Source organism: Enterobacter sp. BIDMC 29 (assembly GCF_019378755.1).
GTDB lineage: Bacteria > Pseudomonadota > Gammaproteobacteria > Enterobacterales > Enterobacteriaceae > Enterobacter > Enterobacter ludwigii.
In genome coordinates this window covers 57649-115319 of record NZ_CP080000.1, presented here as the reverse complement: position 1 = coordinate 115319, position 57671 = coordinate 57649, and the positions used below count along the sequence as shown (strand labels likewise).

Annotated in this window: 53 protein-coding genes; 14 read left to right on the top strand and 39 right to left on the bottom strand. The window is 55.3% G+C overall.

The genetic code is table 11. The features are described from left to right. Positions 1-231: 231 nt before the first annotated feature. Complete coding sequence (locus JTA15_RS00530; RefSeq protein WP_025204975.1) at positions 232-1116, top strand: nucleoside-specific channel-forming protein Tsx; 885 nt, start codon at positions 232-234, stop codon at positions 1114-1116. A 48-nt stretch (positions 1117-1164) separates the two neighbouring features. Here the strand turns inward: JTA15_RS00530 and JTA15_RS00525 are convergent, their stop codons facing one another. From JTA15_RS00525 to queA, 7 genes are all read right to left on the bottom strand, one after another. Continuing rightward, on the bottom strand, positions 1165-1845 hold the full coding sequence (locus JTA15_RS00525) for a YafY family protein (protein WP_014168847.1): 681 nt from the start codon (positions 1843-1845) through the stop codon (positions 1165-1167). A gap of 14 nt (positions 1846-1859) precedes the next feature. Next, on the bottom strand, positions 1860-2225 hold the full coding sequence (locus tag JTA15_RS00520; RefSeq protein ID WP_020885224.1) for a VOC family protein: 366 nt from the start codon (positions 2223-2225) through the stop codon (positions 1860-1862). A gap of 142 nt (positions 2226-2367) precedes the next feature. Beyond that, positions 2368-3339 carry a protein translocase subunit SecF gene (gene secF, locus JTA15_RS00515; RefSeq protein ID WP_113656521.1) on the bottom strand — a complete coding sequence of 324 codons (972 nt, stop codon included), beginning with the start codon at positions 3337-3339 and terminating at the stop codon, positions 2368-2370. Between the two features lie 10 nt (positions 3340-3349). Further along, complete coding sequence (gene secD, locus JTA15_RS00510) at positions 3350-5197, bottom strand: protein translocase subunit SecD (protein ID WP_014168844.1); 1848 nt, start codon at positions 5195-5197, stop codon at positions 3350-3352. 27 nt (positions 5198-5224) lie between these two features. Further along, on the bottom strand, positions 5225-5557 hold the full coding sequence (gene yajC, locus JTA15_RS00505; protein ID WP_000007630.1) for a preprotein translocase subunit YajC: 333 nt from the start codon (positions 5555-5557) through the stop codon (positions 5225-5227). Positions 5558-5579: 22 nt separating this feature from the next. Further along, entirely contained in the window at positions 5580-6707 is a 1128-nt protein-coding gene (gene tgt, locus JTA15_RS00500; protein WP_219372732.1) for a tRNA guanosine(34) transglycosylase Tgt, read from the bottom strand. Positions 6708-6760: 53 nt separating this feature from the next. After that, the gene (gene queA, locus JTA15_RS00495) at positions 6761-7831 is read right to left on the bottom strand and encodes a tRNA preQ1(34) S-adenosylmethionine ribosyltransferase-isomerase QueA (RefSeq protein ID WP_032677507.1); all 1071 of its coding nucleotides are present in this window, start codon (positions 7829-7831) and stop codon (positions 6761-6763) included. Positions 7832-7923: 92 nt separating this feature from the next. Between queA and acpH the strand changes: the two genes are divergently transcribed. Together acpH and JTA15_RS00485 are read left to right on the top strand one after the other, a co-directional pair. After that, positions 7924-8505: an ACP phosphodiesterase gene (acpH, locus tag JTA15_RS00490; protein ID WP_025204983.1), complete on the top strand. Its 582-nt coding sequence runs from the start codon at positions 7924-7926 to the stop codon at positions 8503-8505. Between the two features lie 127 nt (positions 8506-8632). After that, positions 8633-9235: a peroxiredoxin gene (locus JTA15_RS00485; RefSeq protein WP_014168840.1), complete on the top strand. Its 603-nt coding sequence runs from the start codon at positions 8633-8635 to the stop codon at positions 9233-9235. Between the two features lie 69 nt (positions 9236-9304). On the opposite strand, the gene JTA15_RS00480 is transcribed toward JTA15_RS00485, so the two are convergent. The 8 genes from JTA15_RS00480 to phoB all read right to left on the bottom strand — a co-directional run bounded on the left by JTA15_RS00480 (position 9305) and on the right by phoB (position 19792). Next, positions 9305-11173 (bottom strand): amidohydrolase, encoded by a 1869-nt coding sequence (locus JTA15_RS00480; protein WP_014168839.1) that lies wholly within the window; start codon positions 11171-11173, stop codon positions 9305-9307. Positions 11174-11194: 21 nt separating this feature from the next. Further along, positions 11195-11740 (bottom strand): antibiotic biosynthesis monooxygenase, encoded by a 546-nt coding sequence (locus JTA15_RS00475; RefSeq protein ID WP_014168838.1) that lies wholly within the window; start codon positions 11738-11740, stop codon positions 11195-11197. Positions 11741-11788: 48 nt separating this feature from the next. Then, positions 11789-12430, bottom strand: coding sequence for a hydrolase (locus tag JTA15_RS00470; protein ID WP_020885231.1), 642 nt, complete (start codon positions 12428-12430; stop codon positions 11789-11791). A 200-nt stretch (positions 12431-12630) separates the two neighbouring features. Continuing rightward, on the bottom strand, positions 12631-14448 hold the full coding sequence (gene malZ, locus JTA15_RS00465; protein WP_219372731.1) for a maltodextrin glucosidase: 1818 nt from the start codon (positions 14446-14448) through the stop codon (positions 12631-12633). 153 nt (positions 14449-14601) lie between these two features. After that, on the bottom strand, positions 14602-15975 hold the full coding sequence (gene proY / locus JTA15_RS00460; RefSeq protein WP_219372730.1) for a proline-specific permease ProY: 1374 nt from the start codon (positions 15973-15975) through the stop codon (positions 14602-14604). An 81-nt stretch (positions 15976-16056) separates the two neighbouring features. Further along, entirely contained in the window at positions 16057-17376 is a 1320-nt protein-coding gene (gene brnQ / locus JTA15_RS00455; RefSeq protein WP_014168834.1) for a branched-chain amino acid transporter carrier protein BrnQ, read from the bottom strand. Positions 17377-17785: 409 nt separating this feature from the next. Continuing rightward, positions 17786-19081 (bottom strand): phosphate regulon sensor histidine kinase PhoR, encoded by a 1296-nt coding sequence (phoR, locus tag JTA15_RS00450; protein ID WP_106503760.1) that lies wholly within the window; start codon positions 19079-19081, stop codon positions 17786-17788. 21 nt (positions 19082-19102) lie between these two features. After that, positions 19103-19792, bottom strand: coding sequence for a phosphate response regulator transcription factor PhoB (phoB, locus tag JTA15_RS00445; RefSeq protein ID WP_008503265.1), 690 nt, complete (start codon positions 19790-19792; stop codon positions 19103-19105). A 187-nt stretch (positions 19793-19979) separates the two neighbouring features. On the opposite strand from phoB, the gene sbcD reads away from it, so the two are divergent. Further along, on the top strand, positions 19980-21185 hold the full coding sequence (gene sbcD / locus JTA15_RS00440) for an exonuclease subunit SbcD (RefSeq protein ID WP_219372729.1): 1206 nt from the start codon (positions 19980-19982) through the stop codon (positions 21183-21185). After that, entirely contained in the window at positions 21182-24313 is a 3132-nt protein-coding gene (gene sbcC, locus JTA15_RS00435; RefSeq protein ID WP_219372728.1) for an exonuclease subunit SbcC, read from the top strand. Before sbcD ends, sbcC begins: the two co-directional genes overlap by 4 nt. Before the next feature lie 59 nt (positions 24314-24372). Here the strand turns inward: sbcC and mak are convergent, their stop codons facing one another. Continuing rightward, positions 24373-25278 carry a fructokinase gene (gene mak / locus JTA15_RS00430; RefSeq protein ID WP_025204991.1) on the bottom strand — a complete coding sequence of 302 codons (906 nt, stop codon included), beginning with the start codon at positions 25276-25278 and terminating at the stop codon, positions 24373-24375. A 123-nt stretch (positions 25279-25401) separates the two neighbouring features. On the opposite strand from mak, the gene rdgC reads away from it, so the two are divergent. Beyond that, positions 25402-26316 carry a recombination-associated protein RdgC gene (rdgC, locus tag JTA15_RS00425; RefSeq protein ID WP_014882739.1) on the top strand — a complete coding sequence of 305 codons (915 nt, stop codon included), beginning with the start codon at positions 25402-25404 and terminating at the stop codon, positions 26314-26316. Between the two features lie 45 nt (positions 26317-26361). On the opposite strand, the gene ppnP is transcribed toward rdgC, so the two are convergent. The 5 genes from ppnP to JTA15_RS00400 all read right to left on the bottom strand — a co-directional run bounded on the left by ppnP (position 26362) and on the right by JTA15_RS00400 (position 28999). Further along, complete coding sequence (gene ppnP, locus JTA15_RS00420) at positions 26362-26649, bottom strand: pyrimidine/purine nucleoside phosphorylase (protein ID WP_014168827.1); 288 nt, start codon at positions 26647-26649, stop codon at positions 26362-26364. A 71-nt stretch (positions 26650-26720) separates the two neighbouring features. Beyond that, positions 26721-27398: an AroM family protein gene (locus JTA15_RS00415; RefSeq protein WP_025204994.1), complete on the bottom strand. Its 678-nt coding sequence runs from the start codon at positions 27396-27398 to the stop codon at positions 26721-26723. A 237-nt stretch (positions 27399-27635) separates the two neighbouring features. Beyond that, a complete protein-coding gene (gene yaiA / locus JTA15_RS00410; RefSeq protein ID WP_192983476.1) occupies positions 27636-27827 on the bottom strand; it encodes a protein YaiA in 192 nt (63 codons plus the stop codon). Positions 27828-27871: 44 nt separating this feature from the next. After that, entirely contained in the window at positions 27872-28396 is a 525-nt protein-coding gene (gene aroL, locus JTA15_RS00405) for a shikimate kinase AroL (protein WP_020885238.1), read from the bottom strand. Positions 28397-28540: 144 nt separating this feature from the next. Further along, entirely contained in the window at positions 28541-28999 is a 459-nt protein-coding gene (locus JTA15_RS00400) for a YaiI/YqxD family protein (RefSeq protein WP_014168823.1), read from the bottom strand. A gap of 97 nt (positions 29000-29096) precedes the next feature. On the opposite strand from JTA15_RS00400, the gene proC reads away from it, so the two are divergent. Beyond that, on the top strand, positions 29097-29906 hold the full coding sequence (gene proC / locus JTA15_RS00395) for a pyrroline-5-carboxylate reductase (protein ID WP_020885239.1): 810 nt from the start codon (positions 29097-29099) through the stop codon (positions 29904-29906). Positions 29907-29922: 16 nt separating this feature from the next. Here proC and adrA read toward each other — a convergent pair whose 3' ends face one another. The 6 genes from adrA to JTA15_RS00365 all read right to left on the bottom strand — a co-directional run bounded on the left by adrA (position 29923) and on the right by JTA15_RS00365 (position 35590). Further along, a complete protein-coding gene (gene adrA, locus JTA15_RS00390; protein ID WP_219372727.1) occupies positions 29923-31026 on the bottom strand; it encodes a diguanylate cyclase AdrA in 1104 nt (367 codons plus the stop codon). Between the two features lie 101 nt (positions 31027-31127). Further along, complete coding sequence (gene psiF, locus JTA15_RS00385) at positions 31128-31448, bottom strand: phosphate starvation-inducible protein PsiF (protein ID WP_219372726.1); 321 nt, start codon at positions 31446-31448, stop codon at positions 31128-31130. 89 nt (positions 31449-31537) lie between these two features. Further along, a complete protein-coding gene (gene phoA / locus JTA15_RS00380) occupies positions 31538-32953 on the bottom strand; it encodes an alkaline phosphatase (protein ID WP_020885241.1) in 1416 nt (471 codons plus the stop codon). Positions 32954-33052: 99 nt separating this feature from the next. Next, positions 33053-33313: an anti-adapter protein IraP gene (gene iraP, locus JTA15_RS00375; RefSeq protein ID WP_014168818.1), complete on the bottom strand. Its 261-nt coding sequence runs from the start codon at positions 33311-33313 to the stop codon at positions 33053-33055. A gap of 209 nt (positions 33314-33522) precedes the next feature. Continuing rightward, the gene (locus JTA15_RS00370) at positions 33523-34737 is read right to left on the bottom strand and encodes a multidrug efflux MFS transporter (protein WP_020885242.1); all 1215 of its coding nucleotides are present in this window, start codon (positions 34735-34737) and stop codon (positions 33523-33525) included. A 169-nt stretch (positions 34738-34906) separates the two neighbouring features. Beyond that, the gene (locus tag JTA15_RS00365; protein ID WP_219372725.1) at positions 34907-35590 is read right to left on the bottom strand and encodes an extensin family protein; all 684 of its coding nucleotides are present in this window, start codon (positions 35588-35590) and stop codon (positions 34907-34909) included. Between the two features lie 103 nt (positions 35591-35693). Between JTA15_RS00365 and ddlA the strand changes: the two genes are divergently transcribed. Continuing rightward, positions 35694-36794, top strand: coding sequence for a D-alanine--D-alanine ligase (gene ddlA / locus JTA15_RS00360; protein WP_219372724.1), 1101 nt, complete (start codon positions 35694-35696; stop codon positions 36792-36794). On the opposite strand, the gene JTA15_RS00355 is transcribed toward ddlA, so the two are convergent. Then, on the bottom strand, positions 36791-37027 hold the full coding sequence (locus JTA15_RS00355; RefSeq protein ID WP_025205000.1) for a DUF2754 family protein: 237 nt from the start codon (positions 37025-37027) through the stop codon (positions 36791-36793). The two genes, ddlA and JTA15_RS00355, sit on opposite strands and share 4 nt — an antisense overlap. A 249-nt stretch (positions 37028-37276) precedes the next feature. On the opposite strand from JTA15_RS00355, the gene JTA15_RS00350 reads away from it, so the two are divergent. Further along, positions 37277-37579: a DUF2755 family protein gene (locus JTA15_RS00350; RefSeq protein WP_020885246.1), complete on the top strand. Its 303-nt coding sequence runs from the start codon at positions 37277-37279 to the stop codon at positions 37577-37579. Here JTA15_RS00350 and JTA15_RS00345 read toward each other — a convergent pair. The 3 genes from JTA15_RS00345 to JTA15_RS00335 all read right to left on the bottom strand — a co-directional run bounded on the left by JTA15_RS00345 (position 37576) and on the right by JTA15_RS00335 (position 40553). Beyond that, positions 37576-38673, bottom strand: a complete 1098-nt coding sequence (locus tag JTA15_RS00345; RefSeq protein ID WP_014168812.1) for a DUF1615 domain-containing protein — start codon at positions 38671-38673, stop codon at positions 37576-37578. The genes JTA15_RS00350 and JTA15_RS00345 overlap by 4 nt on opposite strands. 14 nt (positions 38674-38687) lie before the next feature. Continuing rightward, positions 38688-39908, bottom strand: coding sequence for a peptide antibiotic transporter SbmA (gene sbmA, locus JTA15_RS00340; RefSeq protein ID WP_014168811.1), 1221 nt, complete (start codon positions 39906-39908; stop codon positions 38688-38690). Between the two features lie 111 nt (positions 39909-40019). After that, a complete protein-coding gene (locus tag JTA15_RS00335) occupies positions 40020-40553 on the bottom strand; it encodes an isochorismatase family protein (protein ID WP_025205011.1) in 534 nt (177 codons plus the stop codon). Positions 40554-40757: 204 nt separating this feature from the next. On the opposite strand from JTA15_RS00335, the gene ampH reads away from it, so the two are divergent. Continuing rightward, entirely contained in the window at positions 40758-41924 is a 1167-nt protein-coding gene (gene ampH, locus JTA15_RS00330; RefSeq protein WP_020885249.1) for a D-alanyl-D-alanine-carboxypeptidase/endopeptidase AmpH, read from the top strand. Here the strand turns inward: ampH and JTA15_RS00325 are convergent. Together JTA15_RS00325 and JTA15_RS00320 are read right to left on the bottom strand one after the other, a co-directional pair. Then, positions 41921-42544 (bottom strand): helix-turn-helix domain-containing protein, encoded by a 624-nt coding sequence (locus JTA15_RS00325; RefSeq protein ID WP_181240165.1) that lies wholly within the window; start codon positions 42542-42544, stop codon positions 41921-41923. The two genes, ampH and JTA15_RS00325, sit on opposite strands and share 4 nt — an antisense overlap. Positions 42545-42635: 91 nt before the next feature. Beyond that, on the bottom strand, positions 42636-45410 hold the full coding sequence (locus JTA15_RS00320) for an autotransporter outer membrane beta-barrel domain-containing protein (RefSeq protein WP_219372723.1): 2775 nt from the start codon (positions 45408-45410) through the stop codon (positions 42636-42638). A gap of 450 nt (positions 45411-45860) precedes the next feature. On the opposite strand from JTA15_RS00320, the gene hemB reads away from it, so the two are divergent. Together hemB and JTA15_RS00310 are read left to right on the top strand one after the other, a co-directional pair. After that, entirely contained in the window at positions 45861-46835 is a 975-nt protein-coding gene (hemB, locus tag JTA15_RS00315; RefSeq protein ID WP_020885251.1) for a porphobilinogen synthase, read from the top strand. Positions 46836-46967: 132 nt separating this feature from the next. Continuing rightward, entirely contained in the window at positions 46968-48668 is a 1701-nt protein-coding gene (locus tag JTA15_RS00310) for a lysophospholipid acyltransferase family protein (RefSeq protein WP_020885252.1), read from the top strand. A 44-nt stretch (positions 48669-48712) separates the two neighbouring features. Here JTA15_RS00310 and tauD read toward each other — a convergent pair whose 3' ends face one another. From tauD to mmuP, 6 genes are all read right to left on the bottom strand, one after another. Then, the gene (tauD, locus tag JTA15_RS00305; RefSeq protein WP_040016774.1) at positions 48713-49564 is read right to left on the bottom strand and encodes a taurine dioxygenase; all 852 of its coding nucleotides are present in this window, start codon (positions 49562-49564) and stop codon (positions 48713-48715) included. Next, positions 49561-50388 (bottom strand): taurine ABC transporter permease TauC, encoded by an 828-nt coding sequence (tauC, locus tag JTA15_RS00300; protein WP_044858284.1) that lies wholly within the window; start codon positions 50386-50388, stop codon positions 49561-49563. The genes tauD and tauC overlap by 4 nt, the downstream gene beginning before the upstream one ends. Beyond that, entirely contained in the window at positions 50385-51152 is a 768-nt protein-coding gene (gene tauB / locus JTA15_RS00295) for a taurine ABC transporter ATP-binding subunit (RefSeq protein WP_047355624.1), read from the bottom strand. The genes tauC and tauB overlap by 4 nt, the downstream gene beginning before the upstream one ends. Positions 51153-51162: 10 nt before the next feature. Continuing rightward, positions 51163-52125, bottom strand: coding sequence for a taurine ABC transporter substrate-binding protein (gene tauA, locus JTA15_RS00290; protein WP_219372722.1), 963 nt, complete (start codon positions 52123-52125; stop codon positions 51163-51165). A gap of 196 nt (positions 52126-52321) precedes the next feature. Next, positions 52322-53254: a homocysteine S-methyltransferase gene (mmuM, locus tag JTA15_RS00285; RefSeq protein ID WP_047355623.1), complete on the bottom strand. Its 933-nt coding sequence runs from the start codon at positions 53252-53254 to the stop codon at positions 52322-52324. Continuing rightward, the gene (mmuP, locus tag JTA15_RS00280) at positions 53241-54641 is read right to left on the bottom strand and encodes an S-methylmethionine permease (protein ID WP_025205021.1); all 1401 of its coding nucleotides are present in this window, start codon (positions 54639-54641) and stop codon (positions 53241-53243) included. The genes mmuM and mmuP overlap by 14 nt, the downstream gene beginning before the upstream one ends. 336 nt (positions 54642-54977) lie before the next feature. Here mmuP and JTA15_RS00275 point away from each other — a divergent pair, with 336 nt between their 5' ends. Then, positions 54978-56087 carry an AI-2E family transporter gene (locus tag JTA15_RS00275; RefSeq protein WP_020885256.1) on the top strand — a complete coding sequence of 370 codons (1110 nt, stop codon included), beginning with the start codon at positions 54978-54980 and terminating at the stop codon, positions 56085-56087. A 120-nt stretch (positions 56088-56207) separates the two neighbouring features. Next, a partial coding sequence (locus JTA15_RS00270) for a diguanylate cyclase (RefSeq protein ID WP_219372721.1) occupies positions 56208-57671 on the top strand: 1464 nt, incomplete at its 3' end.

Sequence of the window (57671 nt, the reverse complement as noted above, 5' to 3'; positions counted from 1 at the left end):
CATTTACAATCCGCAAAGATTGGCAACAGAAATCATTGCCGCTACAATCCCCGCCGTTTAAAGTACGCAAACGTGAACGCAATCGATTACGCGTGTGAGAGATATGTGAAACAACACATATTTTTGTGAGCAAGGATTCCTATAATAGGCTCCGCAGAAACACGAAATATTTAGAAACGCAATTCGCGCATTTTTCACTCCCGGAAGGGAATTTCAATCAGTGGCATGATTATGAAAAAAACATTACTCGCGGCTGGCGCCGTGCTGGCACTCTCCTCCACTTTCACTGTTAACGCAGCGGAAAACGATAAACCACAATACCTCTCCGACTGGTGGCACCAGAGCGTTAACGTGGTCGGCAGCTATCACACCCGTTTCGGACCACAGATCCGCAACGATACCTACCTGGAGTACGAAGCCTTCGCCAAGAAAGACTGGTTCGATTTCTACGGCTATATGGATGCACCGGTCTTCTTCGGCGGTAACACCGATGCGAAAGGTATCTGGAACCACGGTTCCCCCCTGTTCATGGAGATCGAACCCCGCTTCTCCATTGATAAGCTGACGGGCACCAGCCTGGCGTTTGGTCCATTCAAAGAGTGGTACTTCGCGAATAACTACATCTACGACATGGGCCGTAACGCGTCCGGTCGTCAGAGCACCTGGTATATGGGTCTGGGTACCGACATCGATACCGGTCTGCCAATGAGCCTGTCCCTGAACGTCTATGCGAAATACCAGTGGCAGAACTACGGTGCCGCGAACGAAAACGAGTGGGATGGCTACCGTTTCAAAGTGAAATACTTTGTGCCAATTACCCAGCTGTGGGGCGGTAACCTGAGCTATATCGGTTTCACCAACTTTGACTGGGGTTCAGACCTGGGCGACAACGACTTCCGTGACCTGAACGGTAAGAAAGCGCGTACCAACGACTCCATCGCCTCCAGCCACATCCTGGCGCTGAACTATGATCACTGGCACTACTCCGTTGTTGCGCGTTACTGGCATAACGGCGGTCAGTGGAACGATGACGCAAGCCTGAACTTCGGCAATGGCGACTTCAGCGTACGTTCTACCGGCTGGGGTGGTTACCTGGTTGTCGGTTACAACTTCTGATGTGAAAGAAGGTAAAAAGGGACAAAGCCAGCTGATATGCTGGCTTTTTTATTGCTTAACCTTACGCAGAAAATCCGCCAGCGATCGCTCCGCGCTTTCGCTAAAACGCCTCTGCGTGAGCGTAATATTCAGACACCTGTCGAGCCGGAAGCAGCGGTAGTCATCACGCCGTTCACACCACGCGGCCAGCAGCCAATGCTCTCCCCAGAAGAACAGCCCCAGCGGCTGAATGTCGCGCCATGTCAGATGCCCGGCTTCATCACGATAATGCAGCGCCAGTACGCACTGGGCAGAAATAGCCTGATGAATAACATCAAAGTCGCTACGCGAATGCGGCTGAAGCGCAATATCCGGCGCATATATCCGCGTCTGTTCCGCCTTACGTCGGCTCTCCTCGGGCAGGATCGCCAGTACCTTCTCCTGCGCCGACTCAAGCTCACGCGAGAGCGAGTCGCCGCCCCAGGTTTTCAGCAGACGGATGGCGACCATCAACGCTTCAGATTCTTTATTCGTCAGCATCAGCGGAGGTAAGTCAAAACCCGACATCAGCCGATAGCCGCTTCCCGCCTCCCCTTCCACCGGCACGCCGGAAAGCGACAGGTCGCGGATATCACGGTATACGGTCCGTTCCGATACGCTCAACCTGTCCGCCAGATGCGCTGCCGTTGTCAGACGCCTGCCTCTCAGGATCTGCACAATCTGAAACAAACGGTCAGCGCGTCGGGTCATATCGTATTCAGCTCTCAGGCAGGTTGATGGAGGCCGACGCGATTACCTTCGCTGTCGGTAAACAAGGCTATGGTGCCAATGCCACGCGGCAATTCCAGCGGACCAAACACGCACTCGCCACCCGCAGACGCGATGCGATCGAGCGTTGCCGCCAGGTTGTCAGTATGCAGGTAAATAATAGCGCCCTGTACGGACGGTGTAATGCCCTCAAATTTTGCCAGCGCGCCGCCGGTGGCCGGATCGTCATGCGGGAAAACGGCTAACTCAGCCACATCCATTTTCTCTCGTCTCAGCTGTACCTGCATCACGGGCTCATAAAATTTGATAGCGCGATCCATATCGGCGACCGGAATTTCAAACCAGTTAATCACACTTTTCATACATCCTCCTGCCTGTTGTTTGGGTTCGAAAAGAGTCTACGACAGGGCTCCTGACAGCATACTGTCAGGAGTGTTTGGCAGGAGCAGATAAAAAAAATCCCGGTCAACAGACCGGGATTTCGGGAACGAACGACACGTCGTCTTACGGCAGAATAGACGGCTGATCCGCCCCTTCTTTCTCGACTTTCTGCTGGAGCAGGTGCTCGCGCTTCATGCCAAGTTTCAGAGCCAGTGCGGAGGCGACGTAGATAGACGAAGCCGTACCGATAGAGACACCGATCAGCATGGTCAGCGAGAAGCCTTCCAGTACCGGGCCACCGAAGAGGAACAGCATCAGGATCACCATCAAGGTGGTTCCGGATGTGATCAACGTACGGTGCAGCGTCTGGGTCAACGACACGTTAAAGATTTCGTACGGCGTACCGCGACGGATCTTACGGAAGTTTTCACGAATACGGTCAGATACCACGATACTGTCGTTCAGTGAGTAACCGATAACGGACATCAGGGATGCCACGATTGTCAGGTCAATCTCAATGTGGAACAGAGACAGTATGCCCATGGTGATCACCACGTCGTGCGCCAGGGCGATAACCACACCCGCCGCCAGTCGCCACTCAAAGCGGAAACCGACGTACACCAGAATGGAGATCAGAGCCACCAGCAGCGCCATCGCACCGGTTTGCGCCAGGTCAGCACCTACGCTTGGCCCGACGAACTCGATACGCTTAACCGTCGCATTCTGGTTGGTTGTTTCGTTAACCACGTTAACAACCTTGCTGCCCAGCTCCTGGCTGCCGTTCGCATCGTGCACCGGCGGCATACGCACCATGATGTCACGGCTGCTGCCGAAGTTCTGCAGCAACGGCTCTTCAAAGCCCGCTTTCTGCAGAGACTGGCGCATCTGGTCCATATCGACCGGTTTTTCCAGGGAGATCTCAATTACCGTACCACCGGTGAAATCAAGACCCCAGTTAAAGCCTTTCACGCCCATCACGATAAGGGAGAGGATCAGCAGTAAACCTGAAATGCCGAAAGCCCAGTAGTCCCAGCGCATAAAGTCCCAGACTTTACGGCCGTGGTTCAATTGTTCAACAGTATATTCCTGTGCCACAACGCACTCCTCAGATAGACAGCTTTTTGACGCGCTTGCCGCCATACAGCAGGTTCACGATGGCACGGGTGCCGACAATAGCGGTAAACATTGACGTTGCAACACCGATACCGGTGGTGATCGCAAAGCCTTTGATAGCGCCAGTCCCCACTGCATACAGGATAAGAACCTTAATCAGTGTTGTTACGTTCGCATCGAAGATGGAGCTAAATGCCCCTTTGTAGCCTTCGTCAATCGCCTGCTGAACAGAGCGACCGTTGCTTAACTCTTCTTTGATACGTTCGTTTATCAGTACGTTGGCGTCGACCGCCACCGCAAGGGTTAAGACGATACCGGCAATCCCCGGCATGGTCAGCGTCGCCCCCGGCAGCAGAGACATGATGCCGATAATCAGCACCAGGTTCGCAACCAGTGCGCTTGTCGCAATCAGACCAAACTTCTTATAGAAGAAGATCATGAAGAGGATGGAGACCACCAGACCGGCCAGACACGCTTCCAGACCCTGCTTGATGTTTTGCATCCCCAGCGTTGGACCAATGGTACGTTCTTCAACAATCTGAATCGGTGCAATCAGCGCACCGGCACGCAGCAGCAGCGAAAGCTGACGCGCTTCGTTCGGGTTGTTGATACCGGTGATGCGGAAGCTATTACCCAGACGAGACTGGATGTTGGCGATGTTAATCACCTCTTCCTCTTTCACCAGCACCGCGCGGCCGTTTGCGTCTTTCTTACCGCTGTCTTTGTACTCCACAAACAGGGTCGCCATCGGTTTACCGATGTTGTCCTTGGTGAAGTTAGACATGATGTTACCACCCGCGCTATCCAGCGAGATGTTAACCTGCGGCTGGTTGTATTCGTCCTGGCTGGATGTGGAGTCGGTGATGTGGTCACCGGTCAGGATCACGCGTTTGTACAGCACAACTGGCTGACCTTCGCGGGTCTGTTTCACTTCCGAATCGCCCGGAATACGGCCAGCGGCGGCAGCGGACTGATCGACGTTGGAGTTAACCAGACGGAATTCCAGCGTAGCAGTTGCCCCCAGAATCTCTTTCGCACGTGCCGTGTCCTGAATACCCGGGAGTTCCACCACGATACGGTCAGCACCCTGACGCTGTACCAGTGGCTCAGCAACCCCCAGCTGGTTTACACGGTTACGCAGAATATTGATGTTCTGCTGAACGGCGTATTCACGGGCTTCTTTCAGGCGAGCATCGGTCATCACCGCGCGCAGCTGGTTGCTGCCCTGAGAGGTGATCACGAGGTCACGGTGACGTTGAGTCAGGTAATCTACAGCCTGATCGCGCGCCGCGCTGTCGCGGAACGTGATGCTCATACCGTAGTTATCTTCTTTACGAACGGTAGTGTAAGCGATGCCTTTCTCGCGCAGATCGCTGCGCAGGCTGTCGATGTTTTGTTCCTGCAGTTTGCCGAGCGCGGTATCCATATCCACTTCCATCAGGAAGTGAACACCGCCACGCAGGTCAAGACCGAGTTTCATTGGCTCTGCATTCAACGCAGCCAGCCAACGCGGGGTTGCAGGAGCAAGGTTAAGCGCCACGACGTATTTATCACCCAGCACGCCCATCAGCACTTCGCGAGCGCGGAGCTGCGTGTCGGTGGTGTCGAAGCGAGCAAGAATTGCGCCCTCTTCCAGAGCCACAGACTTAGCGGTAATTTTTTCTTCTTGTAACGATTTCTGGACCTGGATCAGCGTTTGCTCACTGGCGGCGACACCGCGCGCGCCAGTGATTTGAACAGCCGGATCCTCACCATACAGGTTGGGAAGCGCGTACAGCAGGCCGACGAGAATCACGGCGACCAGCATGATGTACTTCCACAAAGGATAACGGTTTAACACGGCAGTTCCCTTTGGGAAAAGTTGGGATTACAGCGCCTTCATGGTGCCTTTCGGCAGAACGGCAGCTACGAAGTCACGTTTGATAACCACTTCAGTGGTGTCGTTCAGGGCAATAGCAATGTAGCCACTTTCAGCCACTTTGGTTACGCGACCGACCAGACCACCGTTGGTCAGCACTTCATCACCTTTGGCAATGGAGTCCATCAGCTTTTTGTGCTCTTTGGTACGCTTCTGCTGTGGGCGCAGGATCATGAAGTAGAAGATCAGACCGAACACAACCAGCATCAGAATCAGAGACATCGGGCTGCCCTGCGCCGGAGCACCTGTTGCCGCTACCGCATCAGAAATAAAAAAGCTCATTCAAATTCCCTCATTATTAAAATTAATCAACGTTCAAAGGTGGAACGGTTCGACCCTGACGTTGGTAAAAATCGGTCACGAAGCTCTCTAATTTACCCTCTTCAATAGCCTTGCGTAAACCAGCCATTAAGCGCTGATAATAACGAAGATTATGAATGGTATTGAGACGCGCGCCCAAAATCTCATTGCAACGATCAAGATGATGCAGGTACGCGCGAGAATAATTGCGACAGGTGTAGCAATCGCACTCGGTATCGAGCGGGCTGGTGTCACTCTTATGCTTCGCGTTACGGATTTTCACCACGCCATCGGTCACAAACAGATGACCGTTACGCGCGTTGCGGGTTGGCATAACGCAGTCGAACATATCAATGCCGCGGCGCACACCTTCAACCAGGTCCTCAGGTTTACCCACACCCATCAGGTAACGGGGTTTATCTGCCGGGATTTGCGGGCAGACATGCTCCAGAATGCGATGCATGTCTTCCTTCGGTTCACCCACAGCCAAACCGCCGACAGCGTAGCCATCAAAACCTATCTCTACCAGACCTTTAACAGAGATATCGCGTAAATCTTCGTAAACGCTGCCCTGGATAATACCGAACAGCGCATTTTTGTTCTGCAGGGAGTCAAAGCGGTCACGGCTACGCTTCGCCCAGCGCAACGACATCTCCATGGAGCGTTTCGCGTAATCCCAGTCGGCCGGGTATGGCGTACATTCGTCGAAGATCATCACGATATCAGAGCCGAGATCGTACTGAATCTCCATAGACTTTTCAGGATCGAGGAAAATCGGATCGCCGTTGATCGGGTTACGGAAGTGTACGCCCTGCTCGGTGATCTTACGGATGTCGCCCAGGCTGAAGACCTGGAAACCACCGGAGTCGGTCAGGATCGGGCCTTTCCACTGCATGAAGTCATGCAAATCGCCGTGCAGCTTCATGATCTCCTGACCAGGACGCAGCCACAGGTGGAAGGTATTGCCGAGGATAATCTGTGCGCCAGTGGCTTCCACTTCTTCCGGCGTCATCCCTTTTACGGTGCCGTAGGTGCCCACAGGCATAAACGCGGGGGTTTCCACCACGCCGCGATCAAACACCAGGCGGCCGCGACGTGCGCGACCATCGGTGGTATCAAGTTCAAATTTCATTTTTTCTCCGACGTCAGAAAAACAGTCCAACGTTGTAAAACGGTGCCGCGGACTTATTCCCCGACACGCTCATTCAAAGCCTGCGGATTGTACGTGATAAACATCGCGTCCCCGTAGCTAAAAAAGCGATATTTTTGTTCTACCGCAGACTTGTACGCCGCCATGGTGTGCTGATAACCCGCAAAAGCGGACACCAGCATAATCAGCGTTGATTCAGGCAGATGGAAGTTGGTTACCAGGGCATCAATCACGTTGTACTGGTAGCCCGGGTAGATAAAGATCTGCGTATCGCCAAAGAAAGGCTCAATCAGGTCATTTTTGGCGGCCTGCGCGGCGCTCTCAAGGGAGCGTACCGACGTAGTGCCCACTGCCACAACGCGGTTACCGCGTGCTTTGGCGGCCAGAACGGCATCTACCACCTCTTGCGGCACTTCGGCATATTCGGAATGCATGATGTGGTCTTCGATGCTGTCCACACGCACCGGCTGGAACGTACCCGCACCGACATGCAGGGTCACGAAGGCCATCTCGATGCCTTTCGCGCGCAATTTTTCCAGCAGCGGTTCATCAAAATGCAGGCCCGCCGTCGGCGCGGCGACCGCGCCAGGTTTCTGGCTGTAAACGGTCTGGTACAGCTCGCGGTCAGCCTCTTCGTCCGGGCGCTCGATGTAAGGGGGCAGCGGCATATGGCCGATCGCATTCAGAATGTCGAGCACCGTGCGCTCGTCATTGAACGCCACCTCAAACAGCGCATCGTGACGCGCGGTCATGGTTGCACGGATGCTCTCATCATCGCCAAGCAGCAGCTCTGCACCCGGCTTCGGCGCTTTAGAGGCGCGAATATGTGCCAGAATACGTTTATCATCAAGCATACGTTCGACCAGCACTTCAATCTTGCCGCCGCTGGCTTTACGGCCAAACAGACGCGCCGGGATCACGCGGGTATTGTTAAAGACCAGCAGATCGCCAGGGTTGAGCTTGTCGAGCAAATCGGTGAAAGTACCGTGCGTCAGCTCGCCCGTCGGCCCATCCAGTGACAGCAAACGACAGCTACTGCGCTCAGGCATTGGGTAGTGAGCAATCAGGGATTCAGGTAGTTCAAAGGAGAAATCGGCGACGCGCATGACGTATACTCGTGACTTAAAAACAGGCGGCATAGTCTAGTGCTCACACCCTTTTGCTGCAACAACTAGCCGCCCCTGGACAAATAAAACGCATGAATTTTCTCGCTCACCTGCATCTTGCTCATCTCGCTGACAGCTCTCTTTCCGGCAATCTGCTGGCCGATTTCGTGCGCGGTAATCCCGCCGACGCGTACTCCGCAGAGGTTGTCGACGGGATTTTTATGCATCGCCGTATCGACGTACTGACCGATAACCTGCCGGAAGTCCAGGAAGCCAAAGCGTGGTTCCGCCCTGAAACGCGGCGCGTCGCGCCAATCACGCTCGATGTGATGTGGGACCATTTCCTCTCGCGGCACTGGGAAACACTCTCTCCTGAGATGCCCCTAAACGCGTTCGTGCGCTATGCCCACCAGCAGGTGTCCATTATTTTGCCGGATTCGCCGCCGCGCTTTGTGAATCTGAATAACTATCTCTGGTCAGAACGCTGGCTTGAGCGCTATCGCGAGATGGACTTTATACAGAATGTGTTAAACGGGATGGCGAGTCGCCGACCGCGACTCGACGCGCTGCGCGACTCCTGGCATGACCTGGACGCCCACTACGAGGCGCTGGAGACACGATTCTGGCAGTTCTACCCGCGTATGATGACCCAGGCGAAAAACAAACAGCTATAACAGAAATGCCATTGATAGGTGAAAGCTTGCTGAACGATTGTTAGCGCCTCTTTGTCTTATCAATGAACACTCTCTATACTGGGCGGCGTTGCGTTCCAAATAACCTTAGTATCTACAGGAGAATCACATGGTTCTGGTAACTCGTCCGGCTCCGGATTTTACAGCTGCAGCAGTTCTGGGCAACGGTGAAATCGTTGAAAACTTCAACTTCAAACAGCACACCAACGGTAAAGCGACCGTTCTGTTCTTCTGGCCAATGGACTTCACTTTCGTTTGCCCGTCTGAGCTGATCGCATTCGACAAACGTTACGAAGAATTCCAGAAGCGTGGCGTAGAAGTTGTAGGCGTCTCCTTCGACTCTGAATTTGTACACAACGCATGGCGTAACACCCCTGTCGACAAAGGCGGCATCGGTGCGGTGAAATACGCAATGGTTGCGGACATCAAACGCGAAATCCAGCAGGCTTACGGTATCGAACATCCGGACGCTGGCGTTGCACTGCGCGGTTCTTTCCTGATCGACGCAAACGGCATCGTTCGTCACCAGGTTGTTAACGATCTGCCACTGGGTCGTAACATCGACGAAATGCTGCGCATGGTTGACGCGCTGCAGTTCCACGAAGAGCACGGTGAAGTGTGCCCGGCTCAGTGGGAAAAAGGTAAAGAAGGTATGAACGCGTCTCCGGACGGCGTTGCTAAATACCTGTCTGAGAACGTATCCAGCCTGTAATCGGCACGGTTTACGGAAAAGGCCCGCATCTGCGGGCCTTTTTGTTTTGTACGATCTCGCTTTCACACGTTAAAACGCGAAGCACGAACACCCCAGCACGCCCCAGAATGCCTGGTCATCAGATACCGGGATATCCGATTGCCGCGCAATGCCGTGCGCATGGCCATGCACTCCGCAGCTACCAATGCACTGGTGCATCTGTACCACCGCCCCCACTTTACTGGCTGCAGGCGGCGCAGAGCGGTAATGCCCCGGGACTTTCACGACCGGTGACCACGACGGCACAACCGGGATCGGCGGCGGTGACAGCGGACTGAAATGACCGGCGGCATACACGACCTTGCCATCCACAACGGTCAGCACCGATTCAATGCCCTTGATCTCCTCTTCCGTCACGCTGAAGTAATCTTTCGACAGCACCACCAGATCCGCAAGCTGCCCTTCAACCAGACGGCCTTTTTTACCCTGCTCGCTGGAAAACCACGCGCTGCCTGCGGTCCACAGCTCCAGCGCTACCTCACGCGGCAGGCGGTTATTGTCGTCATACATCGCCAGGCCGCCGACGGTTCGCCCGGAGACCAGCCAGTAGAGCGCCGTCCACGGGTTATAGCTCGCCACACGGGTTGCGTCGGTACCTAACCCAACCGGCACGTCCAGCTCCAGCATTTTCGCCACCGGCGGCGTGTGTTTTACCGCCTCTTTGCCGTAGCGGTCGACGAAATATTCGCCCTGGAACGCCATACGGTGCTGCACCGCAATACCGCCCCCCAACGCTTTGACGCGCTCGATATTACGCTCGGTAATGGTCTCCGCATGGTCAAAGAACCAGTGCAGGCCGTTAAACGGAATCTCACGGTTCACCTTCTCAAAGACATCCAGCATCCGGCTGATGGATTCGTCATAAGTGGCATGCAGCCGGAACGGCCAGCGGTTTTCCACCAGGTGGCGCACCACGCGTTCCAGCTCGTCTTCCATCCCTTGCGGCAGATCCGGGCGCGGCTGGAGGAAATCTTCAAAATCCGCCGCCGAGAAGACCAGCATCTCTCCTGCCCCGTTCGCACGATAAAAGTCTGTGCCCTGCCCCGGTTTGAGCATATCGGTCCAGCGCTCAAAATCCTCCAGCTCCTGTTTAGGGCGCTGGGTGAAGAGGTTGTAGGCAATACGCACCGTCATCTGCTCTTTGGCGTGCAGTTCGGCAATCACCTCGTAATCTTCCGGGTAGTTCTGGAAGCCGCCGCCGGCATCAATGGCGCTGGTCAGCCCCAGACGGTTAAGCTCGCGCATAAACTGGCGCGTGGAGTTAACCTGCTGCTCGATGGGGAGTTTCGGTCCTTTTGCCAGCGTGGCGTAGAGGATCATCGCGTTAGGTTTAGCGATCAGCAGCCCGGTCGGGTTGCCGTGGTTATCACGCACAATCTCCCCGCCCGGCGGGTTTGGCGTCTCTTTGGTGTAGCCGACAGCTTTCAACGCGGCGCGGTTAAGCAGGGCACGATCGTAGAGGTGCAGGACAAACACCGGCGTATCCGGTGCCGCCTCGTTAAGCTCTTCGATGGTCGGCATCCGGCGTTCGGCGAACTGAAACTCGCTCCAGCCGCCCACCACCCGAACCCACTGAGGTGAAGGTGTACGATCGGCCTGATCTTTCAACATCCTTAGCGCATCCGCCAGCGACGGTACGCCTTCCCAGCGCAGCTCGAGGTTGTAGTTCAGCCCGCCGCGGATCAGGTGCAGGTGCGAATCGTTAAGCCCGGGGATCACCGTACTTCCCTTCAGATCGACAATCTGCGTTCCCTGCGTCGCATAGCTCATAATGCGATCGTGGTTGCCCGTCGCCAGGATCTTGCCGTTAGCAATAGCCACCGCTTCCGTGAGCGGGTTTTCGCGATCGAGGGTATGGATCTTACCTTTGGTTAAGATCAGTGTGGCAGTTTGAGACATAACGTACTCCTTTCAGACGAATCAGGCTTTTTTGAGCCATCCGGCAAACAGACGGGTCACGATGGGCATCCACAGCCAGACCACCAGCGCGACCACACAGGCATCGTTAATCAGATGCAGCAACAACGTACCTTTCAGGCCAGGAAGCAACGCACCGGTCACCAGCGGCACCAGGTTGGTACTGGGGAAGATAACCAGCAGGGTAATGAGAAACTGTTTCCACTGTTTAGGCTTACGCACATGAGGCTCCGGTGGAGTAAACCAGAACGCCGCCTCGGTACGCACTTCGGTTTTATCGCCTTCCGCCAGCAGCGGTTCAATCTCTTTTACCAGCGCATTACGGGTATCGGACTGGGTCCATGCAGAAAGGTGTTCGAGGGTGTCGAAACGGATTATCACCGTCCACAGATGTTGTCCGTCGGTCGGGCGGATGACGTTCGCGCCAAGATGCCCCGGAAATTCCGCCGCGATGGGCATGATCTTACCCAGCCACTGTTCGTATCGCTCAGCCTGACCCGGCAGCAAGGTGTGGGTGATCACCAGCGTGACATGCGATGTGTGCGCCATAATAGTTTCCTGGTCATTAATGGGCGGGAGAACCCCGCCCTGAAAGGTTTACGCTTTGCGTTCTGGCGCGCCGTGAACGAGGGTGTAGGCATAGTCAACGCCCATGCCATAAGCACCGCTGTGCTCACGGACCAGGTCCATGACCGCGTCGTAAGTGCCTTTGCGAGACCAGTCGCGCTGATACTCAAGCAGCACCTGCTGCCAGGTCACAGGAACCGCGCCCGCTTGAACCATACGGTCAATCGCACGTTCATGGGCATCTACGGAGGTACCGCCGGAAGTATCGGTCACTACATAAACTTCAAACCCTTCATCCAGAGCCATCAGCGCCGGGAAGGTCAGGCAAACTTCGGTCCACAGGGCTGAGATGATAAGTTTCTTGCGGCCCGTTGCTTTCACTGCCGCAACAAACGCATCGTCTTCCCAGGAGTTCATAGAGGTACGTTCAATCGGTTTAACCTCCGGGTGAACCGCCAGCAATTCTGGCCAGATGTATCCGCTAAAGCTTTTTGTTTCGACAGAGGTGTAGATAACCGGAACATCAAAAATTTTGCCTGCTTTTGCCAGAGCCACCGTATTATTCTTTAATAACTGACGGTCAATATTTGCCACGCCAAAAGACATTTGCGGTTGGTGATCGATAAAAATCAGTACGGAATTGGACGGGTCAATCAGTTCACGAATAGACATAAAAGTACCTTTTAATCAATGTGTTAAAAGCCAACGTTTTGGTGTGCTATATGAGAAAGGGCCCTGACTGATAAAGCAATTTGAGTATAGCGAGAATTGATTGAGCGGATAGTAAAGATATTTGTCCCCTCTGTTGAAATTAACCGAACAACTTAGGGGAATTTTCAGCAACCGGGAAATAAACCGGTTGCTGATGACGATTAATTTCCGAACCAGACGGAGGCGGAAATGGCCGGTAGGGAGAGAATGCCTTCCTGAATCGTGCCTTTACCCTCTTTGCGTTGCCACGCCTTCACGTGCAGCAACGGAGAGTCATCCAGCACCACTTCACAGGCTTCTCCGCGGTTGATGGCGACCAGCACGCGTTGCTGGTTGTAGACGCGGGCAAACACCACCACGTTATCGTGGGCATACACCGCCTGACAGCCACCGTAACGCAGCGCCTGGTTCTGTTTACGAAGCTTAGCCAGACGCTGGTACAGGCTGAGCAGCGCCTTGTCCTGCTTCGCCGGATCCCAGGGGAAGGTTTTGCGGCAGAAGGGATCGTTGTTCCCCTCCAGCCCCACCTCATCACCGTAGTAAATGCACGGCACGCCTGGCCAGGTGAAGAGCCAGGTAACGGCCAGCGGCAGGCGCGCCACATCCTTGCCAAGCAGGGATTTAAAACGTGCGGTATCGTGGCTGTCCAGCTGGTTAAACATCCGCAACTGCTGCTGATGCGACAGGCTGGCGCGGTAGTTATCCATCCATGCCATACAGGTTTCGGCGTCGATATGCTGCGGATCGTAGGAGATATCGGTGTTCGCCAGAAATCCCCATAGCGGGAAGGTAAAACCGCGGTAGTTCATGGCCGAATCTTCTGCATCGGCTTGCAGCCACTGGCGTGCATCGCCAAAATGCTCGCCAAAGACAAAGGCCTCCGGCTGCGCGGCTTTCACTGAGCGGGTGATACCTGAAACGTGCTGAAGGTTATTACGCGCTCCGCCCGCTTCACCCAGCATATGCACCACGTCAAGACGCCAGCCGTCCATGTTCCATGGCGCCTTAAGCCAGTGGCGGACAACGCTGTCTTCACCGCCGTAGATTTCGTTGACCAGAGAAGGCGACTGGAAATCCAGCTTCGGCAGGCTTGGGTAGCCCAGCCAGTCCAGCGCGTAGCCCTCTTCATTAAAGCTGTACCAGTCACGCTGCGGCGAATCCGGGTTATGGCATGCCCCGCTCATCGACTGGTTATGACGGTCAAACCACGCGTGCGAATCCCCGCTGTGGTTGAACACGCCGTCCAGAATCAGGCGCATCCCTTCGTTTTTAGTGTTCTGTCGCAGGCGCAGCAGCGCCGCATCGCCGCCAAACTGCTCATCAACATGACGATAATCTTCGGTGTCGTATTTATGCACGCTCGGGGCTTTAAACACCGGGTTAAGGTACAGCGCCGTCACGCCCAGTTTTTTCAGGTACGGGAGTTTTTCGCTGATCCCGTCGAGATCGCCGCCGTAAAACGTCGAGCCACCCGCCTGCGCGGTCAGCGGTTCATCCCATGCTTTGAGGATAATGTCGTGACCTGCTGCGTGGTGGTAATAAACCTTGTCCTGGTCTGCAGTGCGCTTTTCGCTGCGGGCAAAGCGGTCCGGGAAAATCTGGTAAAACACCTGATCGTTAACCCATTGCGGGCCATTGTCCGGGTAATCGACGGCAAACTGCTCCAGCCGGGCCGGCGGAAAACGGCTAAACCCCTGCGGGGTAAACCACAGCTGGCGGTTATTCCACAGCAGTTTAAAACTGTAGCGACGACGCGGCTGTCCACGGGTTAAATCGATGTTTGCCCGCCACGCCGTGATCCCGGGCTGCGGCTGGCTGCGCTGCTTATGCATTTTCAGCGCGGTCTCTTCGTTATCAATTTCGGCGCGTAGCGTCACGCGTTCAGGCTGATTTTCCCCCGCCAGCCAGAGCGTAATCACAAGGTTGTCTTTGTTTTTCTTAACAAATGGGGCAACCGGAAGGTGCCAGGCGTTTAACATCACGAATCCCCTTTGATGAAATTGACGTCACCTTGCCACAGGGGGGTTAAGGTTAGCTCATCATGACGAGGTTTATTGAGGGAGGAGGACGGGGGAGGAGGCATCAGTGTGAGCGGATGCCTCCTTCCAGTCCCTCTGCGGGGAGAGGGAAGTTTACTGTGCCTGCGCCAGCTGACGGTCGCGGCGGCATTTGAACATCCAGCCCAGCAGCAGCAGGACGATCCACGCACAGCCCACGTAAAGGGAGATACGGGTATCCGGATGATAGCCAATCAGGGCGATGATAAAGACCAGGAAGACCAGACCGACAGCGGTTGTCACCACCCCACCCGGCACTTTGAACTTCAGCGCTTTCGCCTCTTCCGGTGACAGACGGTGACGGAACGCAATCTGTGACAACAGGATCATGATCCACACCCACACGGTCGCGAAGGTCGCCAGCGACGCAATCACCAGGAACACATTCTCCGGCATGATGTAGTTCAGGTAGACCGACAGCAGCAGGGCTACGGTCATTACCATTACCGTCACCCACGGCGTGCCGCGACGAGAGGTTTTGGCAAACACCTTAGGCGCACTGCCCTGCTCCGCCATTCCGTGCAGCATGCGGCCCACGCCAAAGACGTCACTGTTGATTGCCGAAAGCGAGGCGGTCAGCACCACAAAGTTCAGGATGCTGGCGGCAAACGCGATGCCCATATGCTGGAAGGTCAGCACAAACGGGCTGCCGTTAGTGCCCACCTGGTTCCACGGGTAGATGGACATAATGACGAACAGCGTCCCCACATAGAACACCAGAATACGCATTGGCACTGAGTTGATGGCGCGCGGAATGGATTTCTCCGGGTCTTTCGCTTCCCCGGCGGTAATGCCGATAATCTCGATCCCGCCGTAGGCAAACATGACCATCTGCAGCGACATCACCATGCCGAGCCAGCCGTTGCTGAAGAAGCCGCCGTTGCTCCAGAGGTTATGGATCCCCGTTGGCTGACCGCCGTTGCCGATACCCCAGATGATGATCCCGAAGCCCGCGATAATCATGATGATAATGGTGGCAACTTTGAAGAAGGAGAACCAGAACTCCAGTTCGCCAAACACCTTCACGCTCATCAGGTTGACGGCACAGATGATCAGGACCACGCTCAGCACCCAGATCCAGTGCGGAACCGCGGGGAACCAGACGCCCATGTAGATACCAAAGGCGGTAACGTCGGCAATAGCCACAATCAGAATTTCGAAGCAGTAGGTCCATCCGGTGATAAAGCCCGCCAGCGGGCCTAAGTTTTCCTGCGCATAGCGCGAGAACGAACTGGCAGACGGATTGTGAACCGACATCTCCCCGAGGGCGCGCATGATGATATACGCAGCCACGCCACCGATGATGTAGGCCAGCAGAACGCTGGGACCGGCCATTTTAATGGCATCTGCCGAGCCATAAAAAAGACCGGTACCGATAGCGGATCCCAGCGCCATAAAGCGAATGTGGCGGGTGCTGAGTCCACGTTTGAGTTTGTTAGTGCTTTCCATTTAAATCTTGCCATTCAACTCGAAAAAAACAAAAAACCACGGGGCCTTAAGCCCCGTGGTTAAACAGTTTGTTGCCGTTGATTAATGGGCGTTCGATGCGACCTGACGCCCTGCAGCACGATCCCAGATAATAGCCAGAACCAGTGCAACAACGGTAGGCATCAACCAGGCCAGGCCCTGCTCGGACAGCGGCAGACGCTGTGTCCAGGCTGGCAGTATTTGCGCAAAGGCGGATGCTTTAATCCCGTCAAGGATACCAAAAATCAGGCTGATAAACATGGCTGGCGCAATAATTCGCGACGAGTTGTTCCACCACGGGCGGGTGAAGCTCAGCACCACCAGCACGATACACGGCGGATAGATGGCCGTCAGCACCGGGATAGAGACCTGAATCAGGTGGCTCAGACCGAGGTTTGACACCGCCATGGAGAAGATGCCCAGGATAAAGACCAGCGTACGGTAAGAGAGCGGCAGATACTGAGCAAAGAACTCAGCGCAGGCGCAGGTCAGCCCCACGGCGGTGACAAGGCACGCCAGGAAAATCAGTACCGCCAGCAGCAGGCTACCCGCACCACCAAAGGTGTGCTGTACGTAAGCATGGAGGATCGCCGCGCCGTTGGCATTTTGATCGACCAGTATGGCGCTATCTGAGCCCAGGCGGAACAGCGCCAGGTACAGCAGCGTCAGCCCTACACCGGCCATCAGGCCAGCCCAGATGGTGTAGCGAGTCAGCAGACGCGCTTCCGTCACGCCGCGGGAACGTGCGGCATTCACGATAACAATACCAAACACCATTGCGCCCAGCGTATCCATCGTCAGGTAGCCGTTCACAAAGCCGTTGGAGAACGCGGCGTTTTTATAGGCGTCCATCGCATCGCTAATCGGGCCTGCGGGCCAGACGATGGCTGCAACCGCCAGCACAATCAGCGCCACGATTTTCAGCGGAGCCAGGAAGTTACCCACGGTATCCAGCAGCTTGCCCGGATAGAGGGAAACCAGAATCACAATCGCGAAGTAGATCAGGCTGTAGATAAACAGCGGCATCGCGCCATCGCCAGTGAGCGGGGCAATCCCCACTTCGAAGGATACGGTCGCGGTACGCGGGGTCGCAAACAGCGGGCCAACGGCCAGATAGCAGACGGTCGCCAGCAGAATGCCGGCCACTTTGCCAATCGGGGTGCTGAGGCTATCAACGCCACCACCGACTTTCGCCAGCGCGACGACGGTCAGTACCGGCAGACCCACAGCAGTAATCAGGAAACCAAACGCAGCGGTCCAGACGTGTTCACCCGCCTGTAAGCCAACCATTGGGGGGAAAATGATGTTGCCTGCGCCAACGAACAGCGCAAATGTCATAAAGCCCAGCGCGATGATGTCACGCGATTTTAAGTGATGGGTCATAAAACCTTACTGCCTGTGGATGTGGTGTTGAAAACATTGAGATTTTCGCTATCCCTGACGGGACGATACAGCGGAAAATTTGCTCAATTTCAGCGGGATATGCTCCCGTCCTGGCGTGGAGAAGAATAGTTTTTCGATTTACCACGCAAATACAGTCGGTATGACAGTATCTGGGGCGCAATTTAAACGCTTATAACGTTTAAAGGCAAGATGGGATCGTGAAACCAGAACAATATGCCAGCATCAAAAATCAGACCAGCACAATACGCTAATTATAAGAAAAACCCATGGCTAATCATGCGAACAAAAAACAGCCAGCCGTATAATATTCAGCCGCGTTTCGCTTGACTGCAAAGCAAACGGGCCAGCAAACGCTGGCCCGTGGAAAGGTAAACTGACACGCCTGTCGTCAGGCGATCTTTTTGGCAATTAATCGTTCCGGGATAACGAAACTGAAGCGGGTTCCCTTACCCAGCGTGCTTTGAATATCGAGACGGCTTTCATGATGATTTACTGCATGTTTCACAATAGCCAGCCCCAGACCGCTGCCGCCGGTTTGCCGTGAGCGCGCTTTATCCACCCGGTAGAATCGCTCGGTCAGACGCGGGATGTGCTCAGGCGCGATCCCCGGCCCGTTATCCTCTACGCTGAACTCAGCGCCCGTTGGCGTGTGCTGCCAGCGCACCACGATCTCCGTCCCCGCTGGCGTATGATTCACCGCGTTATACACCAGATTAGAAATGGCGCTGCGCAGCTCATCTTCGCTGCCAAGCACCTTGAGCGTGTTGTCGACCTCGAAGGTCAGCTGATGCATTTTATGGCTTAACGTCTGCGCTTCGCGCTCCACCACCCGCAGCATCATCGGAACATCAATGGTGTCATTCAACGCCAGCGAGGGGGCGGCCTCAATTTTCGAGAGCGTCAGCAGCTGTTTCACCAGCCCTTCCATACGGTGCGTTTGTTCACGCATCGTATGCAACGCTTTCTCGCGCGGCGCGCCTTCCAGCGTTTGCTCCTGCATCATCTCCAGGTACCCCTGAAGCACCGTCAGCGGAGTGCGTAATTCGTGGCTGACGTTGGCAAAGAAGTTGCGTCGCGCCCCTTCCAGCTGGTGCATCTGGGTGACATCACGGGCAACCATCAGCCACTGCTGGTCGCTGTAAGGCATCACACGGATTTCCAGATGGCGCCCATTATTGAGCTTCAGGTTGTGGGGGCGGGTAAAATCACGCTTTTTCAGGTACAGCGTGAACTCGGGGTAACGCAGAAGGTTGAGGATGTTCTGGCCATTATCGTCCGGCCAGCGCAGGCCCAGCAGCTGTTGCGCGAGGCCGTTACACCAGAAGATCGTCCCTTCTTCGGTCGTCAGAATGACAGCATCCGGCAGCGACTCAGCGCCGCTACGGAAGCGTTTGATCAGGCTTCCCAGCTCCCGACGCCGCTTTTTGTTACGCATCTGCATCTGGTGCAGACCGTACAGCAGCGGCTCCCAGCTTCCGCTTCCCGGCGGAGGCGTCATACTTCGGTCAACCCACAGCCACCACGAGAGGCGCAGCAGGTTCCAGAAATGCCAGATCAGAAGCCCGGTAACCGACGCCAGCAGAAACCACGGCAAATATCCAAGAAAGGCCCCCAGAATGAAGGCCGGAATACAGCATAAGATCAGTTCAAAGACGAGCCTTTTCCATGACAGACGTTCCAGCACGCGTCACACTCCTGTCATTGTTCAGAAACGGGTTGAAAAACGATAACCCGTGCCGCGGACCGTCTGCACCATGCGATCGTGGCCGCTCAGTTCCAGCGCTTTTCGCAGGCGGCGGATATGTACGTCAACCGTCCGGTCTTCGACATACACGTTAGTTCCCCAGACGTTATTCAGCAACTGTTCGCGGCTGTATACGCGCTCCGGGTGAGTCATAAAGAAATGCAGAAGTTTAAATTCGGTAGGCCCCATATCGAGGGGATTTTCACCGGTCATGACGCGGTGTGAGGTAGGGTCAAGGCTCAGTCCCTGCATCTCAATCACCTCTTCCACCGCCATCGGTGAAATGCGGCGCATCACGGCTTTAATGCGGGCAACCAGCTCTTTCGGTGAGAACGGTTTGGTAATGTAATCGTCCGCCCCCGTTTCCAGACCGCGTACGCGATCCTCTTCTTCACCGCGCGCCGTGAGCATCACAACCGGTATATCGCGGGTTAGCGCTTCACGTTTCAGGTGTTTGATAAACTGCAGCCCGGAGCCGCCAGGCAACATCCAGTCGAGCAGAATCAGATCGGGCCAGGGTTCATTCAGCTGGTTCACCGCGCTGTCATAATCTTCCGCCTCAACCGGCTGGAAGCCATTTTGCTCGAGCACGAAGCACACCATTTCACGAATCGGAGCTTCATCTTCTACGACCAGAATACGTCTCGCCATACTTTGCCCTGTTTTATCTTATTTAAGTTACAAGTTTGTAATGCGGCGTCATTATGCGTCAGATTTATGACAGATTTATGAAAAACAGTACCACTATAAAGGGCAAACTGTTGTTTTATTACAGCGGTTATTTTCTGTTCCCTGACAGTTTATAATCCTGCTTTCTCTTTTTCGCCACGGATCAGCAATGCGCATACTACACACCTCTGACTGGCATCTGGGTCAAAATTTTTACAGCAAAAGCCGGGCGGCTGAACACGAAGCGTTCCTGAACTGGCTGCTGGATACGGCCCGCTCTCATGAGGTGGACGCCATTATTGTGGCGGGCGACATCTTCGATACCGGCTCGCCCCCCAGCTATGCGCGCGAGTTATATAACCGTTTTGTCGTCAATCTGCAGCAAACGGGCTGTCATCTGGTGATTGTTGCCGGCAACCATGATTCCGTCGCAACGTTAAATGAATCCCGCGATATTCTGGCGTTTCTCAATACTACCGTGGTGGCCAGCGCAGGACATGCGCCGCAGATCCTGAAAAAGCGCGACGGGACGCCGGGTGCGGTACTGTGTCCGATCCCATTTTTACGCCCGCGCGATATTGTCCAAAGCCAGGCGGGGCTTTCCGGCGCTGAAAAACAGCAGCATTTGCTGCAGGCTATCACCGACTATTACCACCAGCAGCATGCCCAGGCCTGTGCCCTTCGCGGTGACCAGGCGATTCCGGTGATTGCCACCGGGCACCTCACCACCGTTGGGGCCAGCAAAAGCGACGCGGTGCGTGACATTTATATTGGCACGCTGGATGCTTTCCCGGCACAAAACTTCCCGCCCGCGGATTATATTGCCCTCGGGCATATCCACCGGGCGCAGGTTATCGGCGGCTGCGAGCACATTCGCTACTGCGGCTCGCCCATCTCGCTGAGTTTTGATGAGACCGGCAAAGCCAAAAGTGTCCATCTGGTGAGCTTTAGCGACGGCAAGCTCAGCGCCGTTGACACGCTGGAAGTGCCCGTCACCCAGCCGCTGGCGGTGCTGAAAGGCGATCTGGACGCCATCACCGCCCAGCTTGAACAGTGGCGCGGCGTGGAACAAAACCCGCCGGTCTGGCTGGATATTGAGATCGCCAGCGGCGACTACCTGCATGATGTGCAGCGTAAAATTCAGGTACTCACGGAAGACCTGCCGGTAGAGGTGCTCCTGGTGCGCCGCAGCCGCGAGCAGCGCGAGAAAATTCTGCTCGGCGCTCAGCGCGAAACGCTCAGCGAACTCAGGGTGGAAGAGGTTTTTGAACGCCGGCTCTCCCACGAGGAGATTGACGACGCAAAACGCGCACGGCTGAACGAGCTGTTTACGCACACCCTGCATGCCCTGAACAATGAGGAAGAAAACGCATGAAAATCCTCAGCCTGCGTCTGAAAAATCTCAACTCACTGAAGGGTGAGTGGAAAATCGATTTTACCGCAGAGCCGTTTGCCAGCAACGGACTGTTTGCGATTACCGGGGCTACCGGCGCAGGGAAAACGACCCTGCTCGACGCCATTTGTCTGGCGCTGTATCACGAAACGCCGCGCCTGCAGAAAGTCTCCCAGGCACAAAACGATTTGATGACGCGCGACACGGCCGAATGCCTTGCCGAAGTTGAGTTTGAAGTCAAAGGTATTGCCTATCGCGCTTTCTGGAGTCAGAACCGCGCGCGAAATCAGCCCGACGGTAATCTTCAGGCCCCACGCGTCGAGCTGGCACGCTGTGAGGACGGTAAAATTCTGGCCGACAAAGTGTCGGATAAACTGGAACAAACGGCCGCCCTCACCGGGCTGGATTATGGCCGTTTTACCCGCTCAATGCTGCTCTCTCAGGGGCAATTTGCCGCCTTCCTCAATGCCAGACCTTCCGACCGCGCCGAACTGCTGGAAGAACTGACCGGAACCGAGATCTACGGTCAGATTTCCGCCATGGTGTTTGAGAAACACAAAGCCGCACGTAACGCCCTTGAGGTGCATGAAGCACAGGCTGCAGGCGTCGTGTTGTTGAGTGAAGAGCAACAGCAGCAGTTACAGCAAAGTTTGCAGGCACTTACTGACGAAGAGAAAACGCTGCTGGCGCAACAGCAGAATCAACAGAAAGATTTTCAGTGGCTTACGCGCAATGACGAGCTTATACGTGAGCAGCAGCGCGTTGCCACCTTGCAGCAACAGGCGCAACAGACACTGACCGAGGCTGCGCCCGAGCTGGCAACGCTCCAGCTTGCTCACCCCGCCGCCCAGCTGCGTCCACTGTGGGACAGCCAGCAAGAGCAAACCACCCGGCTGGGGCAAACGAAGCAGCGCATTGTTGAAGTAAATGCTCGCTTACAAGCAAAAACCGCGCTGCGCTCGCGTATCCGTAATACGGCCCAGCGTAGCCATGCACAACTGCAGACCGACCTTACGGCGCTGGCACAGTGGCTGGCAGAGCACGAGCGGTATCGTCAGTGGGGTCAGGAGATAGCAGGCTGGCGCGCCCATTTTGCACAGCTGAATCGCGATAAAAATCAGATCGCCACGCTTTCCACGCGCATTGCTGAATTACGCCAGAAGCTGGCAGAGATGCCGGAAAACGCCCTGACGCTCACGGCTGACGAAGTCAGCGTGGCGATGGAGCAACAGGCTCAGTCACGGACTTTCCGCCAGCGGCTGATGTCGCTTCAGGCCCGTTATCTGCCGCTGCAACAGCGTCTGCGCCAGAACGGTGAAAGCCTGCAGAAAGCCCAGGCAGAGCAGGTAAAACTCAATGAAACGCTGACGCTGCGTCGCCAGCAGTACAAAGAGAAAAACCAACATTATCTGGATCTTGAAACGCTCTGCAGACAGGAAGAGAAGATTAAAAGTCTGGAGGCAGAGCGTGCGCAGCTGCAGGCAGGACAGCCCTGCCCGCTGTGCGGCTCAACCTCGCACCCGGCGGTCACTGCCTATCAGGCGCTGGAGCTGAGTGCCAACCAGCAGCGTCGCGACCAGTTAGCCAAAGAGGTCGCTGCGCTTAAAGATGAAGGATTGTTAGTTCTCGGTCAGGTGAATGCCCTGACCCGGCAGATCCAGCGTGAGACAGACGACGCTCAGACGCTCTCTCAGGAGGAGCAAGCGCTCACTAAAGAGTGGCAATCCGTTTGCGCGTCCCTGAATATCACTCTGAATATTCAGGAAGATATTGCCCCATGGATGAACGAACAAGAGCAGTATGAGCGTCAGCTTTACCAGCTGAGCCAGCGTCTGACGCTGCAGCAACAGCTGAATGAACAGGACGCGCAGGCGCGTCAGTATCAACAGCAGCTGACGGCCACGCGCCAGGCGCTGGAAACGACCCTGCTTACGCTGTCACTCAACGTCCCGGAAGAAGGCACAGAGGCTGCCTGGCTGAACGAACGAGAAACCGAGTTCGCACAGTGGCAGGAAAAACAGACTCAGCATGGCGTCATGCAGGAGCGCATGACGGCTCTGATGCCGCTGCTCGACACCCTGCCCGTCACAAACGACACAGAAACCGAACCGGCCATTCCTGATAACTGGCGCGCAACGCACGACGAATGCGTTTCTCTTCAGAGCCAGCTTGCCACACTGCAACAGCAGGAAAGCCTCGAAAGCGAACGGCTGCAGCACGCCACGACGCACTTCACCGCCGCATTGACCGCAAGCTGCTTCGCCGATCGGGAGGCCTTTCTGGCTGCACTGCTTGATGAAGAGACCATCCGCCGTCTTGAACACCGTAAGCAGACCCTGGAAAACCAGTTTCAGCAGGCAACCGCGCTGTTCGCACAGGCAAACCAGCAGCTGCAGGCTCATCAGACGCAGCGACCGGAAGGGCTGGAACTCGACGCGCCAACCCTGCAGTTGCAGCTACAGCAACTCGGGCAACAGCTTCGGGAGAACACCACTCATCAGGGTGAGATCCGCCAGCAGCTTAAACAGGACAGCGATAACCGTCAGCACCAGCTGGCGCTCATGCAGCATATTGAAGAGGCCGCGCGGCTGGCTGATGACTGGAGCTATCTGAATTCGCTGATAGGTTCCAGCACCGGCGACAAGTTCCGTAAGTTTGCCCAGGGGCTCACGCTGGATAATCTGGTCTGGCTTGCCAACCAGCAGCTAAATCGCCTGCACGGGCGCTATTTGCTGCAGCGCAAGGTCAGCGATGCGCTGGAACTCGAAGTGGTGGATACCTGGCAGGCGGACGCGGTGCGCGATACCCGTACCCTCTCCGGCGGCGAAAGCTTCCTTGTTAGCCTGGCACTGGCGCTGGCGCTTTCCGATCTGGTGAGCCACAAAACACGCATCGACTCGCTGTTCCTGGATGAAGGCTTCGGCACGCTCGACAGCGAAACGCTGGATACCGCCCTGGATGCGCTCGACGCGCTGAACGCCACCGGGAAAACCATTGGCGTGATTAGCCACGTCGAGGCGATGAAAGAGCGGATCCCGGTGCAGATCAAAGTGAAGAAGATTAACGGGCTGGGGTATAGCAAGCTGGATAAGGTGTTTGCGGTGGAGTGAAGGTGCCCTGCGTTAGGGCACCTCATCCCGCCCCTCTCACGTATGGAGAGGGAGAATGGCTATAGCGGCCAGAGCCACGCGGCGCCGCGCACGCCGCTGGAGTCCCCGTGCACCGCTTTGCGGATCGGGGTTTCACACTCGCCGCCGAAGACCCACTGCTTCACCAGATTCGGTACCGTGGCATATAAACGGTCGACGTTGCTCATCCCGCCGCCGAGCACAATCACGTCAGGGTCAAGGATATTCACCACGTGCGCCAGGGATTTCGCCAGCCGCATTTCATAGCGGCTGAGAGCCAGCTCAGCCACCGGATCGTGTTCCCCGACCCGGCGCATAATCTCGTTCCCCTTGAGTGGCTGGCCACTCAGGCGATGGTAATCGGTGGCAAAACCGGTGCCGGAGATAAACGTCTCAATACAGCCCTGCTTGCCGCAATAGCACGGCACCTCGGCGCGGTATTTAAGTTCATCGTCATCCATCCACGGCAGGGGGTTATGTCCCCACTCGCCCGCCGTACCGTTGCCGCCAATATGAGCGCGCCCGCCCAGGGCCACGCCTGCGCCACAGCCGGTCCCGATAATGACCGCAAAGACGGTCTGGGCCCCTGCGGCGGCACCGTCAATGGCTTCGGAGACGGCCAGACAGTTGGCGTCATTTGCCAGACGCACTTCCCGGTTCAGGCGCTGACTTAAATCTTTATCAAAAGGCTGACCGTTGAGCCAGGTGGAGTTGGCGTTTTTAACCACCCCGGTATAGGGCGAGATTGAGCCCGGGATCCCCATCCCAACGGTGCCGGTCTGCCCTGTCGCCTGCTCAGCCATGTCGACCAGCCGGGCAATCGTCTCGATAGTCTGGTGATAATCATCGCGCGGCGTAGGCAGACGGTGGCGGAACAGTTGCTCCCCCTGCTCGCTCAGTGCGATGACTTCTGTTTTGGTGCCGCCCAAATCAATCCCAATACGCACAAGACACTCCTCATTATTTTGATTATCAACAGAGTAGAAGCCCGCTTCCCGATTAGCAATGCAAGCGATGCGACAATTCGTTATCATGCCCGCTGATTTAACGACAAGGCCGTGGAAATTATCATGCTGTGGTTCAAAAATTTGATGGTTTACCGTCTCAGCCGCGACGTTTCGCTGCGTGCAGAAGAGATGGAAAAACAGTTAGCCGCTTATAGCTTTTCCCCTTGCGGTAGCCAGGATATGGCAAAAACCGGTTGGGTTCCTCCAATGGGTTCACAAAGCGATGCATTGACCCACGCCAGCAGCACGGGTCAAATCATCGTCTGCGCCCGCAAAGAAGAAAAAATTCTGCCCACGCCGGTGGTCAAGCAGGCGCTCGAAGCGAAAATTTTCAAGCTTGAAGCCGAACAGGGTCGCAAGCTGAAAAAAACCGAAAAAGATTCGCTGAAAGACGAAGTTCTGCACTCTCTGCTGCCGCGCGCCTTTAGCCGTTTCAGCCAGACAATGATGTGGATCGATACCGTTAACGGGTTGATCATGGTGGACTGCGCCAGCGCCAAAAAAGCGGAAGATACGCTGGCCCTGCTGCGCAAAAGCATCGGATCGTTACCGGTCGTTCCGCTGGCGCTGGAAACGCCGATTGAACTGACCCTGACCGAATGGGTGCGCAGCGGTACAGCAGCCCAGGGCTTCCAGATCCTTGATGAAGCCGAGCTCAAAGCCCTGCTCGAAGATGGCGGCGTGATCCGCGCGAAAAAGCAGGATCTGGTGAGCGACGAGATCGCCGTACACATTGAAGCGGGCAAAGTGGTAACCAAACTGGCACTCGACTGGCAGCAGCGTATTCAGTTTGTGATGTGCGATGACGGCTCGGTGAAGCGTCTGAAATTCTGCGATGAGCTGCGCGATCAGAACGAAGATATCGATCGTGAAGATTACGCCCAGCGCTTTGACGCGGACTTTATCCTGATGACCGGAGAGCTGGCAGCGTTAATTCAGAATCTGGTGGAAGGCCTCGGCGGCGAAGCGCAGCGGTAATGCCTGCAGTGACCCTCTCCCGGCAGGGAGAGGGAATAAAACGTTTTATTTCAGGTAGCGGCACAGATAAGAGGTCGGTTCAGCAACCTGCAGATGGAATTCGCTGTGGCCAGGGACGTTGAACGCTTGTCCGGCAGAGTAAACTTTCCATTCTGTTTCCCCCGGCAGTAAGACGTTGAGCGCACCGCTGATCACCGTCATCTCTTCAGCTTCGGCTGTACCAAAGGTGTATTCCCCTTCAGCCATAACGCCGACACTGGCGCGGCCAGTGCTGCTGCTGGTAAAACCAATGGATTTCACTTTACCGGAAAAGTATTCGTTACTTTGAAGCATGAACTGGCCCTTATATTTTTAGATAAAAATTCACTATAGGGGCCATGATCATCACCTGTCACGCAAAATCATTAGATCAACAGTTCTGCGGCCAGCCGGGCCATCAGAACATTGGACAACAGCACCGGGACATCCAGCGCCTTTTGCAGTAAATCACGGTGGTGCTGGTGGAATCCAAGGCAGTCCAGAATCAACACATCGGCCCCTCTCTCCAGCAGTTCCCGTCCCGCCTCAATCAGCGCGGCCTCGCTGTCCCAGAAGGGATTGGCCAGCGCATACAAAGGCATTTTTTCGAGTACGTGCCATTTTGCCGTCTGGTTGTCCATGAGCTCTTCAATGGGAACAATGACCCCCACCTGATGCCCGTCAACAATGGAGGCCACCAGCGGCGGAATGATCCGCATCGGCTCCAGCAAAATCGCATTACGCGCGATGAGTCCCTTAACAGGTGCAGTACTCATCAGTAAAATAACGTCATAGCCTTGATTATCGAGCACTTCTATTACGCTCTGCAGCGAGCGCTCGATTTTCTGACGCGAAACATGCGCCAGTTTACCGTCACTTAATAACGTCGCCAGGGGATCCTCCCCCGCCTCTACAGCGTAGTCTTCCATGACCTCTTCCCGACTCATCTTCCCCAGCAGGCTTAGATGCGTTATCTGTTGTTCAGATACATGCTCGGTTAAGAGCGGTAACACTTCGCTTACAGGGACCACACCAATAGTGAGGATCGCCAACGTCGCCTTCATCTTCATCGCCTTCCATTACCGCTAAATCTTTCACACAGGTGCAGGCTCACTACGCTGCACAGTTCGTTTTTTCAACAAAACAGCACCAAGCGTAGCAGGTGATCCCCATCGCGAAATGTAAAGATCGCCTGCCCGTTACGGAGTTACCTGTAATAACTAAATATTAACCCCTGCTTAACATTTGCGATGAGTAAAAAGTGTGATTCAGGCACGGTATTTAGCCCTTTAGGAATTCATTCACGACTTATCAGGATCTTCGTAGCGCCGTTTGGCATCCAGCGCTTCCTGTTCAGTTTCATGTTCACTGATCAGAGAGTCTGGTTTGGGGTGATCGGCACGCAGCTGATACCAGGTGATGGTTTGATCGCCATTGCCTTTTTCAACGGTAACGATGCGTGCTTCACGTGGATAGGGAGGTCTGGTTGGCATAGCTCATCCTTTTTTTATGTCTGAGCTATAAGTATAGACGCCGCTTAGCTGGCACAAGCCAAACGCAGGGCGGTAATAATCTGAATTACCACGTCCTCGGGTGAAGCGGAAGCATCCACAACGTGGTGTGCCGCTTCGCGGTATAACGCATCGCGTTCGGCCAGCACTTCGCTCACCTCTTCGCTGAGCGGCCGGGAGGTCAGCGCAGGACGTTGTCCCTCTTCCGGAAATGCTTCCAGCCGCCCTACCAGGGCCGAAACGGGTGCGCTGAGGTAGATGACAATCCCTTTTTCGCGCATAAAGCGACGGTTACACTCGGCGAGAACAATGCCGCCACCGGTTGCGATAACAGCAGACGGCGTGGTGACCGCCTTCAGCGCGGCCGTTTCACGGGCGCGAAAGCTCTCCCACCCCTCTTGCTCAACGATTTCCGCGATGCTTTTCCCGGCTTCGGTTTGCAGCCAGTGGTCGGTATCAACAAACTGACGATCGCACGCGCGTGCCAGTTCCAGGCCAACGGTGGTTTTCCCACAGCCGCGGGGGCCAACTAAAAAGATGGGTTGGGTCATAACCAGGTGTTCCCCTTGATGCCGGATGGCCGAAGAGCGTAAAGAAATAATTGCAGAAGATGTTGCGTTTACTTTACTGCAAAGCGGTACGGGATGACAACCCTGCGGAGGCCATACTGTACCACAAAGTGACAATGGTTATCATTACGCAGTGCGACGCTTGACTTCGAGCAGCCACTTATCAAGCTCTGCGGCGAACTGCTGGCGATCGCGCTGGGACAGGCTGTCTGGCCCGCCGGTTTGCACGCCGCTGGCGCGAAGCGTATCCATAAAATCACGCATGGTGAGTCTTTCACGAATGGTCGCCGGCGAATAACGCTCCCCTCTCGGGTTCAGCGCCGCCGCTCCCTTTTCAATTACTTCCGCGGCCAGCGGGATATCCGCCGTGATCACCAGATCCTCGGGACTACACAGACGCACAATCTCGTTATCCGCCACGTCAAAACCAGCCGGAACCCGCAATGCGCGAATAAATCGGGAAGGCGGTACGCGAATATTCTGGTTCGCCACCAGCGTAAGCGGCATCTGCACGCGCTCGGCCGCGCGGAATAAAATCTCTTTAATCACATTCGGACACGCGTCCGCATCAACCCAAATCGCCATATTGTCTCCCCATAATGATTCTGCCGACTATTGTCGCCTGCATTTCGTTGTTAAGCTATCAATCAGAGAAAACAACGCATAATGACGGAGAATCGTGATGGATAAGAAAATCGGGTTTATCGGCTGCGGTAACATGGGCAAAGCCATCCTGGGTGGCCTGATCGCCAGCGGACAGGTGCTGCCGGGTCAGATTTGGGTCTACACCCCATCACCGGACAACGTCGCCGCGTTACGCGATCGGTACGGGATCAACGCAGCCGAAAGCGCCCAGGAAGTGGCTCAGGTAGCCGATATTGTCTTTGGCGCCGTCAAGCCGAACATCATGATCAAAGTGCTGAGCGACATCACCACCAGCCTGAACAAAGAGACGCTGGTCGTATCGATTGCCGCGGGCGTCACGCTCGATCAGCTGGCGCGCGCGCTGGGTCATGACCGTAAAATCGTACGCGCTATGCCGAATACCCCGTCACTGGTTAACGCCGGCATGACCTCCGTCACGCCTAACGCGCTGGTGACGTCGGAAGACGTGGCGGATGTCCTGAACATCTTCCGCTGCTTCGGTGAAGCGGAAGTCATTGCCGAATCCATGATCCATCCGGTAGTGGGAGTGAGCGGTTCAGCGCCTGCGTATGTCTTTATGTTTTTAGAAGCGATGGCCGACGCCGCGGTGCTTGGCGGCATGCCACGAGCGCAGGCGTATAAATTCGCTGCACAGGCCGTGATGGGCTCTGCCAAAATGGTGCTGGAGACCGGTAAACATCCGGGTGAACTGAAAGATATGGTCTGCTCGCCAGGCGGAACCACTATCGAGGCGGTGCGGGTGCTGGAAGAGCGCGGCTTCCGTTCGGCCGTTATTGAAGCGATGACAAAATGCATGGAAAAATCAGAGAAACTGAGTAAATCCTGATTATCTGCTCCGGACGTCAGGCGGCCACCTCGGTGCGGCCGCGTCCGGCATTTTTGGCCTTATACAGCGCCACATCGGCCGCTTTTAACCACTCCCGATAGTGCCCGAACTGCGGTCCCCAGGGCGCGACACCGACGCTAATACGCAGAGATTCCTTGGGCGCACACGGTAACGACAGCGTTTCCAGCCGTTCATGTACGCGTGACATCACGGCGATGGCACTGTCAGCCGCCGTCCGGGACATGATCACCGCAAACTCATCCCCGCCAAAACGGCCTATCGCATCCCCGGAACGCACCGTTAGCTGCAGTTGCCGCGTCAGGGCAATGATCGCTTCATCACCCACATCGTGGCCCCAGGTGTCATTGATATTCTTAAAATGATCGATATCGATAAGCAAAATCGTGGCGGTGCAGTGGTTGCGGCGACAGTGTTCAAATTCATTTCTCAGCAGCACTTCCCAGTGCCGGCGATTAAAGACGCCGGTCATGCCGTCGCGGGTACTCATCAGCTCCAGCCGCCGTTTATGCTCTGCAAGCCTGATGGCAGTACGATGGCTGAGCCAGGCAAAAAGCATCGGATACAACACCAGCACGGGAAGCGTTAAGCCCCATGCCAGAGGCTCCGGGTTAAAGACAGCCACCCGGCCCACGATGGGGATCGTCACCAGGGAAGACAGAAGGGTTAACATGATGCCGGTAAAAAACAGCCGACACCCGCCGGACCCCATCATGTTCATTCCCACCATCATCAGCAGCGCTGCCGCAGGTAGCGCATTGATCCCCATCATGCCGATCCAAAGCCCGGCAATAATGGCATCAATTTTCAGATTAAAACGTTCCTGCTGATGAGGCGAAGCAGCACGGCAGGACCACTGCCAGGCGAAATGGGGCCAGACAAATGCCCACCCCACCAGGAACAACCACCAGACGCCGGATACAGAAAAGGTGACCAGTACGCCAGAGAGGGGGAAGAACATCGCTGCCAGTCCGACAACACGCGCCAGCCGGGCTCGCCGGGCAAACGGGATCCCGGTACGGTGGGGGTCATCCTGAGAAAGGGTCATATTCCACTCTTCCCGAATGCGCTTTATATTGTAATAAGATTCATCATTCATCATTTTTGGGAATATTCTGAAATATTTCCCAAATTATAGAGAGGGGGCTTACGGGGAAAGTATGAAATTTCGGGTGAGCCGCCGGGGCCACTCACCCGATAGGACTACACGTTTTTCTTCAGACAGGCACTCATGAACTTGCTGCGATCGTCGCCTTTCAGGGACTGTTCGGTCGCTTTCGCATTACACTCGCGCATTTTTTGCTGCTGCGGCGTCAGGCTTTTCTCACCCGGTTTCGCGGCACCGTTTTTGAGGCAACCGCTCATGTAGGTCTTACGGGCATCGCCCTTCAGGCTCTGTGCGGTCGCCTGTTGATTACAGGTGGTCATGCGTTGCTGCTGCGGTGTTAATGTTTTCTCTTCCGCGTTCGCCGATGAGATCAGAAACAGACTCGAGAGCAGAGTAACCAGTAATGTTGTTTTCATTGCACCATCCTTTTGTGAACATTCACTGTAAGTCTGGTTCGTGACAGGAAAAAAACCACCCGGCAGATGTGATTTCCGCCGGGCTTTTATTATTTCAGCCCCAAAGCCGCTTTCATGGTGTAGAACAGATCCGTTTGATCGGTCAGCCCTACCACGTTTGCCGCATGCGGACCGTATGCTGCGATGCGCAGCTGGGTTCCGGTATGCTCCATGGACTCTTCTTCAGAGTTGCCATAGCTCAACACCATCACCGCGCCGTCTTTGGTGTTCAGCGCCTGCGTCAGGCCCGGTGCTTTGGTATCCGCTGGGATGATCTGGCTGGCGTGCGCATGGTCTGCGGTAACGACCACCAGGGTGTTGCCGTCTTTCTTCGCGAACTCAAGTGCCTTCTGCACTGCTTCGTCCAGATCGACCGTCTCGCCAATCTGACCGCACGGGTTAGCCGCATGATCCTGTTTATCGATCGACGCGCCTTCCACCTGCAGGAAGAAGCCCTTTTCACTCTTGCTCAGCAGTGAAATCGCTTTATCGGTCATCGCCGCCAGCGTCGGGATGCTGTCGGTACGTTTTGGGTTTGGCGTACAGGTTACGGCAGGTTTATCAATGTTGCCGTGGTAGGATGCTTTTGGTCCTTCCCAGCGCACCGGCATATTGCCATCAGAGAAAAGACCCAGCAGCGGTTTATCCTGGCTTGCTTCGGTAATCGCCGCCAGAGAAGATGCATCACTCACCAGCTGATAGCCGCGAGCCTGCGCCTGCTCACGCAGCGTTTTGCCCTGCCATTCGCCCGCCGTTGCGGTTTCCGCGAAGGTTTTCGCCCCGCCGCCAAGCGTCACGTCAGGACGTGCGTTCAACAGTTGTTCCGTAATCGAGCCTTTGCCGCCCTTTTCCAGCGCGTTAGTCGGGCATTTTTCGCTGGTCACCGACGGGCCGTAGCATTTACGCGAGGTGACATGAGCCACCAGCGCCGCTGGCGTTGCATCCTGAAGTTCAGCCGTAGAGACGTTGCCGGTAGCCAGTCCCGCCGCTTTAGCCATCTCCAGAATGGTCTGGTGATCTTTTTCGTGAATATCCACACCCAGCGCACCATTATAGGTTTTCACACCGGTGGACCACGCCGTGGCAGAGGCAGCAGAATCCGTCACGTAATCGGGTTTACCGGTTTTTTTATCCAGCGCGTAATGGGTATATTGTCCGGTGAGAGGCAGTGCGTCGATACCTTTAAAAAAGCCGCCCGCGCCTTCGGCATAATTTCGTGCTGCCGTTATTTCGGAATCGCCCATCCCGTCGCCAATCAGCAGAATAATGTTTTTAGCGGGTTTCTCATTCAGCGAAGCGCGAATGGCGGCGGTTTGATCTTCAGTCAACCGGCGCGCGCCGCCAGGCTGGGTGATATCCCCTTTGGCCGCACGATTATCCAGCACGCTGGTATTGTGATTGTCGGCATAAATAGCGGGTGACATTAACAGGGGAAGTAATGCGATGAAAAGTGCGCTCTGTTTCAATTTATTTTCTCCATGTACAAATACATAAAAAATAAAACAGAGCGACTATAGGCATCCTGCATGACAATTCTATGACACGCCGTCAGGTTCCATGATGGTTTAGTTGCGAGGATGCCTTAACAGCTTTTTTACGTACTGGCGGAGCATTTCAGCATCCTCAACCGGCACCTGGGAATCGGGTCTGACGCTTTCCAGCGCGCCTTCAACGTTCTCAATCAACGTCTGTTGTTCGTTTTTCGCCATTTGTCGCAGCAGCGCGGTGACCACAATTTCCAGCGCTTCAACCTGGGCGACCAACTCTTTTGACTCTTCTTCCTTTTGTGCAAGCTTGACCAACAACTCAGCAATGAGATTTTTCATGGTGCTATTTCCTTATCCGTTTTGTCTGAACTTAGCATTCTGAATCCATTATGCAAAGAGAAGAAATTTATTATGTTATGCAAAAGTGATGCGGCAGGAAAAATAGATTCCTCGCGGCTTTCAGCGAAACGTTTTTCTATAAAAAACGCCGCATTTAGTTATATAAAAATGCGGCGACCATAAGAATATATAATACATCTGCGAAACGGTTATCGCGCCGACTTCGCCTCCGCCATTTGTCTGCGGCGACGCAGTGCAATAGCCAGTTGAATAATATTTATCAGCACCACAATGGCGGTAGCAGCAAATACCCAACGGAAACCGGCCATTGCCGAAACAGCGGCTCCCATAAGCGGACCGGCAACGTTACCTAAATACATAAACGACTGGTTATAGCCAAAAATACGGCCCGTTACCTGGTCACTGGAATATTTCACCAGCAATGTTTGCACCGCGGGTAACATCGCACCATCGGCAAAGCCCAGCAGAAACCGCAGCACGCCAAGCTGAAACGGAGAAGTGACAAACGACATTGCGAAAAAGAGCACCACCGCAAAAATCAGCGTGGCCATCAGGATACGCGCCGTGCCGATCCTGTCGCCCAGTTTTCCAAGGCGTGGCGCCGAAATGAGGGCTGATACGCCCGGGACGGCGGCAATCATCCCGCTGAGGAAAGCAATATTATTGCTGTCTGGCTCCATCGACTTAATAAACAGCGCCAGAATCGGGCCGACCGAACCGTTGCAAAGCTGGATCACCATGGTGGTCACAAACAGGCTGATCATCAGGCCCGGATAGGGCAGCGAGGCGAAAACGGCCTTGCCGCTCAGGCGTTCAGCTTTGCTGATGACGGGGCGTCCTCCCTCTTTAATGAGGAAGAGCGTGACCAGAAAACTGACCACCAGCAGGATGGCCGTAATGATAAACACCGCGCGCAACCCCACATGATCGGCGAGGAAGCCCCCTAGCAGCGGGCCGCCAATGACCCCGCTTATCTGAGCAGTAGAGAGCGTACTCAGCGCCCAGCCGCTGCGTTCACGGGGCACCTGCGAGGCCACCAGCGCCATGGCATTCGGAATATACCCGGACGTCAGCCCCATCACCGCTCGCAGGAAAAAGAGCTGCCATACGTTAGTGGCAAAGGCCTGCAGCAGAATGGCTATCGCCATCCCCAGCGATGCGCGCAGCAGCATCAGCTTGCGCCCTTTGCGGTCGGCCAGACTGCCCCACATCGGCGAGACGATGGCAGAGACCAGAAACGTGACGCTGAACGTCAGACCTGACCACATGGAGAGCGCTTCATGGGAGGTAACGCCCAGCTGCGACACGTACAGTGGCAGGAAGGGCAATATCTGGCTGATGGCCAGCCCGGTAAAGAAGCACCCGAACCAGACCGAGATGAGATTTACTTTCCAGGATTCCATAAAAGAAATAGTCTTCATTTTTAGGCGAATTCGCCGACAGATTAGCAAGTTACGCGTTATGACGTCGCACCAGAGATGCGCACTTGCCGACTTTGGTGTTTTATCTTCCCAGTCATCATATTTGTGAAATAAGTCACAAATCATCCATTTTATGACGGAATATTATGCTTCAGCGGCAGAGACCGAAACCGCGCATCCCCAGGTGAAAGTGGCTGGCATGGGCAGCGTTATACTCTGGCCCCAGGCTGTTACCGTAATAGCTGCAGCTCGCCGCCAGCATGCCTTTCAGCCATGGCTGCGTTTTGGTCGCCTTCCAGCCGTTTTGTACCGTGACCCTCTCACCGTTTGCCAGCCCAAACGCCGTGATATCCAGTGCCTCTGCCGTGGCATGTTCACTGCGTCGCGCGTCGGGGCGATGGTAAATGTTGCGGCAGGCAAAGCTGCCGAGATGCTCAATACGCGTCAGCTCACTTCCCGTATAGCGTCTGGTGAGTGGCCGGGCCTGCTGGCTGATAAACAAGGCAGAACTGAGCGCCAGCGGGCAGCTCGCAAGGAAACTGCTGTTCAGGCTGACCGGACCGAAGTGACGTACCCGGACGACGTTACGGAGTGGACACTCCCCACCGCTGTCTGCGACCGGTTGTGTGCGGATAAGCGCGCGTTGATTGGCCTGCGATAACAGGCTCGCGCACGCCTGGGGCGTTAAGTTCCGAAGCTTATACTGGGTAATGCGGCCTGGCGGGTCGTCGAGATGTAGGGGCGAGAAAGGGTTGTAGTAAGACGGCAACCAGCGATACCCCACCGTTGCGACACCCACAATAATGAAAACGGTCAGCAGAGTTTTTCCTTTCACGCTCCCCCCTTAACATTCCCCAAAACATTATGGCAGAAGGCCGCGAAACCCGCTGGGCATCGTGGTATGTTATTGGTTTTTCGTCAGACTGGAAGAGAGTGAGATGGCAAAGCAGCGCGTAGGTATTGTCTTTGGGGGAAAATCAGCGGAGCACGAGGTTTCATTGCAATCGGCCAAAAATATCGTCGATGCAATCGACAAAAGCCGTTTCGACGTGGTGCTGCTGGGCATAGATAAACAGGGGCAGTGGTATGTCAACGATGCCAGCCAGTATCTGTTAAATGCTGACGATCCGGCGCATATCGCCCTGAATCCTTCTGCAATCAGCGTCGCGACCGTACCCGGCGTGGTGCAAGGGCAGCTCATCGACGCCGGTAATGCGCAGTCTCTCGCCCAGATTGACGTGGTCTTCCCTATCGTTCATGGCACCCTTGGCGAAGATGGTTCGCTGCAGGGGATGCTGCGCATGGCCAACCTGCCGTTTGTCGGTTCTGATGTGCTGGGTTCCGCTGCCTGCATGGATAAAGATGTCACCAAGCGCCTGCTGCGTGATGCAGGGCTGAATATTGCGCCGTTTGTCACCCTCACCCGCGCCAACCGTGACCAACACAGCTTCGCTCAGATTTCCGGTCAGCTGGGCCTGCCGCTGTTTGTGAAACCCGCAAACCAGGGGTCTTCCGTCGGGGTCAGCAAGGTGACAAGCGAAGCGCAGTTCACGCAAGCGGTCAACCTGGCGTTTGAGTTTGACCATAAAGTGGTGGTTGAGCAGGGCATCAAAGGCCGCGAAATTGAGTGCGCCGTGCTGGGCAACGATTTCCCACAGGCAAGCACCTGCGGTGAAGTGGTGTTAAACAGTGATTTTTACTCTTACGACACCAAATACATTGATGATAAAGGCGCCCAGGTTGTTGTGCCTGCGAATATCGATCCGGCAATCAACGATAAGATCCGCGCGATCGCGATTAACGCTTATCAGACGCTCGGCTGCAGCGGCATGGCGCGCGTGGATGTGTTCCTGACGCCTGAAAACGAGGTGGTGATTAATGAAATCAACACCCTGCCGGGCTTCACCAACATCAGCATGTATCCCAAGCTGTGGCAGGCCAGCGGGCTTAGCTACTCAGCACTTATCACCCGCCTGATTGAACTGGCGCTGGAGCGTCATGCTGCGGACAGCGCCCTGAAAAGCTCCGTAAACGGTTAATCGGGAGTTTTCGCCGTTTCCGTCTCATCCGCTGTCGTCTCTTCAGGACGACGGCGGATAATCATCCCCGCCAGCCAGAAGCTGATAACCCAGGTCACCAGACCCACGGCATACGTTTGCCACCCTTTTGCTTCAAATCCCAACAGCCCCACGACACCGTTAAGAATAAAGATCAGCCCGATAGCAAAGGCGTAGTAATGCCAGTCACGGCGTAGTTTGGAAGTGAGCTTCATGACAAACTCCGGCAGGAAAAAAAGATATCCTCTCACAGATTTATGACGAGGTCTGTGGCTGATGCGGAAATTCTGAAACACGCTGTTGTTTCAATTAAGTTAAGAAATTGTGATGCGCTGCAGAATTCGACAATCCAGGAGAATTCCTTAGGGTAAATTAACACGATTCTGATATTGACAAATGCTATGACCTGTCAAACTCACCTTGTAAGACGCATATAAAACAGAGTGATTTATCGGGAGGTCGTGATGGCTGACTTTACATTGTCGAAACCGATTTTTGGCGGTAAACAACCAAAAACCTCCACGGCGGGTAATATCGCTTATGCCCTGTTTGTCTTGTTCTGTTTCTGGGCGGGTTCGCAGCTACTCAATATGCTGGTTCATGCACCAGGAGTCTATGAACACCTGATGCAGGTGCAGGATAACGGACGCCCGCGAGTGGAAATTGGTTTTGGCGTAAGCACCCTGTTTGGCCTCATTCCTTTCCTCGCAGGGTGTATGATTTTAGGCGTTGTGGCATTAGTACTGCGTTTTCGCCGTCGCTTTTAAAGCCCCATACAGCGAGCCCGGCGGTCATCCACGCGTTTTGCGAACCAGGCGGTTGTCAGGTTACGCGTGATCTTCGGGCTTTCCAGCTGAATACCCGGCAGGATTGCCCTCGGTAATGTTTTCCCACTTTTCTGTTCTGCAAGCGTAAAGACTTTCTTGTACAGATCGGTTTTCTCAAACGCCAGACTATCGCCTTTCTCAAGCTGATGGCGAATGTCGCTCTCACTCATGCCAAGCCTGTTCGATAATTTCCGCACCGCCCGCTCCGTGGTGCCAGCCTCGCTGCTGCCGTAGGCAATAAGATCGCCATCCAGTGCCAGCTTCACGCCGCTCGCGCGGCTGACCGCATTCTGAAACGCCGCGTTACGACTGGCATACCAGCCCGCGTTAAAGTCCGCAAAGCGGTACAGCGGCTCACTGTAATTCGCCGGATAGTTCAGCAGATGATAAGTGCCGAACCACAGGCCGCCACGCAGGGAGAAGACCTCCTGACGCACCGTACCGTCGATTTTCCACGGGTAGCCGTCGGTATGCTTTTCCGCAAAGGCAATGCTGACCTGCATCGGCCCGCCGGTGTGTACCGGGTTAAGTGAACCAAACAGTGTCTGCCCCATCGGCACCATGCTGATGAAATCATCAAAGATGGCGCTGAGCTGTTTCTCGGTTTTTACCGTGTCCAGCCGTTCGCTGTAGCTTTTTCCATTTGGCGAGGTGATTTTAAACGCGGTATGCACGAGAAATACCGGGATATGCATCGATTCCGCACGGCGGTCGATCTCTTTCCAGGCTATTTTGTTCAGACCCGGCACGACCGGGTCTGACTGGTACATTGATTCCTGCTGCGCCACCGCCAGTACCGAGCAGATGTTCTCCTCGGTAGGAGCAATCTTCTGGCTTTCAAAGGTTTTTGCCAGCGCATCCGCCCATGCATTGCGATCTTTCACGCTGGCGGGCATTTTTTGCCGCACAACGCTTGCCACATCAACAGGCTTCTCCCCTTCTTTAAGCGGGGCAGCCCCTTTTTCGGCACACCCTACCAGCACCAGAGCAGCCAGTAAGGACAACGGTAACGCACGCGGTACGGCAAAGGTCATAGCAACTCCCTGTATTAGCTAAATGTATTGGTGACTTCCTGCAGTTCCTGGCCGTCCAGCTCACGCTCAAAGCTGCGTAAACGTTTATAGATGGACATCAGTTCCACCAGCGTGGTCCAGGAGCTGATCAGATACTGGAATGAGCCACGCACCTGACCAAAAACGTTTGTTATCTGGGTCATCAGACCGAGCGTAATCGTACCCGCAACGATGGACGGGAACAGCAGGAACAAACCGAAAACGTTATCGACCTGCAGATACAAAATGCGCGCAATATTGAAATACATATAGTGGAAGTAGAGACGGAAGTAGTTGCGACGCACGGCACCAAACAGCTCACGTACGGTTGGTGGCGAGGCACGATTAGCATCATCTTCACCGTAGACCAGCTCTTTACGATAAGCCGCTTCCACGCGTTGATTTTTAAACTCCAGCCCCGGCAGCTTAATCCCGACCACCGCCAGCAGCCCCGTCCCCATCAGAGACCAGACAATCGCCGCAATCACCAGCCCATACGGCAGATGACCGACAAGAGGCAGATCCGGCACGTGAGCCGAGAGTGTCACCAGCACCGGCAGGAAGGCAATCAGCGTCATGATGGCGTTGATAAAGCTGACGCCCATGTCTTCAAGGGTGGAGGCAAAACGCATGGTGTCTTCCTGCACACGCTGTGCTGCACCTTCAATATGACGCAGGTGTTGCCAGTGCGCCATATAGTGTTCGTTCATCGCGGTACGCCAGCGGAAAACGTAGTGGCTGACGAAGAAGTTGTTCATCACCCCGATCACCACCGCAATCAACGCGATACCGAGGAAAATGCCCACCTCATGGTAAAACTGATTAATGGTTACCTTATGCGGCGAACTCAGCGCGGTCTGGATAAGGTCGTAGAACGGGGCATACCAGGCGTTTACTGCCACCCCCACTTCCACCAGGAACCAGGTCACAAAGATAATCAGCGAGGTTCCCAGAATCGACCAGTATTGCCAGCGGTGCGGCGCATAGACAAACCAGAACAGGGCAAACAGGCCAACGCATACCATGTAGTAGGCGTAAAACAGCAAATAGCTAAGCGACCAGAAGCGAGCGGCGCTGATCGGGACGTCACCCGTTGCGCCCGTAATGCGGGCCAACCACGCCCCGCCGCCAGCCTGCCAGAAAATGACAGCGATCAGTGCCCAAATAAATGCCGACAGGAAAAAAGGCCCCGGCTTTGGGAAAAAAGACTTAAACATAATGCATCCTTCTTGTTGTTATGGCTGTTGCTGTGCTCAACACATCACCACACGAAAATCTCGCCTGAGCCAGACGGCGCAGGCAAAAAGGTCAGACCCGAGGGTTAATTATTAGTTCGCTTTCCAGTTTTCGAGAATTGTTTCGGTGCGTTTCACCGCGAGAGGATTGGCCGGCGCAATAAAGTCACGCCAGACGTCGTTGTAATGGTTAATCAGAATGGGCGCGTCGGCTGCCGGACGATTAGCCGTGGTATGGGCATCTTCCGCCACGGTAATGTGATAGCCACGGCTGACCCCATTCTTGATGGTCGCGTCGACACAGTAATCGGTGGCACAGCCGCAGATGACAAACTCGCGAATACCTTGCTCGCGCAACACCGCTTCAAGTGCGGTGTTATAAAATGCATCGCAGGCAGTCTTGGTGACGTAAAGCGCGTCAGCGGGCTGATGGAGTTCAGGCAGCAGCGCAAACCCTTCGCTCCCCTCTTCCAGACCGCCTTCACCGGTATGCTGAATAAAAATCACCCGTTCGGCGGCCTGCGTGAGCTGATTGATAAGCGAAACACATTTTTCGCGTTGGTAACGCGGCGTTGCAAATACCCCTTGCTGCATATCGACAACCATAACCACACGCTTCACTGACATATCGTTCTCCGCAAGATTGAGTGACACTGGCCTCTATCATACGGCCGATGTCACAAAATGGGAGACCGGTCGCCAGGAAATTATGCTTATTTACCCATGGTTACGTTTTTCTCGCTATCGTTATGCAATTCGGGGCATTGCACCGTGCGCTTTAGTAGTATAAATACCCATTACTTTTCTCATTCAATTCATGGATGCTTTTCGTTGAAACGTTGTCTGCTCTCTTTTGCCGCGCTGTGTGCGGTGAGCTTCTCCACCGCCCAGGCAGCTCAGCCGCTGACGGCCCCCGTTTTGGCTTCAGATATTGCCGATCGCTACGCGAACCTTATCTATTACGGCAGTGGCGCGACCGGGATGGCGATGGTGGTCATCGACGGCAACCAGCGCGTATTTCGCAGCTTTGGCGAAACGCGACCGGGAAATAACGTTCACCCGCAGCTGGATTCCGTGATCCGCATTGCGTCCTTAACCAAGCTGATGACCAGCGAAATGCTGGTGAAATTACTCGATCAGGGCGTGGTCAAGCTCGACGATCCGCTCAGCAAATATGCGCCGCCAGGCGCACGCGTTCCAACCTATCAGGGCACGCCCATCACGCTGGTAAACCTTGCCACCCATACCAGCGCGCTGCCTCGCGAACAACCCGGCGGCGCGGCGCACCGTGACGTTTTTGTCTGGCCAACGCGCGAACAGCGCTGGAACTACCTGAGCACCGCCACGCTGAAATCGGCCCCGGGTTCACAGGCATCTTACTCAAACCTGGCGTTTGACCTGCTGGCAGATGCGCTCTCGACGGCAGCAGGCAAACCTTACCCGCAGCTCTTTGAAGAGCAGATAACGCGCCCGCTCGGCATGAAGGACACCACCTTTACCCCTTCTCCGGATCAGTGCCGACGCCTGATGGTGGCAGAGAAAGGCGCAAGCCCGTGTAATAACACCCTGGCAGCCATCGGCAGTGGCGGGGTCTATTCAACGCCAGGCGACATGATGCGCTGGATGCAGCAGTTCCTCTCATCAGATTTCTATGCGCGCAGTCACCAGGCCGATCGCATGCAGACCCTGATTTACCAGCGTAGCCAGTTGCACCGCGTGATCGGCATGGACGTACCGGGTAAAGCCGACGCGCTGGGCATGGGCTGGGTCTATATGGCACCCAAAAATGGCCGACCGGGCATTATTCAGAAAACCGGTGGCGGCGGTGGATTCATCACCTATATGGCGATGATCCCGCAGTCCAACGTGGGCGCGTTTGTGGTCGTCACCCGCTCTCCAAATACGCGTTTCGTCAATATGAGCGATGGCATCAATAACCTGGTGGCTGAGCTGAGCGCCAATAAAGCCCAGGTGCTCACCGCCTCCATCCAGCCTTAATATTCCGTGGGCAAACGGTTGATGCTGACCAGTTTGCCCCGGCTCATATTGATATAGTTGCCTTGTCGCAAAGCGGCGAGCACTTCGGCAACGACAGAGCGTGAAATACGCGTGCTTTGCTGTATATGATTCATCACACCAATTTTTGAACGCAGCGTTTCATCCCACTCGGCCATATTCAGCAGCATTGCGCGGATCTGGTGATAGGAGTTATTTCCCACCAGTTGCCTGTCGCGTTTGCCCAGAATGTAATTTATCCAGGATAACCAGCAAAACGCGTCTTTCCAGAGCGAATGCTGTTGAATGAGTTGACGGGTGGTCGTCGCGGGCAAATAAAAACCGGTACAGGCCGTTTTGGCAGTGACTCTGTATTCCTGACTGTGATTAATCACTACGGCAGACAGGCCAAAAATAAAAGGGGCTGACGCAATGCCAACCAGCAGATCGTCTGAATGACGATAAACTTCAATAACGCCGGTCTGGAATACGTAGGTACAAGGCTCACTCCCCTTGCCCGAGGTAATTAATTGCTGTGGAGCAGATTTAAACGGGGTACTGGCTGCTATCAAACATGCTTCGAGCCGGCTTAATTCAGAAAGTGGTTTCGCATTAACGTTCATGCAGACCTCAAGACATCCGTATTTGTCGGTTCACTATTATTTTTTATTGTCATCTATAAAAAAGCGGGGGCTTATCCCCCGCTTTTATTTATTACCAGGTATATTTCACACCCAGATTTGCGCCCCAGTTCTGGTCAACGTCACCGCCGCCCAGATAAGTGGCATCAGTGTAAGCACTGAAGTTCTTCGTAAAACTAAACTGGGTACCCAGACCAACCCGCACTGCGGAGCCTTTCACGCCATTATCAATGCTGTCACCGTTAACATCGGCATCGTTACCAGCGTCGTCATAGACATAAGCGAGTTTGAAGTAAGGCGTAAGTGCCTGGTCACCGCCGTAGTTAAAGGTGTAACCGGCATCCACACCCGCTTCGTAACGCAGGCTGTCATAGGATTGACTATCCATGCGCATGTCGTTGCTGAGGCGATAGTCATCACCGGACTGGAACAGACCCGACACGGCTGCGTATGGCGTCACATAACCAGAGAGGTTTGGTTTCCAGTCATAGCCCAGTTTCAACCCAAAACCAACGGCATCGGTGGTGGTGTTACCGTCAACATACTGACCATTGCTCATGGTCGCGGAAAGATCGTTGTTGAATCGGGTGTAGCTCAGGGAACTGTCGATGAACAGATCGTTCGCAAATTTCGCGGACGCGTACATCATTGCCGTCTGGCTGTCCTGATCCACCTGACCGGTACGATCGCTGATATCGCCTTTGGCGAAACCTGCCGCGCCACCGACGATCCACTTCGCATTATTACCGTCAATCAGGGTATCCAGACCAACCATGATACCGCTCACGTCCTGATCGTAGCTGATAACGCCATTATCGCCGTCGAAGTTGCCGCCAACGTAGCTTACCCATGCCCCGCCGTTATCCGCCAGGCCGTGACGGCTGTTGGTCAGACGCGCACTAACTGCATCCTGCTGCAGATTCCAGATGTTGGTGTTGGCAGACGGGATGCTCAGCGCCATGTTGGCATAATCGGTCAGCGCTTGCTGTTGCAGAACAACAGTGTCGCCTTTCTGCTGCGCCTGATAAGTATATGCCCCTAAATCGGCTTTATTTGCCGCAGTGAAGCTGGCGCGGGTCTCCGTGTTGTTGTCATAAACACGGATAATCTCCTGACCATTATAGTCAGCAACAGAGCCGGCGCCGGTGGCGTTGTCGATACGCACGGCGTAATTCCCTGCCACGTCACCATTCACGGCCAGATGGCCGTCAGCGTTAAGTGCCACAACGCCGTAGTCGTAATCGGCTTTGCTCATATCATTGGTGATATAGCGGGCGTTGTTCAGATCGCTGTTCAACACGTAATCACGGCTGGCCACGTTCAGCACGCCGCCATCCGTTAACACCATATTGTGCGTATCCACCTGACCGAGGCCGAGAGACAGCTCCGCACCGTTGTCCACGGTAATGGTATTGGCATACAGTTCCGCGGTTTCCTCTGTCAGGGCCGCACGGCTGTCGCTGTCCAGATAGAGGCTGTCGGTTGCCACGGCACCCTTGTCACCGATGTTCAGAGATGAAGCATTGGACAGGGTGATGGAATCAGCCAGCAGGCCCGAGTTTTCAACATTGACCTGCGAATGATTATTCACCGTCAGCGTGTCGATGTTAGAGAGCTTACGGGTATCCCACTCAGAGCCGTTATCCAGCGTGACGTTGAACAGACCGCTCTGATAGACCGCTTCACCCGCGACATGTCCATTATTGTCGAACGTGGAATCCGGCCAGATGCTATCTGGAGAGAGGGTGCGCCAGTCAACGTCACTGTAGCCCAGGCCATACATCTGCGCGGTGCCGATGGCCTCAACGCTGGACTGCGCTGCGCCGACCCATTTGCTGCCATTGGTCAGCGTGACGTCCAGCTTATCGGTGTCATCCCAGCCGTTGGTGGTTGGGTTGTATATACCGTCAGCCGTCGTATCGGTTGCCGGATCGCCGTTCGGGTAGAAGTTGTTATCGAAGGTACTGGAAAACAGGATATCGCCGGTGATCGTGGAGTGATCAAACGTGGCGGTGGTCTGCATCGCGTTGTCAGACGCACTGGCAGCAACAATCAGTGCCGCGTCGTCAGCCGCAGTGGCATTGGTTTCACCATAATCGCTCGGCTTCGCGGTTTGACCATAGAACCCACTGGTGCCCAGGTCACTGTATGCGCCAGAGGTCAGCACCGAGTCTTTCACCAGCAGCGTGTCGGTAAAGACATTGCTGCTGTTCGCCACACCTTCCACCCCGTCATACGGGGTATTATCACGTTCCTGATACCCCTGAGTCAGGGTAATGCCGGCGATGTGAGAGTTATTCTGAATAACAATATCCGATTCCACATCCAGGGTAATTGCATTGCCCAGCGCATAGGTGTCCAGATAGTGCGTTTCCGTATTTTCCCCGTTCACAACGTCATACGCATAATGCTCGTAAGTATCATTGATCGTGGAGTTATCGACGGTCAGGCTAAAACGGTCGTATTGAGAATGGGTTGTGCCGTCCGTATCCACGCCATCAGCACATGACGCGGTCATGCATTCTGAAGTGATCATGCCATTAATGGTGCTGTTGGAAATGCTCAGCGCATTCGCCCGCCCATTGATACCATCATCCAAATAATAGGTTGATATAACACCATTCACGGTGGATTTATTAATCACCGGATAAATATCACCATCGTGCGTCGCATCAGAGTAATCCCAGTCAGCGTAACCATAATACCAGGGTGCAGCTGCCGTATTATCATATCCGAAGGTATTATATGTCGTACCAGAAATATCCTTCGCATTGGCCTGAGAAGCGATAGCCAGGGTGCAGGCTAATGCAAGTTGTGATACAACCAGTTTCTTTTTCCATGTTTGCATTGGGTCATCCCTCCTCAGGGACGTAAGCAAGTTTGTCCATCTAACGATTTTGCAATACTTAATTGCGGAGGGAATTATGCATTTTCAATCTGAAAAGGTTCAATGAATCATTCCATTAAGTCCGCATTCAGACAAACAACATGAAAATAATGCAGCGGCGATACAATGCCATCAATAATCATTATAAAACAGGCAGTTAAAACACCCTCTTATAAAGATAAAAAATATAATAAAAATAAATAGATTATTTTCAATGATATATTTACTTCATCATAGAAATAAAACCAATATTTCGAGAACAATTAACGCCAGTGGAAGGGTGTATATTATCGTTCGCGTAACACGTTGGCATCGGGATTTCCCCCTCGACAAAATGCCCACTTTGGTAAAACACCTTCTTTCACTTTGAGTTACACTAACCCTCTTTGTTCCACAAACCTCAGGCATACCATGACCGATTTAATTGCTCGTCCCCGTCGCCTGCGCAAGTCACCCGCACTACGCGCTATGTTTGAAGAGACAACACTGACCTTAAACGATCTGGTGTTGCCGATTTTTGTTGAAGAAGAGATTGACGACTACAAGGCCATCGAAGCCATGCCTGGCGTGATGCGCATTCCTGAAAAGCATCTGGCGCGTGAAATCGAACGTATCGCCAATGCAGGGATCCGCTCGGTGATGACCTTCGGCATCTCCCATCATACTGACGCCACCGGCAGCGATGCCTGGAAAGAGGACGGTCTGGTCGCCCGTATGTCGCGCATTTGCAAAGAGACCGTGCCGGAAATGGTCGTGATGTCCGACACCTGTTTCTGCGAATATACCTCTCACGGCCACTGCGGCGTGCTGTGCGATCACGGTGTGGATAACGATGCTACCCTGCTGAATCTTGGTAAGCAGGCGGTGGTTGCTGCCGCTGCGGGTGCTGATTTCATCGCGCCATCGGCTGCGATGGACGGGCAGGTGCAGGCTATCCGCCAGGCGCTGGATGCTGCCGGTTTTACCGACACGGCCATCATGTCCTACTCCACCAAATTTGCCTCCTCTTTCTACGGCCCGTTCCGTGAAGCAGCCGGTACGGCGCTGAAAGGCGATCGTAAAACGTATCAGATGAACCCGCTCAACCGTCGGGAAGCTATCCGTGAATCCCTGCTCGATGAAGCCCAGGGCGCAGACGCCCTGATGGTGAAACCGGCGGGAGCCTATCTCGACATCCTGCGTGATATTCGCGAACGCACCTCGCTGCCGCTGGGCGCGTACCAGGTCAGCGGCGAGTACGCGATGATCAAATTCGCCGCCATGGCGGGTGCGATCGATGAAGAGAAAGTGATCCTGGAAAGCCTGGGTGCGATCAAACGCGCGGGTGCGGATCTGATCTTCAGCTACTTTGCGCTGGATCTGGCTGAGAAGAAAATTCTGCGCTAAGGCGCAACGGTGCCGGGGGGCGGTTTCGCCTGACCCGGCCTGCTCTCCCTGCCTCACGAAACTTCACCAAACTGCAATACAACCGACATCTCCCCCTTCTACTGTCATCGCAAGACGGCAGGAGGAGTGATCATGTTTAGTCTCGATAGCGTTCTCGATGACCTTTGGCCTCAGGCGAGGCCGGCACCCTGGCAAAAAAGTCTGTTAAAAAGGCTGTTTTACGAAGAAGAATTCCAGCAATTTGCCGCAGCACACCGCCACCTGAAAGGACTGGATATGGTGGAGCAAGTTCTGGAGCACCTTGATATTCTCTGCACCGTTTCCGCCCGCGATCTCGAACAAATCCCCGAACATGGCCCTCTGGTTATCATTGCCAACCACCCGACAGGTACTCTGGACGGGCTGGCGCTGATGTACGCCGTCTCGCGCGTGCGACGCGATGTCAAAGTCGTGACCAACCGGATGCTGACCCACCTGGAGCCGCTAAGCTCGCTGTTTATCCCGGTCGATAATATGGGCGGCAGGACGGCAAAAACGTCGCTGGTACAGATGGAACAACATCTGCAAAACGCGGGCGTGCTGATCTTCTTCCCGGCGGGTGAAGTTTCCCGGCCGACGCGAAAAGGCATTCGCGATAAAAAATGGCACTCGGGATTTATCAAACTCGCCACCAAACTGCGCGCCCCGCTGCTGCCGGTACATATTCAGGCGCACAACAGCCTCCTCTTTTATGCCAGCACGCTGGTATCGCCGACGTTATCCATGCTGCTGCTGATGCAGCAGATGTTCCGCCGTCGCCATAGCCAGCTGCCGATTACAATCGGTCAGCAGATTGCCTGGAGTGACTGGTATAGCGCCACCCTTTCGTCGCGTGAGATGGCCGAAAAGTGCCGTCAGCACGTGATACGTCTTGGCAAGGGAGTGCCTGGCGTCTTTAAAACCCAGTGCGCCATTGCCCGTCCGGAAGACCGGGCTACGCTAAAACGCGAGCTGGCGCAGGCTGAATGTCTGGGCAAAACCGGCGATGGAAAATCCATCTATCTCTGGCAGCGTAACGGCCAGGAAGAGGCGCCACTGCTACGCGAACTGGGCCGCCTGCGTGAGATTGCGTTTCGCGCGGTGGAAGAAGGGAGCGGTAAGCGCCGGGACACTGACAGCTACGATGATGACTATCTGCATCTGATCTTATGGGACGATGAGGATCTGGAGATTGTCGGTGCGTATCGCTTTATGCCCACCGCCAGACAAGTGGAGCGTCGGGGGCCGGAAGGACTGTACAGCTACAGCCTGTTCCACTACGACGACAAAATGCAGGATGTGCTGGAGCACGGCATTGAGCTCGGGCGCAGCTTTATTCAGCCGCGCTACTGGGGACGCCGCGGTCTGGACTATCTGTGGTCAGGCATTGGTGCCTATCTGGCGCGTTATCCCCACTACCGCTATCTGTTTGGTCCGGTCTCGATATCCGGCGGCTTACCGCCTGCTGCGCGGGATCTGCTGGTGGCGTTTTACCGCCTCTGGTTCCCGGCAAGCCATCCGCTCGCGGCGTCACGCCAGCCCTACCCGGCATCGCTTCCTGACGTGCTGGCGCAGTTTGGCGGCGTGGATTATGTCGACGATCTGACGAAGCTAAAATCCCTGCTCGGCAATCTGGGCTGCGGCATTCCGCCGCTCTACAAGCAGTATTCCGAGCTGTGCGAACCGGGTGGTGTACAGTTTATTGATTTTGGGAGCGACCCGGCATTCAATAACTGCGTTGACGGCCTGGTGCTGGTGGATTTGTGTTATCTGAAGGCGAACCGCTATCAGCGCTATATTGAGGCGCATTTGTAACCCTGCTTTCCCCTCTCCCGTCGGGAGAGGGTCAGGTGAAGGCATCAGCCCGCACGGTAAAACGGTTTATCCCCTAAAATCGTCGCCCGCTGCATAATCCGACGCTGCGGCAGATAATCCGCGTTCGCATAGTGTTGCGTCACGCGATTGTCCCAGATCGCCAGATCGTTCTCCTGCCAGCGCCAGCGCACCTGAAATTCCGGCCTGGTGATATGGGCAAACAGGAAGCTTAGCAGCGCATCGCTCTCTTTTTCCGTCACGTCTACGATCCGCGTCGTAAAGCCTTCGTTCACAAATAACGCCTGCTTACCGGTCACCGGGTGCGTACGCACCACCGGATGCAGCAGCGGCGGATGTTTCGCGACCGCGTCCTGCCAGCGCAGATGTTCCTCTTCGCTTTTCCGGTACTTGTACTCCTGGAAGGATTTTTTGAAGTCATGTTCGGCCCGCAACCCGCTCAGCAGCGTCTGGAACGGTACGGACAGCGCCTCGAAGGCGGCGATACCGCTGGCCCACAGCGTATCTCCACCGGTGTCCGGCAACAGCTTCGCCGCCAGTATCGCCCCGGCAGGTGGCGTTTCGATAAACGTCACGTCGGTGTGCCAGTTGTCGTTGTCCGGCGGATTATCGTTATGGGTATCCAGCACGATGATCTCCTCCACGCCTTCCGCATGGGGATAGACCGGGTGAATATGCAGATCGCCGAAGCGCAGGGCCAGCGCACGCTGCTGCTGCGGGGTGATCGCCTGTTCGCGCAGGAACACCACCTGATGGCGCAGCACCGCGTGGTACAACTGCTCGAACTGGTTATCGCTCAGTGGACGGGTCACGTCCAGGCCGGAGACCTGCGCACCAATGTATGGCCCCAGCGGGGTGATGGTCAGACGTTCACTCATTGTATTTCTCCATGCCAGGGCGTCAGACGTCGCTGTAGCGCGCGCAGCCCCAGTTCTAATCCAAAGGCGATCACGGCGATCACCGCGATCCCTGCCAGCACGACGTCAGTCGCCAGAAACTCTCCCGCCGACTGCACCATAAACCCTAATCCGCGCGTGGCGGCGATCAGCTCAGCCGCCACCAGCGTTGACCAGCCCACCCCGAGACCAATGCGCAACCCGGTTAAAATCTCCGGCAGCGCGCCCGGTAAAATCACAAACAGCAGCACCTGAAGACGGCTGGCACCCAGCGACTGCGCCGCGCGGATCCGCACCTGCTGCGCACTCTTCACCCCAGCCAGTGCCGACATAGCAACCGGGGCAAAAATCGCCAGATAAATCAGCAAAATTTTCGAGGTTTCCCCGATGCCAAACCAGATCACCATCAGCGGCAGATAGGCCAGCGGTGGGACCGGACGGTATAGCTCAATCAACGGATCGAGAATGCCGCGCACCGTCGGGCTCAGCCCCATCGCGATACCCACCGGGATGCCAATCACTACCGCCGCCAGCAGCGCCACCAGAATACGCGCCAGACTGGCACCTAAATGCTGCCAGAGCGTGGCATCCATAAAACCCTGCGGCCCGGCGATGGTGATGAGTTTCGCCAGCACCTGTCCCGGTGGCGGAAGGAACAACGGGCTAATCCACTGTTGCGCTGCCACCGCCCACCAGACCGCGAGCAATACCAGCAACGTGCCCGCACTCAGCGTGATCTGGCGAGAGAACGGCCAGCGTAACGCGAGACGAGGACGGCGCGTTTTTTCACTGAAGACAATGCTCATGAGAATGCCTCCCGTTGTTCAAATACGCGGCTTAAAACATATTCGCGCTGTTCAATAAACAGCGGATCGGATTTGATACTGCGGACCGGTTCACCGGCCACATAGCGACGGGCAAAGCTGAGCGGCAACCGCTCCAGCACACGACCCGGCCCCGGCGAAAGCAACACCAGTTCGGTCGCCATAAACACCGCCTCTTCGATATCGTGGGTGATCAGCAGTACCTGCTTGCCCGTTTCGTGCCACAGGCGCAAAAGCAGCGTTTGCATCTGCTCACGGGTGAAGGCGTCCAGCGCACCAAACGGCTCATCCAGCAGCAACAGCTGTGGGTTTGCCGCCAGCGCGCGGGCAATCCCGACCCGCTGACGCTGGCCACCGGAAAGCTGCCAGATAAAACGTTTTTCAGCGCCCTCCAGCCCCACCTTTTTTAGCATCTCACGCGCGGTCGCCAGCCGTTGTTCACGGTGAATCCCCGCAAGCTGCAGGCCGAAGGCGACGTTTTCCTGCACGTTGCGCCACGGAAGCAGCCCTTCACTCTGAAAGACCACACCGCGCTCTGCACCCGGGCCCTCGACCCGTTTCCCTTCCAGCTGGATGGAGCCCTGCTGATACGGTACAAACCCGGCGATCAGATTCAGCAGCGTGGTTTTGCCGCACCCGGACGGACCCAGCACGACCAGCAATTCACCGCTGTCCAGCGTCAGGTTGATCTCCTCCAGCACAGGTTTACCGCCGTAATCAGCAGACAGATTTGTAATATTCAGCATCGTTTCCCCCTTATTTCACAAAGCGATCGGTCACGTACTGGCTGTAATCTGTCGCCACCGCAGGCACTTTGCCCTGCTCTTTCAGAAACGTAGCGGTATCGACAATCGCTTTATTGACCGGCCCATTGAGCTGCTGGACCTGTTGTGCAGGCGTGAGATAGGTATTGCCTTTCACCAGCCCCGGCACGTCCGCTTCCGGAACGCCGCTCAGGCGCGACAGTTTTTCCAGATTGCCCGTCTCTTTCAGCCACGCATCGGGGTTGCTGAGATAAGGCTGTTGGGCGTCAATGGCGCTTTTAGCAAACGCCTTCACCACGTCAGGGTGTTTCTCCGCGAAGTCTTTACGCACGACCCACACGTCGAGCGTCGGTGCGCCCCACTGCCCCACCTGTTCGGAATCGGTCAGCACGGTGCCGTCTTTTTCCAGCTCATTCACGGCAGGTGCCCAGACGTAAGCGCCGTCGATATCCCCACGCTGCCAGGCGGCAATAATTGCGGGTGGCTGCAGGTTGATGATCTGCACCTGGCCCGGCTTGATGCCCCAGTGTTTGAGCGCCGCCAGCAGGCTGTAATGGGTGGTGGAGATAAACGGCACGGCGATGCGCTTGCCAATCAGATCTTCCGGCCGGGTGATGTTTTTCTTCACGACCAGGGCTTCAGAGTTCCCGAGCTGTGACGCCAGCAGGAAAACCTCAACAGGCACCTGCTGGCTGGCAGCCACCGCCAGCGGACTGGAACCGATATTGCCAATCTGCACATCGCCGGACGCTAATGCGCGCACGACGGCCGCCCCGCTGTCGAATTTACGCCAGTCCACCTTCGCGCCGCTTTCTTTGGCGAAGGTGTTATTCGCCTGCGCAACTTTTGCCGGTTCCGCAGAGGTTTGATACGCGACGGTAACGTCTACCGCCTGTGCCTGAAATGCCCACAGCGCCAGCGCGCCGAGAAGTGTAATTCGCGATGAAATTGCCATTGTGACTGCTCCCCTTGTTGTTATGAGGGCAGTATTTCCGGCGCAGGAATTTTGATAAAGGAATAAAAAAGAATCGTTAATTCCGATTCGTTTTTAGAAAAAAAGTGGCAAAGGTTAGTGAATTTTGTGAGGTTTATTCTGGCTCCCTCTCCCGACGGGAGAGGGATGAGGTGAATGCATCAGACGACACACGGCATCAGCGCTGCGCCTTTAGCTCTGCAATGTCTTTCGGCGTGGTCCGGCAACATCCCCCAATCAACTTCGCCCCGGCCGCCAGCCATTGGGGTAAATAGCCCGCCAGCGTTTCGCAGGCTTCGCCATGGTGATGCCAGGTTTTGGTCACGGCGTCATAATGCTCCCCCGAATTCGGGTAGACCACCAGCGGCAGTGCGGTAAGGCTGTGAAGATGTTTCAGTGCCGCGGTGGTATTTTCCAGCGCGATACAGTTGATCCCCAGCGCCACAATTTGCGGATAGCGTTCCAGCGCAGAAATCACATCGCGCAGCGGCGTGCCGTCGCTGAGGTGCTCGCTGTCACGCAGGGTAAACGAGAACCATCCCCGGGCCCGGGGATACTCGGCCAGAAGCGCCGCCAGCGCCTTGATTTCAGCAAAGGATGGCAGCGTTTCACAGGCCAGCAGATCTGCCCCGGCATCCAGCAGCGCTTCCACGCGCGGGCGATGGAAATCGGTAAACGCTTCTGCGCTTCGCACGTAGTCACCGCGATACTCAGAACCATCCGCCAGGTATGCACCATACGGCCCAACCGATCCCGCGACCAGCAGCGTGCCTGCATGAGGGTTTTCCGCGAGATACGCTTCGCGCGCCTTACGCGCCAGCTCCACGCTTTTGCCAATCAGCGCACGGGATTGCGCCTCATCCAGGCCTCGTGCGGCAAACCCCGCAGGCGTGGCCTGATAGCTGGCGGTGATCGCCACCTGCGCTCCCGCCCGGTAGTAGTCCAGATGAACGTCGCGGATAAGATCCGGGTTTTCAACCAGCACTTTGGCAGACCACAGGCTGTCTGCAAGATTACAACCGCGCGCTTCCAGTTCCGTCGCCATCGCGCCATCCAGCACCACAAATGGCTGTTTTTCAAGGATGGCGGTAAGCGGATTATTCTGCGACATGTTCAGGCTCCTGCGATGTCATGTTTCGGGTCAGGTAGTAGGCACCATAACACAGGGCAACAAACGGAAGCCCGCAATAAAGGGCAATACGCTGACTCGGGTCAAACGCCAGACCAACACAGGCCACCACGCAGAGGATAAAGCCAAGCACCGGCACCAGCGGATACCACGGCGCGCGATACTGCAGAGCGGAAAGCGGCTGACCAGACTGAAGATGGCGACGACGGAAGACAAAATGCGACGCGCAGATGCTGATCCAGACCGCCACCACAGCAAAGCCTGAGATGGCGGACAGTGCGACAAACACCGTGTCCGGTGCCACCACGCTTGAGAACAGCGCCAGTACGCCGCCAAGCATTGAAACAGAAATCGCCGTCATGGGTACGCCGTTTTTATTAACGCGCGCAAAGCAACGCGGCAGCGTTTTTTCATTCGAGAGCGACCAGAGCATGCGGCCAGAAGCGTACAGGCCCGAGTTCGCCGCCGACAGGATGGCCGTCAGGATCACGAAGTTAAAAATATCAGCCGCGTACGGAATACCGACCTTTTCGAACACCAGTACAAACGGACTTTTTTCCACGCCCGCCTGATGCATCGGGATCAGCGCGGCCAGCACAAACACGGTACCAATAAAGAAGATGATCAGCCGGGCAATGGTGGTGCGAATGGCAACCGGAATCACCTTGTGCGGATTTTCCGTCTCACCCGCCGCGATACCGATAAGCTCTGTCCCGGAGAAGGCGAAGTTCACCGCGACCATGGTCATCAGGATGGGCAGGCCGCCGTGCGGGAACCAGCCTTCGGCGGTAAGGTTGGTTAAGCCCGGCGCGGGAGAACCGTCCTGCATCGGGATAAAGCCAAACACCGCAGCGCCGCCAAGAATAATAAAGGCAATAATGGTGATGACTTTCACCAGCGAGAACCAGAACTCGCCTTCGGCAAAGAAGCGCGTGGAGATGACGTTAAGGCCGAAGATCACCACGCAGAACACCACGCACCACGTCCAGACGGGCACCTGCGGGAACCAGTACTGCATACAGAACCCGGCGGCGGTAAAGCTCGACCCGAGCGCCACCGTCCAGGTAAGCCAGTAAAGCCACGCCACGGTATAGCCTGTTGCCGGGCCAAGATAGCGGGCGGCATAGACGTGAAACGCGCCGGTTTCCGGCATCGCAACGGAAAGTTCGCCCAGACACTGCATCACCAGCCAGACCACCAGCGCGCCAATCAGGTACGCCAGCAGCGTTCCCGCGGCCCCGGTCGTTGAAATGATATAACCAGTATTGAAAAATAGCCCTGTCCCAATGACCCCACCCAGCGAGAGCATAATCAGGTGGCGTGTTTTCATGGTGCGCTTAAGCTGCCCATTTTCTTGTTGTGTTTGCATATCACCTTCTATACGTATGGACATCTAAACATCCAAAGAAGGTGTGTTATACCGCGATTGTTAAGAAAAAGCTAGATGACCAGACGTAATCGGGCGCGCCGCGCGCTGAGTCTGGGGTGGGTTGTGAGGATCACATACAGGAACGGACGCCAGGCCATAAGCACCTCCGCAAGCAGATACTTACAGCATGGCGCGGACCCTGGCGTTCTTCGGTCAGTCGAAAGTGGTATCCGTAAGGAGCGGGTTCATGCGCGGGATTTTACAGCGGCGCAATTCTTGGTAAATCCCTCAATCAGTTCTATAGTCGACACAGTTTCATCGTTACAGGATCAACTGATGCGCTTTAACGGACTGACCAAAGGTTTCTTTATCTTCATACTCGCCCTTGTCACCTGGGCTTTCTTCGACGTGCTCTCCCCCTACTTCTCCGCGATTTTATGGGCCGCCATTCTTACCGTTATCTTTAACCCGGTAAAAAACAAGCTGCGCGCGGCGATGGGCGATCGCAACGGACTGGCTTCGCTGTTAACCATCGGCATTATCTGCCTCATCGTCTTTATCCCGTTGATGGTGATCTTTTCATCGCTCGCCATTGAACTGAACGTGGTGTACACCAAGCTGCAAGCGAACAATACCCAATTCCCGGAAGTGGTGGCGAGCATCTTTAACCACCTGCCAGGCTGGGCCAGCGGCTTCCTTGCGGATCACAATCTGACGAACGCGGCGCAAATCCAGAAAAAACTCTCCGATGTAGCACTGCAGGGCGGACAGTATCTGGCCGGCAGCGCGTTTCTGATTGGTAAAGGGACGTTTGGCTTTGCGATCAGCTTCGGCATCATGCTTTATCTGCTGTTCTTCCTGCTGAAAGATGGTCCGTATCTGGTACGCCAGATCCTTGATTCGCTTCCTCTGTCTGATTTTGCCAAACAGCATCTGTTCGCCAAATTCGTCGGCGTCTCGCGGGCAACGGTAAAAGGTACGGCGGTAGTGGCGGTGGTTCAGGGCACGCTCGGCGGGATTGCATTTGCCATCGCTGGCATTGACGGTAGCGTACTCTGGGGCGCGCTGATGGCGTTCCTTTCGCTGGTTCCGGCCGTCGGCTCGGCCATTGTCTGGGTGCCGGCCGCCATCTTCCTGTTCGCCACGCATCAGCTCTGGCAGGGTCTCTTTATCGTTGGCTTCTTCGTCATCATTGTCGGGCTGGTGGACAATATCCTGCGTCCATTGCTGGTGGGGAAAGACACCAAAATGCCGGACTACCTGATCCTCATCTCAACCCTTGGCGGGATGGAGCTGTACGGCATTAATGGCTTTGTGATTGGGCCGCTGATCGCCGCGCTGTTCATCGCCTGCTGGAACCTGTTCTCCGGTCGCGATCACGCGGGTAACGCCGAAGAGCTGGATGCGGATTTCATCGAGGAAGGAAAAAACCCTCCAGATTTGTGATGATATGACGATAAAGACCACACCAGGCGGCACTGTGCCGCCTTTTTTTTCGCCTTAAATCAAACGTTTTCTATAATTTGAAAGAACGCCATCCTTCTCATGTCGTAAAAGGATCCACAGGTGCGAATCGCAACGATAACTAACTGGGCCTATGGTGCCACGGTCTGCCTGACCCTTGTCTCAGGCATCATCATGCTGATGGCATCCAATGCCGACACCGTGGAACGTCATGCCGTGGAACAGCGGCAGCGCTTTGATGAGCTGACGGAGGATATTGAAACCGACGCCTGGGCGCAGTCCGATTTAGCCCGCCTGTACGTAATAAAAAAAGATCCGCAAACCCTCAGACAATACAGCCAGTCAGAGAACAACCTGAAAAATGTCGAGCTGAGGCTGGATAAACTGCGCGATAACGGCGCGTCCGATGAGGAGCTGTCCCTGCTGCGGGAAGGTCTCAAGATTATTGATGCGCTACAGGATGAACAGCAGACGGCCCTCACCAGTACAGAGCGGGGAGAAGATGCTCAGGCCATTGCCCTGCTTTATGGTGCCCCCTATGAGCAGGCACTGGAACGCGCGCAAAACCAGATTGATCACTTTCGCCAGATCCTCGACAAGCGGGTGATTGCGTCCGTGCAGGATGCCACCAAAAAATCGAAAGCGCTGCGTACGGCCTCTGAACTGATGGTTGGCCTGACCGCCCTGCTGTTTCTGTTTGTCCTGGGCTTTATCCTGAAACGCCGAGTGCTGCGCCCCGTGGTGCGTCTCAGCGACGTGGTACACCGTCTGGCGTCGCAGGATTACGCCGTCGAAACGCCGAATTTTAATCAGATTGATGAGATTGGCGATATGGCGCAGGCGATCCGTATTTTTCGTGAAAACGGCCTTGCCCGGCAACGGCTGGAAAAAGAGCGCGACGCCGACTGGGCTGTCCGCGAACTGCTGGCCCGCATGACGCAGCGGCTGCAAGGGTGTGAGAACTTTACCGATGTTATCAACGTGGCGGAGCTGTTTGCCCCCAATATCGCCCCGGGGGTCCCTGGCCGGCTCTATGTCCTTGACCGCGATCCCTGGCAGATGCGCTGCGTTGCCCAGTGGCTCTCCCCCACGGGAGAGGAGATGACGTTTCATCCTGACGAATGCTGGGCAGTAAGGCGTGGTCAGAGCCATCCCCCGTTCAGCGGTAAGCCGGATATCGCTTGCTATCATCTGCCAGAATCACTGGCGTATCGTTCGCTGTGCGTGCCGCTCATTGCCCAGGGCGAGGCCATTGGTCTGCTCTCATTCCAGAATATCACCGCGGAAAATGCCCCTGCCCGTGCTTATCTCGAACTGATGGCCGAAGCGCTCGGTCTGGCGCTGGCAAACCAGCGGCTACGCGATGCGTTGCTGGAAAAAGCATTGTTCGACCCGCTGACCGGCTTGCGTAATCGCCATCATCTGGAAGATACGCTTCATACCCAAATGACACAGGCCATTCGTAACGGCGAACCGCTGAGTTGCATGATGATCGATATCGATCACTTCAAGAGCATTAATGACCGGTTTGGCCATGAAGCGGGTGATCAGGTTATTAAAAGCGTA

Excerpts from the sequence above, each read along its gene's own strand:
- JTA15_RS00530 (WP_025204975.1), top strand. The coding sequence starts at position 232 with ATGAAAAAAACATTACTCGCGGCTGGCGCCGTGCTGGCACTCTCCTCC.
- JTA15_RS00525 (WP_014168847.1), bottom strand. The coding sequence starts at position 1,845 with ATGACCCGACGCGCTGACCGTTTGTTTCAGATTGTGCAGATCCTGAGA.
- JTA15_RS00520 (WP_020885224.1), bottom strand. The coding sequence starts at position 2,225 with ATGAAAAGTGTGATTAACTGGTTTGAAATTCCGGTCGCCGATATGGAT.
- yajC (WP_000007630.1), bottom strand. The coding sequence starts at position 5,557 with ATGAGCTTTTTTATTTCTGATGCGGTAGCGGCAACAGGTGCTCCGGCG.
- tgt (WP_219372732.1), bottom strand. The coding sequence starts at position 6,707 with ATGAAATTTGAACTTGATACCACCGATGGTCGCGCACGTCGCGGCCGC.
- queA (WP_032677507.1), bottom strand. The coding sequence starts at position 7,831 with ATGCGCGTCGCCGATTTCTCCTTTGAACTACCTGAATCCCTGATTGCT.
- acpH (WP_025204983.1), top strand. The coding sequence starts at position 7,924 with ATGAATTTTCTCGCTCACCTGCATCTTGCTCATCTCGCTGACAGCTCT.
- JTA15_RS00485 (WP_014168840.1), top strand. The coding sequence starts at position 8,633 with ATGGTTCTGGTAACTCGTCCGGCTCCGGATTTTACAGCTGCAGCAGTT.
- JTA15_RS00480 (WP_014168839.1), bottom strand. The coding sequence starts at position 11,173 with ATGTCTCAAACTGCCACACTGATCTTAACCAAAGGTAAGATCCATACC.
- JTA15_RS00475 (WP_014168838.1), bottom strand. The coding sequence starts at position 11,740 with ATGGCGCACACATCGCATGTCACGCTGGTGATCACCCACACCTTGCTG.
- JTA15_RS00470 (WP_020885231.1), bottom strand. The coding sequence starts at position 12,430 with ATGTCTATTCGTGAACTGATTGACCCGTCCAATTCCGTACTGATTTTT.
- malZ (WP_219372731.1), bottom strand. The coding sequence starts at position 14,448 with ATGTTAAACGCCTGGCACCTTCCGGTTGCCCCATTTGTTAAGAAAAAC.
- proY (WP_219372730.1), bottom strand. The coding sequence starts at position 15,975 with ATGGAAAGCACTAACAAACTCAAACGTGGACTCAGCACCCGCCACATT.
- brnQ (WP_014168834.1), bottom strand. The coding sequence starts at position 17,376 with ATGACCCATCACTTAAAATCGCGTGACATCATCGCGCTGGGCTTTATG.
- phoB (WP_008503265.1), bottom strand. The coding sequence starts at position 19,792 with ATGGCGAGACGTATTCTGGTCGTAGAAGATGAAGCTCCGATTCGTGAA.
- sbcD (WP_219372729.1), top strand. The coding sequence starts at position 19,980 with ATGCGCATACTACACACCTCTGACTGGCATCTGGGTCAAAATTTTTAC.
- sbcC (WP_219372728.1), top strand. The coding sequence starts at position 21,182 with ATGAAAATCCTCAGCCTGCGTCTGAAAAATCTCAACTCACTGAAGGGT.
- rdgC (WP_014882739.1), top strand. The coding sequence starts at position 25,402 with ATGCTGTGGTTCAAAAATTTGATGGTTTACCGTCTCAGCCGCGACGTT.
- ppnP (WP_014168827.1), bottom strand. The coding sequence starts at position 26,649 with ATGCTTCAAAGTAACGAATACTTTTCCGGTAAAGTGAAATCCATTGGT.
- JTA15_RS00415 (WP_025204994.1), bottom strand. The coding sequence starts at position 27,398 with ATGAAGGCGACGTTGGCGATCCTCACTATTGGTGTGGTCCCTGTAAGC.
- yaiA (WP_192983476.1), bottom strand. The coding sequence starts at position 27,827 with ATGCCAACCAGACCTCCCTATCCACGTGAAGCACGCATCGTTACCGTT.
- aroL (WP_020885238.1), bottom strand. The coding sequence starts at position 28,396 with ATGACCCAACCCATCTTTTTAGTTGGCCCCCGCGGCTGTGGGAAAACC.
- JTA15_RS00400 (WP_014168823.1), bottom strand. The coding sequence starts at position 28,999 with ATGGCGATTTGGGTTGATGCGGACGCGTGTCCGAATGTGATTAAAGAG.
- proC (WP_020885239.1), top strand. The coding sequence starts at position 29,097 with ATGGATAAGAAAATCGGGTTTATCGGCTGCGGTAACATGGGCAAAGCC.
- adrA (WP_219372727.1), bottom strand. The coding sequence starts at position 31,026 with ATGATGAATGATGAATCTTATTACAATATAAAGCGCATTCGGGAAGAG.
- psiF (WP_219372726.1), bottom strand. The coding sequence starts at position 31,448 with ATGAAAACAACATTACTGGTTACTCTGCTCTCGAGTCTGTTTCTGATC.
- iraP (WP_014168818.1), bottom strand. The coding sequence starts at position 33,313 with ATGAAAAATCTCATTGCTGAGTTGTTGGTCAAGCTTGCACAAAAGGAA.
- JTA15_RS00370 (WP_020885242.1), bottom strand. The coding sequence starts at position 34,737 with ATGGAATCCTGGAAAGTAAATCTCATCTCGGTCTGGTTCGGGTGCTTC.
- ddlA (WP_219372724.1), top strand. The coding sequence starts at position 35,694 with ATGGCAAAGCAGCGCGTAGGTATTGTCTTTGGGGGAAAATCAGCGGAG.
- JTA15_RS00355 (WP_025205000.1), bottom strand. The coding sequence starts at position 37,027 with ATGAAGCTCACTTCCAAACTACGCCGTGACTGGCATTACTACGCCTTT.
- JTA15_RS00350 (WP_020885246.1), top strand. The coding sequence starts at position 37,277 with ATGGCTGACTTTACATTGTCGAAACCGATTTTTGGCGGTAAACAACCA.
- JTA15_RS00345 (WP_014168812.1), bottom strand. The coding sequence starts at position 38,673 with ATGACCTTTGCCGTACCGCGTGCGTTACCGTTGTCCTTACTGGCTGCT.
- sbmA (WP_014168811.1), bottom strand. The coding sequence starts at position 39,908 with ATGTTTAAGTCTTTTTTCCCAAAGCCGGGGCCTTTTTTCCTGTCGGCA.
- JTA15_RS00335 (WP_025205011.1), bottom strand. The coding sequence starts at position 40,553 with ATGTCAGTGAAGCGTGTGGTTATGGTTGTCGATATGCAGCAAGGGGTA.
- JTA15_RS00325 (WP_181240165.1), bottom strand. The coding sequence starts at position 42,544 with ATGAACGTTAATGCGAAACCACTTTCTGAATTAAGCCGGCTCGAAGCA.
- JTA15_RS00320 (WP_219372723.1), bottom strand. The coding sequence starts at position 45,410 with ATGCAAACATGGAAAAAGAAACTGGTTGTATCACAACTTGCATTAGCC.
- hemB (WP_020885251.1), top strand. The coding sequence starts at position 45,861 with ATGACCGATTTAATTGCTCGTCCCCGTCGCCTGCGCAAGTCACCCGCA.
- JTA15_RS00310 (WP_020885252.1), top strand. The coding sequence starts at position 46,968 with ATGTTTAGTCTCGATAGCGTTCTCGATGACCTTTGGCCTCAGGCGAGG.
- tauD (WP_040016774.1), bottom strand. The coding sequence starts at position 49,564 with ATGAGTGAACGTCTGACCATCACCCCGCTGGGGCCATACATTGGTGCG.
- tauC (WP_044858284.1), bottom strand. The coding sequence starts at position 50,388 with ATGAGCATTGTCTTCAGTGAAAAAACGCGCCGTCCTCGTCTCGCGTTA.
- tauB (WP_047355624.1), bottom strand. The coding sequence starts at position 51,152 with ATGCTGAATATTACAAATCTGTCTGCTGATTACGGCGGTAAACCTGTG.
- tauA (WP_219372722.1), bottom strand. The coding sequence starts at position 52,125 with ATGGCAATTTCATCGCGAATTACACTTCTCGGCGCGCTGGCGCTGTGG.
- mmuM (WP_047355623.1), bottom strand. The coding sequence starts at position 53,254 with ATGTCGCAGAATAATCCGCTTACCGCCATCCTTGAAAAACAGCCATTT.
- mmuP (WP_025205021.1), bottom strand. The coding sequence starts at position 54,641 with ATGCAAACACAACAAGAAAATGGGCAGCTTAAGCGCACCATGAAAACA.
- JTA15_RS00275 (WP_020885256.1), top strand. The coding sequence starts at position 54,978 with ATGCGCTTTAACGGACTGACCAAAGGTTTCTTTATCTTCATACTCGCC.